General features: G+C 55.5%; 54 protein-coding genes and 1 pseudogene (1 of these 55 running past the window's edge). 27 read left to right on the forward strand and 28 right to left on the reverse strand.

Going from position 1 to position 57671, the window contains the following annotated elements:
• From IDH45_RS21045 to thiL, 6 genes are all read right to left on the reverse strand, one after another.
• The coding region (locus tag IDH45_RS21045) for a hypothetical protein (protein WP_190930110.1) at positions 1–1755 on the reverse strand (1755 nt) is incomplete at its 3' end.
• A 1103-nt stretch (positions 1756–2858) separates the two neighbouring features.
• Positions 2859–3923, reverse strand: coding sequence for a tRNA (adenosine(37)-N6)-threonylcarbamoyltransferase complex transferase subunit TsaD (gene tsaD, locus IDH45_RS21050; RefSeq protein WP_190930111.1), 1065 nt, complete (start codon positions 3921–3923; stop codon positions 2859–2861).
• Entirely contained in the window at positions 3907–4377 is a 471-nt protein-coding gene (gene rimI, locus IDH45_RS21055) for a ribosomal protein S18-alanine N-acetyltransferase (RefSeq protein ID WP_190930207.1), read from the reverse strand. Before rimI ends, tsaD begins: the two co-directional genes overlap by 17 nt.
• 34 nt (positions 4378–4411) lie before the next feature.
• Positions 4412–5230, reverse strand: coding sequence for a tRNA (adenosine(37)-N6)-threonylcarbamoyltransferase complex dimerization subunit type 1 TsaB (gene tsaB / locus IDH45_RS21060; RefSeq protein ID WP_190930112.1), 819 nt, complete (start codon positions 5228–5230; stop codon positions 4412–4414).
• Positions 5227–5697: a tRNA (adenosine(37)-N6)-threonylcarbamoyltransferase complex ATPase subunit type 1 TsaE gene (gene tsaE / locus IDH45_RS21065; RefSeq protein ID WP_317891256.1), complete on the reverse strand. Its 471-nt coding sequence runs from the start codon at positions 5695–5697 to the stop codon at positions 5227–5229. The genes tsaB and tsaE overlap by 4 nt, the downstream gene beginning before the upstream one ends.
• A gap of 43 nt (positions 5698–5740) precedes the next feature.
• Positions 5741–6835: a thiamine-phosphate kinase gene (thiL, locus tag IDH45_RS21070; RefSeq protein WP_223836852.1), complete on the reverse strand. Its 1095-nt coding sequence runs from the start codon at positions 6833–6835 to the stop codon at positions 5741–5743.
• 342 nt (positions 6836–7177) lie between these two features.
• On the opposite strand from thiL, the gene IDH45_RS21075 reads away from it, so the two are divergent.
• Positions 7178–7708, forward strand: a complete 531-nt coding sequence (locus tag IDH45_RS21075; RefSeq protein WP_190930115.1) for a hypothetical protein — start codon at positions 7178–7180, stop codon at positions 7706–7708.
• A 42-nt stretch (positions 7709–7750) separates the two neighbouring features.
• Entirely contained in the window at positions 7751–8458 is a 708-nt protein-coding gene (locus tag IDH45_RS21080) for an AIM24 family protein (protein WP_223836847.1), read from the forward strand.
• Positions 8459–8645: 187 nt separating this feature from the next.
• Here the strand turns inward: IDH45_RS21080 and IDH45_RS21085 are convergent, their stop codons facing one another.
• Together IDH45_RS21085 and IDH45_RS21090 are read right to left on the reverse strand one after the other, a co-directional pair.
• Complete coding sequence (locus tag IDH45_RS21085; protein ID WP_190930116.1) at positions 8646–8846, reverse strand: H-type small acid-soluble spore protein; 201 nt, start codon at positions 8844–8846, stop codon at positions 8646–8648.
• Positions 8847–8895: 49 nt separating this feature from the next.
• On the reverse strand, positions 8896–9072 hold the full coding sequence (locus tag IDH45_RS21090; RefSeq protein WP_190930218.1) for a hypothetical protein: 177 nt from the start codon (positions 9070–9072) through the stop codon (positions 8896–8898).
• Between the two features lie 333 nt (positions 9073–9405).
• On the opposite strand from IDH45_RS21090, the gene ku reads away from it, so the two are divergent.
• The 4 genes from ku (at position 9406) to IDH45_RS21110 (ending at position 14043) form a co-directional block, all read left to right on the forward strand.
• On the forward strand, positions 9406–10254 hold the full coding sequence (gene ku / locus IDH45_RS21095; RefSeq protein WP_190930117.1) for a non-homologous end joining protein Ku: 849 nt from the start codon (positions 9406–9408) through the stop codon (positions 10252–10254).
• Positions 10255–10478: 224 nt separating this feature from the next.
• The gene (locus IDH45_RS21100; protein WP_190930118.1) at positions 10479–11468 is read left to right on the forward strand and encodes a BadF/BadG/BcrA/BcrD ATPase family protein; all 990 of its coding nucleotides are present in this window, start codon (positions 10479–10481) and stop codon (positions 11466–11468) included.
• 656 nt (positions 11469–12124) lie between these two features.
• Positions 12125–13081 (forward strand): ATP-dependent DNA ligase, encoded by a 957-nt coding sequence (locus IDH45_RS21105; RefSeq protein WP_190930119.1) that lies wholly within the window; start codon positions 12125–12127, stop codon positions 13079–13081.
• Positions 13082–13149: 68 nt separating this feature from the next.
• Complete coding sequence (locus IDH45_RS21110; protein WP_190930120.1) at positions 13150–14043, forward strand: DNA polymerase domain-containing protein; 894 nt, start codon at positions 13150–13152, stop codon at positions 14041–14043.
• A 160-nt stretch (positions 14044–14203) separates the two neighbouring features.
• Here IDH45_RS21110 and IDH45_RS35030 read toward each other — a convergent pair whose 3' ends face one another.
• The 3 genes from IDH45_RS35030 to IDH45_RS21125 all read right to left on the reverse strand — a co-directional run bounded on the left by IDH45_RS35030 (position 14204) and on the right by IDH45_RS21125 (position 17756).
• Positions 14204–15214 carry a protoglobin domain-containing protein gene (locus IDH45_RS35030; RefSeq protein WP_190930121.1) on the reverse strand — a complete coding sequence of 337 codons (1011 nt, stop codon included), beginning with the start codon at positions 15212–15214 and terminating at the stop codon, positions 14204–14206.
• Between the two features lie 129 nt (positions 15215–15343).
• Complete coding sequence (gene cls, locus IDH45_RS21120) at positions 15344–16774, reverse strand: cardiolipin synthase (protein ID WP_190930122.1); 1431 nt, start codon at positions 16772–16774, stop codon at positions 15344–15346.
• Between the two features lie 85 nt (positions 16775–16859).
• Positions 16860–17756 (reverse strand): CPBP family intramembrane glutamic endopeptidase, encoded by an 897-nt coding sequence (locus IDH45_RS21125; RefSeq protein ID WP_190930123.1) that lies wholly within the window; start codon positions 17754–17756, stop codon positions 16860–16862.
• Positions 17757–18057: 301 nt separating this feature from the next.
• Here IDH45_RS21125 and IDH45_RS21130 point away from each other — a divergent pair, with 301 nt between their 5' ends.
• From IDH45_RS21130 to IDH45_RS21145, 4 genes are all read left to right on the forward strand, one after another.
• Positions 18058–19254 carry a sensor histidine kinase gene (locus IDH45_RS21130; protein ID WP_190930124.1) on the forward strand — a complete coding sequence of 399 codons (1197 nt, stop codon included), beginning with the start codon at positions 18058–18060 and terminating at the stop codon, positions 19252–19254.
• Between the two features lie 68 nt (positions 19255–19322).
• Positions 19323–20003, forward strand: a complete 681-nt coding sequence (locus IDH45_RS21135; protein WP_190930125.1) for a response regulator transcription factor — start codon at positions 19323–19325, stop codon at positions 20001–20003.
• Positions 20004–20100: 97 nt separating this feature from the next.
• Positions 20101–22452, forward strand: coding sequence for a helix-turn-helix domain-containing protein (locus IDH45_RS21140; RefSeq protein ID WP_190930126.1), 2352 nt, complete (start codon positions 20101–20103; stop codon positions 22450–22452).
• A 136-nt stretch (positions 22453–22588) separates the two neighbouring features.
• On the forward strand, positions 22589–24202 hold the full coding sequence (locus IDH45_RS21145; protein WP_190930127.1) for an extracellular solute-binding protein: 1614 nt from the start codon (positions 22589–22591) through the stop codon (positions 24200–24202).
• Between the two features lie 188 nt (positions 24203–24390).
• Here IDH45_RS21145 and IDH45_RS21150 read toward each other — a convergent pair whose 3' ends face one another.
• Positions 24391–24672 carry a hypothetical protein gene (locus tag IDH45_RS21150; protein WP_190930128.1) on the reverse strand — a complete coding sequence of 94 codons (282 nt, stop codon included), beginning with the start codon at positions 24670–24672 and terminating at the stop codon, positions 24391–24393.
• Between the two features lie 159 nt (positions 24673–24831).
• Between IDH45_RS21150 and IDH45_RS21155 the strand changes: the two genes are divergently transcribed.
• The 3 genes from IDH45_RS21155 (at position 24832) to IDH45_RS21165 (ending at position 25748) form a co-directional block, all read left to right on the forward strand.
• Entirely contained in the window at positions 24832–25065 is a 234-nt protein-coding gene (locus tag IDH45_RS21155; protein WP_190930129.1) for a helix-turn-helix domain-containing protein, read from the forward strand.
• Positions 25062–25472, forward strand: a complete 411-nt coding sequence (locus IDH45_RS21160) for a GNAT family N-acetyltransferase (RefSeq protein ID WP_190930130.1) — start codon at positions 25062–25064, stop codon at positions 25470–25472. Before IDH45_RS21155 ends, IDH45_RS21160 begins: the two co-directional genes overlap by 4 nt.
• Positions 25473–25541: 69 nt before the next feature.
• Positions 25542–25748 (forward strand): DUF4177 domain-containing protein, encoded by a 207-nt coding sequence (locus tag IDH45_RS21165; RefSeq protein WP_223836848.1) that lies wholly within the window; start codon positions 25542–25544, stop codon positions 25746–25748.
• A 123-nt stretch (positions 25749–25871) separates the two neighbouring features.
• On the opposite strand, the gene IDH45_RS21170 is transcribed toward IDH45_RS21165, so the two are convergent.
• The 5 genes and pseudogenes from IDH45_RS21170 to IDH45_RS21190 form a co-directional block, all read right to left on the reverse strand.
• Entirely contained in the window at positions 25872–26381 is a 510-nt protein-coding gene (locus IDH45_RS21170) for a DUF1572 family protein (RefSeq protein WP_190930131.1), read from the reverse strand.
• Between the two features lie 134 nt (positions 26382–26515).
• The gene (locus IDH45_RS21175; protein ID WP_190930132.1) at positions 26516–27271 is read right to left on the reverse strand and encodes a hypothetical protein; all 756 of its coding nucleotides are present in this window, start codon (positions 27269–27271) and stop codon (positions 26516–26518) included.
• Between the two features lie 181 nt (positions 27272–27452).
• Positions 27453–27848 (reverse strand): annotated as a pseudogene (locus IDH45_RS21180) (glutathione peroxidase); the annotation flags it as partial.
• A gap of 151 nt (positions 27849–27999) precedes the next feature.
• Positions 28000–29241 carry a CynX/NimT family MFS transporter gene (locus IDH45_RS21185; protein ID WP_190930134.1) on the reverse strand — a complete coding sequence of 414 codons (1242 nt, stop codon included), beginning with the start codon at positions 29239–29241 and terminating at the stop codon, positions 28000–28002.
• A gap of 191 nt (positions 29242–29432) precedes the next feature.
• Positions 29433–30002: a helix-turn-helix domain-containing protein gene (locus IDH45_RS21190; protein ID WP_190930135.1), complete on the reverse strand. Its 570-nt coding sequence runs from the start codon at positions 30000–30002 to the stop codon at positions 29433–29435.
• Between the two features lie 249 nt (positions 30003–30251).
• Between IDH45_RS21190 and IDH45_RS21195 the strand changes: the two genes are divergently transcribed.
• From IDH45_RS21195 to IDH45_RS21205, 3 genes are read left to right on the forward strand one after another with little or no spacing between them, the layout of a single operon-like run.
• The gene (locus tag IDH45_RS21195; RefSeq protein ID WP_190930136.1) at positions 30252–31214 is read left to right on the forward strand and encodes an AAA family ATPase; all 963 of its coding nucleotides are present in this window, start codon (positions 30252–30254) and stop codon (positions 31212–31214) included.
• A 7-nt stretch (positions 31215–31221) separates the two neighbouring features.
• The gene (locus IDH45_RS21200; protein ID WP_190930137.1) at positions 31222–32436 is read left to right on the forward strand and encodes a DUF58 domain-containing protein; all 1215 of its coding nucleotides are present in this window, start codon (positions 31222–31224) and stop codon (positions 32434–32436) included.
• 5 nt (positions 32437–32441) lie between these two features.
• A complete protein-coding gene (locus tag IDH45_RS21205; RefSeq protein ID WP_190930138.1) occupies positions 32442–33767 on the forward strand; it encodes a DUF4129 domain-containing protein in 1326 nt (441 codons plus the stop codon).
• Positions 33768–34060: 293 nt separating this feature from the next.
• Here IDH45_RS21205 and IDH45_RS21210 read toward each other — a convergent pair whose 3' ends face one another.
• From IDH45_RS21210 to IDH45_RS21230, 5 genes are all read right to left on the reverse strand, one after another.
• Positions 34061–34420 (reverse strand): MmcQ/YjbR family DNA-binding protein, encoded by a 360-nt coding sequence (locus IDH45_RS21210; protein WP_190930139.1) that lies wholly within the window; start codon positions 34418–34420, stop codon positions 34061–34063.
• A gap of 61 nt (positions 34421–34481) precedes the next feature.
• On the reverse strand, positions 34482–34739 hold the full coding sequence (locus IDH45_RS21215) for a hypothetical protein (RefSeq protein ID WP_190930140.1): 258 nt from the start codon (positions 34737–34739) through the stop codon (positions 34482–34484).
• Positions 34740–34797: 58 nt separating this feature from the next.
• A complete protein-coding gene (locus tag IDH45_RS21220; RefSeq protein WP_190930141.1) occupies positions 34798–36000 on the reverse strand; it encodes a class I SAM-dependent methyltransferase in 1203 nt (400 codons plus the stop codon).
• 83 nt (positions 36001–36083) lie between these two features.
• Positions 36084–37199: a DUF4871 domain-containing protein gene (locus IDH45_RS21225; protein ID WP_190930142.1), complete on the reverse strand. Its 1116-nt coding sequence runs from the start codon at positions 37197–37199 to the stop codon at positions 36084–36086.
• A complete protein-coding gene (locus tag IDH45_RS21230) occupies positions 37196–37738 on the reverse strand; it encodes an RNA polymerase sigma factor (RefSeq protein ID WP_223836849.1) in 543 nt (180 codons plus the stop codon). Before IDH45_RS21230 ends, IDH45_RS21225 begins: the two co-directional genes overlap by 4 nt.
• Before the next feature lie 152 nt (positions 37739–37890).
• On the opposite strand from IDH45_RS21230, the gene IDH45_RS21235 reads away from it, so the two are divergent.
• From IDH45_RS21235 to IDH45_RS21245, 3 genes are all read left to right on the forward strand, one after another.
• Complete coding sequence (locus IDH45_RS21235; RefSeq protein ID WP_190930143.1) at positions 37891–38847, forward strand: S66 peptidase family protein; 957 nt, start codon at positions 37891–37893, stop codon at positions 38845–38847.
• 61 nt (positions 38848–38908) lie between these two features.
• Complete coding sequence (locus IDH45_RS21240) at positions 38909–39742, forward strand: M23 family metallopeptidase (RefSeq protein ID WP_190930144.1); 834 nt, start codon at positions 38909–38911, stop codon at positions 39740–39742.
• Positions 39743–40046: 304 nt separating this feature from the next.
• Positions 40047–40892 carry a helix-turn-helix transcriptional regulator gene (locus IDH45_RS21245; RefSeq protein WP_190930145.1) on the forward strand — a complete coding sequence of 282 codons (846 nt, stop codon included), beginning with the start codon at positions 40047–40049 and terminating at the stop codon, positions 40890–40892.
• Between the two features lie 106 nt (positions 40893–40998).
• Here the strand turns inward: IDH45_RS21245 and IDH45_RS21250 are convergent, their stop codons facing one another.
• Positions 40999–41604, reverse strand: coding sequence for a histidine phosphatase family protein (locus tag IDH45_RS21250; RefSeq protein WP_190930146.1), 606 nt, complete (start codon positions 41602–41604; stop codon positions 40999–41001).
• A 140-nt stretch (positions 41605–41744) separates the two neighbouring features.
• Positions 41745–42248, reverse strand: coding sequence for a ferritin (locus IDH45_RS21255; protein ID WP_190930147.1), 504 nt, complete (start codon positions 42246–42248; stop codon positions 41745–41747).
• 569 nt (positions 42249–42817) lie between these two features.
• On the opposite strand from IDH45_RS21255, the gene IDH45_RS21260 reads away from it, so the two are divergent.
• From IDH45_RS21260 to IDH45_RS21270, 3 genes are read left to right on the forward strand one after another with little or no spacing between them, the layout of a single operon-like run.
• Positions 42818–43888, forward strand: a complete 1071-nt coding sequence (locus IDH45_RS21260) for an ABC transporter substrate-binding protein (RefSeq protein ID WP_223836850.1) — start codon at positions 42818–42820, stop codon at positions 43886–43888.
• 35 nt (positions 43889–43923) lie between these two features.
• Complete coding sequence (locus tag IDH45_RS21265) at positions 43924–44736, forward strand: ABC transporter permease (RefSeq protein ID WP_190930148.1); 813 nt, start codon at positions 43924–43926, stop codon at positions 44734–44736.
• Complete coding sequence (locus IDH45_RS21270; protein WP_190930149.1) at positions 44736–45482, forward strand: ABC transporter ATP-binding protein; 747 nt, start codon at positions 44736–44738, stop codon at positions 45480–45482. Before IDH45_RS21265 ends, IDH45_RS21270 begins: the two co-directional genes overlap by 1 nt.
• A 224-nt stretch (positions 45483–45706) precedes the next feature.
• Here the strand turns inward: IDH45_RS21270 and IDH45_RS21275 are convergent, their stop codons facing one another.
• Positions 45707–46561, reverse strand: coding sequence for a helix-turn-helix transcriptional regulator (locus IDH45_RS21275; RefSeq protein ID WP_190930150.1), 855 nt, complete (start codon positions 46559–46561; stop codon positions 45707–45709).
• 190 nt (positions 46562–46751) lie between these two features.
• Here IDH45_RS21275 and IDH45_RS21280 point away from each other — a divergent pair, with 190 nt between their 5' ends.
• The 5 genes from IDH45_RS21280 to IDH45_RS21300 all read left to right on the forward strand — a co-directional run bounded on the left by IDH45_RS21280 (position 46752) and on the right by IDH45_RS21300 (position 53812).
• Complete coding sequence (locus tag IDH45_RS21280; RefSeq protein ID WP_190930151.1) at positions 46752–48191, forward strand: ABC transporter substrate-binding protein; 1440 nt, start codon at positions 46752–46754, stop codon at positions 48189–48191.
• Positions 48192–48246: 55 nt separating this feature from the next.
• On the forward strand, positions 48247–51156 hold the full coding sequence (locus IDH45_RS21285) for a hypothetical protein (protein ID WP_190930152.1): 2910 nt from the start codon (positions 48247–48249) through the stop codon (positions 51154–51156).
• A 213-nt stretch (positions 51157–51369) separates the two neighbouring features.
• Positions 51370–52104: an EcsC family protein gene (locus IDH45_RS21290; protein WP_190930212.1), complete on the forward strand. Its 735-nt coding sequence runs from the start codon at positions 51370–51372 to the stop codon at positions 52102–52104.
• A gap of 324 nt (positions 52105–52428) precedes the next feature.
• A complete protein-coding gene (locus IDH45_RS21295; protein WP_190930153.1) occupies positions 52429–53061 on the forward strand; it encodes a thymidine kinase in 633 nt (210 codons plus the stop codon).
• Positions 53062–53134: 73 nt separating this feature from the next.
• The gene (locus tag IDH45_RS21300) at positions 53135–53812 is read left to right on the forward strand and encodes a hypothetical protein (RefSeq protein WP_190930154.1); all 678 of its coding nucleotides are present in this window, start codon (positions 53135–53137) and stop codon (positions 53810–53812) included.
• A gap of 254 nt (positions 53813–54066) precedes the next feature.
• On the opposite strand, the gene IDH45_RS21305 is transcribed toward IDH45_RS21300, so the two are convergent.
• The 3 genes from IDH45_RS21305 to IDH45_RS21315 all read right to left on the reverse strand — a co-directional run.
• A complete protein-coding gene (locus tag IDH45_RS21305) occupies positions 54067–54660 on the reverse strand; it encodes a hypothetical protein (protein ID WP_190930155.1) in 594 nt (197 codons plus the stop codon).
• A gap of 148 nt (positions 54661–54808) precedes the next feature.
• Positions 54809–56191 (reverse strand): glycine--tRNA ligase, encoded by a 1383-nt coding sequence (locus IDH45_RS21310; protein ID WP_190930156.1) that lies wholly within the window; start codon positions 56189–56191, stop codon positions 54809–54811.
• 419 nt (positions 56192–56610) lie between these two features.
• Positions 56611–57671, reverse strand: partial view of a CAP-associated domain-containing protein gene (locus tag IDH45_RS21315; protein WP_190930157.1) — the 3' portion only. Its footprint extends 454 nt past the window's final position; only the last 1061 of its 1515 coding nucleotides appear in the window; the start codon falls outside the window, past its right edge; the stop codon is at positions 56611–56613.

The raw sequence follows: 57671 nt of genomic DNA on the forward strand, positions 1-57671 counted from the left end.
GGCGGCTGCGGCGTCAAGCGCCGGCGGTGCGGGCGAGCCCGGCGGCGCGCTGGCGGCAGTCGCTGCGGCGGCTTGCACAGCGCCAGCCCCGCCCTTGGCTGCGGAGCGCCGGCGCTCCATCATGGCCGCGAACGCAAACGTAACAGCCCCGACGAGTACGCCCATGTACTCGTTGCCCATCCCGTAATATCTCGCTCCGATCATCGGATCGTATCCGAGGACGGACCGCTTCATGCCTTCTCCTCCCAGCACGCCGTCCAGCAAGAGCAGCAAAGCCGTAACGGCACTGACCAGCCCCGCCGCAGACAAAGCGGATCGCCTGAATCTGAACAGATAAGCCCCAGCCGTTGTGAACGTCAGGAACAACACGATCTGCACATTTCCCGGCACCGGATAAACCGCGTTTAACCAGCCGATCCACAGCAAAGTAAGAGGGGCCGCAAGCAGAAACAGCAGCAGCGCCTCCATCCAGCGGACTTTGTTGCCCAGTTTGAACCATAACGCGATCAAGGCCGCCACCAGCACAACCGCTTCCGCAGTTACGAAAGGGATCAGCAATTGCGGACGGGTGCGGTACACTTCCCGGATTCCGTTCAGCTCCCGGTGCAGCTCGGACCAGGCGCCGCCCTTCCGGACGATACTGATCTCCCGGCCGATCATATCATCCGGCGTCCCTATTCCGTAAGAAGCCAATAGGGACGGAGCGATGTCCGAAGCCGTAATAATCCCTTCTCTGCGCGTGCTCGGAGACGTTAATAATCCGGCGGGCACGGCGTCGCCGATCAGAACGGCTGGTGCCAACAGCATTTTATGGCGCGTCGCTTCAGCTCCCACGAACGGGGATAGAATCCACAGCAAATCTCCTTGCTGCCGCCGCCCCATCAAGCGGCCCAGCAGATGGTCCAGCTCGCCGAGAAGCTCCGCCTTCATTCGCTTCGCCTGATCTTCGCCGTACCGGGATACCTCTGTCTGCAGCCGGTACAAGTCGCCCCATTCGAGCAGCACAACGGAACGCGCTTCAACCGTCTCCCAGGCTTCCAATAGGGCGGTCAGATTCGTGCGGACGAAAGAGGGTCTTGCGAAGTCGGGAAGCAGCATCGTTTCCCCCGTATCGCCCCGTGTCACCAAACCTTGCGAATCCATCAGCATCAGTGGGGCAAACCGTCTGCGGGTTCCGGCCGAGTCGCTGTTGCCGTATACGGCGGTGATCAATCCGCGCCCCCTTAAATAATCGCCCAGCAGCCCCGCCTGCGCCCGGTGTCCGCGGGTTTCGTTGCGCTGCCGGATCGCCGCAATGTCCGGCACGACGATCTCCGCCTGATTCGTTTCGAGACCGGTCTGTTTCCGGTACACATCCGGCACCGCTCCTTCCCCCAGAAGGCCGCCGATCCTCTCACGCACATGAAACGCCCCATAATCCGGACTGCTCGACGCGGGAGCTCCCGAGCCGAGAGCGGTGTAGCTGTCCTCCAGCCCTTTCTCCGGATTGCGGACGTTCATCGCCCCGATCGCGCCTTGCCGGATCATGCTTTGCAGGTTGGGCATCCGCGCCAGCATGTCCTCCTCCCAATCGAGAAACGACCAGCCGGGCACCGATACGATCGTAATCTTGGCGGCAGCCGCCGGGCCTACCGCCTGGAGCTGGGCAGACCCGGCCGTTATAACGGAAACGGCAATAAACAGGAGCGCCGTTAGTCCGCCCCGCATCAGGCGACGCTTTTCTGGCGGCCGCAGCGCCGCCTCCGATCTACACATACGCGTTACCACCCGCATTTCCGGTTATGACAAACGTTGGCCGTATTCACTTGCTTTCGAAAACTGAATAAAAAAACTACCACGGCACAATTCACATCCTGCCGCATGAGGCCATTTACGAATAACAGCCATTTGAGCCTCTTATTTTTCTTAAATATCGTGTATTTGGAAAAATAGAGTGTTTTTGGGCCTCTTATTTCCAGTACATCTGCCTCAAATAACGATTTCGGTACAAAATAAGAGCCTCATATGGCTGCTATACCCAAGTAACCCCCAAATAAAGTTGATTTAAGGTGCTTCAAAGACTCTTATTTTAAGCAAGTTCGCAGCGGCCCGACATCGATTCCGTTTGTGTTCGCGAATTGTGCCGTCCGTCAAGTAAGAGAACCCCCATTTACTTTAATACGGTGAAGCTTTTAAACATTTTGCCCTGAAATAACGCTATTTCATCCATCAGTGCTTCCAAGCAGCGGCATGGACGTCTGATAAATTGAAAATCTGAATGATTCCGCTATTAATGCCCCATCGTGCGCTATCGCCGTTGCCCTCTTTTATAATTGCCTATTTTGCTTAATTTTACCGGAAACATCGGTATTCACAGATTATCCACAGGCCGGTTTCCCTAAAAACTCCCGTTCTGTGGGAAATACCCCCCCTATTCACATACTTATCCCCATTATCCACATTTTTTCTTGAAAAACTTATTCGCACATTGACTTTGAAAAAGGCTATGTCCCTCTTGCATTTGCAGATGTTATTCACACTATACACAGGGGGTGTGGATAACTGCTATCCACACCCCCTGTGTATAAATTCAACAGTATTTTAGCTGCGCACAGCCCGATTTTTTTCCAGTCCGATCTGATCTTCTCGCAACGCTGAATTGCAGACCGGCCTGCAAATTCTTCAACGATCCCGGTTCAGCTATCCCGGAACAACGGCAAAAAGCCGTCGCTCTCCCCGTGCAGGAGACGACGGCCTTTATCCGGCCTTGTCCTTCTCTCTCGTTGATCCGGCCCCCGTGTGAGGTGCGGATATGCTCCATCACCCGGCCGACCTGACCGTAAACTCGTAAACTTCCCTTTGTCCAACCATACTTGGCTTCAGACAAGCGGCTCCTTCACCGACCAATCCTCCAGCGATAACAGCGGTTCCGCCTTCAGATCAAGCGGCGACAGCTCGCCCCGCTCCCACTTCAGGAAAGCGGCCGCCGCGATCATCGCGGCGTTATCGGTGCACAGCGACAGCGGCGGCACGAGCAGCGGCAGCGATTCACGCTGGCAGCGTGCGGCCAGCGCTTCGCGCAGTCCCCGGTTGGCCGCTACCCCGCCCGCCAGCAGCAGCTGCTTGGCGCCGAACTCCTTGGACGCGCGGATCGCTTTTTCGACCAGCACCTCGACGACGGAATCCTGGAACCCCTTCGAGATGCGGACCGGATGAACGACGTCCCCGCGCATCTTCGCCTGGTTCAGAACGGCAAGTACGGCCGACTTCAGTCCACTGAAGCTGAAATCGTACGAGTCCGGCTCGAGCCAGACGCGCGGCATCGGTACGCCTTCGTCCGCTTCATGCGCCAGCCGGTCGACGTGCGGCCCGCCCGGATAGGGCAGCCCCATCGCGCGGGCCACCTTGTCGTAAGCTTCCCCCGCCGCGTCGTCGCGCGTCTGCCCGATAATGCGGAATACGCCCGGCGACGGAACGTGCACCAGCTCCGTATGTCCGCCTGACACGACAAGCGCCACCAGCGGATATTCCAGCTCCTGCACCAGCTGGTTCGCATAGATGTGCCCTGCGATATGATGCACTCCAATCAGCGGAATTTGCAGCGCGCAGGCAAGCGCTTTGGCCGCGACGACACCGACGAGCAGCGAACCGACCAGTCCGGGGCCCTGCGTAACCGCCACAGCCGACAAGTCCGTCAACCGGACTCCCGCCTCCCGGACCGCTTCCTCCAAAATAAGCGTGACGCTCTCCACGTGTTTACGCGAAGCGATCTCCGGTACGACGCCGCCATACCGTTTGTGCGTATTGATCTGACTCGATACGACGTTCGAGCGTATGATCGTTCCGTTCTCCACGACCGCCACGGACGTTTCGTCGCAGCTTGTTTCTACGGCCAGAATCAGTCCCGGCCTGGAACTTCGATTGTCCTTACCGCTTGTCGGCATCCGTATCCCGTTCTCCTTCCTCGGCGATCCGGGCCAAATGCGCCCACATGATGATGGCGTCTTCCCCGTTGTCCGTATAGTAGCCCTTGCGCAGCCCTGCCGGAATAAAGCCCAGCTTCGCATACAGCCTTTGCGCCACCACATTCGAGACGCGCACTTCCAGCGTCATCCGCTCCGCGCCGAGGAATACGGCCGCCGATTGCACCTGCATCAGCAGCCGCTCCCCGAGCTTTTTCCCGCGGAAATGAGTCCGCAAGGCAATATTCGTAATATGCGCTTCGTCCATAATCAGCCACATGCCGGCATAACCGGCAATTTCCCCGTTCAGCTCCATGACGAGGTAATGAGCGAAATGGTTGTTCGTAAGCTCGTTGTGAAAAGCGCTCGACGTCCACGGAGTCGGAAATGCTTCCCGCTCGATTTCGCAGATCGTCTCTATATCCTCCAGCCGCATGGACCGGAAATGCACGGATTCACCATAGGCCCGTTCAGCGTTGTCCAAACGGTTCGCCTCCCCGTTGTTCCTTCTGGGCCAGCTTCACTTCCGCTTCCGCCAGCTGTGTATAATTCGGCACGAGCTCGTGCGTGCCGTCCCGCTCCCCGCGGGCGATACGCCGCCATCCTAGCTCAGCGATTTGCGCCGCGCGAATACCGCTTTCCCGGATCTCCGCATGCACCCGTTCCGGGGCGCTCCCGCACCAGGCGTTCAGCGTCTCGCGGAATCCGGCCGTTTCCCCGCCGAACACGATAAGGTCCGGTCCGGTCCCTTCCGCGAGACGGCGTTCCAGCATAGCGGACAGATCCGGCAGCCACTCGGCTACAAGCCGGATGCCGTCATCGACTAACGTCTCCCAGCCGCCGCCGCTATCGGATGCGTACACGGAACAATAAGCTTGCCCCCGTCTCGCATCTAGCAGCGGAATCAGCCAGCATACAGCGGATCGCTTCTCTGCGCCGATGTCGCGAGCGTCCCCGAGCGCCAGCGCCTCCAGTGACGACACCCCGACTACGGGGATGCCGAGCGACCAGGAGAACGTCTTGGCGACCGTCACTCCGATGCGCACCCCGGTGTACGACCCCGGCCCGGTGCCGACTGCGATTGCAGCCAGATCGGCGGGCGATGCCCCGGCTTCCTTCAGCATCTCCTGGATTTCCGGCAGCAGCTTAATCGAATGATTGCGCTCCGCATGGGAGCTACGCTCGGCCTGAATGCCGCCGTCTACGGCGAGCGCCACCGTGAGCGCGCTGGTCGACGTATCGATCGCGAGCAGTGTGCCGGTTACATTATCCCGTTGTTCGGTCATCATGATAAGATCCCGTTCTCCTTCAATTGGTTGCACCATTGATTATACCGGGCCCCGTAAGGCCGCAGCTCCATCACCCTGCGAGTCTCGCCCGCGTGGCGAATATAGATGGCCAGACGGTCCGGCGGCAGCAAATTGCGGATAAGCTCGGCCCATTCCACCAGCGTTACGCCCTCGCCGTAGAAATAATCGTCCAGCCCGAGCTCGTCCGCCTCATTCTCGGATATCCGGTACACGTCCATATGATAAAACGGAAGACGGTCGCCTTCGTATTCTTTAATAATCGTAAACGTCGGGCTGTTGACCACTCCGGAAACGCCGAGCGCCCGGGCTACCGATTGGGAAAACCGCGTTTTCCCCGCTCCCAGGTCGCCGTCGAGAGCTACTACGGTCCCCGCCTCCATCATAGCGGCAAGCGCTTCGGCAAGCTTCGCGGTCTGCTCCTCGTTATTGGATTCATACCGGTAGATCGGCTCCGTGACCGTCTCCCCCTTTCAAGAGGTTGTTCGCACTTCAAGCAAAATGATTGTAGCCTTTCTTCGGTAACGGCTTCTCCACCCCGGCGGAGCTTCGCAGCGTGACGCCCGGCATGGGCGCCCGCTCCAGATTGGCTGCTGCGCCCTTGTCCGTCTTATTCATAGCGCCGGCTGCGGCTACTTCGCCCACCAGCCAGATCCGCTTGCCCGCCACCTCGAACCGTGCGGCCAATTCCGCGGCGCGCTCCCGGCGCACCGTCCCGACCAGCTCGTAGTCTTCTCCGCCGTATAAAGCGAAATCGTGCGGGTCCCTTCCGGCTGCGGAGGCGTACCGGGTCAGCTCGGGCGACAGCGGAATCCGCTCCTCATCCAGCACGATCCGGACGCCGGAAGCTTCCGCGATCTCCCATGCTTCGCTCGCCAGCCCGTCGCTAATATCGTTTAACGCTCCGCAGACGCCCGCTTCCGACGAAGCAAGAATTGCACCCGCGTCAATCCGCGGCTCCGGCCGCCTGTGCGCAAGTACAAGCGAACGAACCGTCTCCTCCATATCCTCGATCGGCACCGCAGGACGTCCGGCCTTCAGCAGCAGATGCAGTCCCGCAGCCGAATTGCCGAGCGGCCCGGTTACAAATACAATATCGCCGGGCAGAGCCGACGACCGCAGCAACGAGCGGTCCTCATCCGCTTCCCCGATGACGGTTACGGTTACCGTCAGCAACGATTTGGAAGACGTCGTATCGCCGCCGACAACTACCGTGCCGTACCGGTCCGCACACGCGTATAACCCGTCATACAGCTCTTGAAGCGATTCAGCCGTCCAAGTCCCGGACGGCCCGGACGGGACCGTCAGCGCGATCAGCGCCCATCTCGGCCTCGCTCCCATCGCCGCCATATCGCTTAGGCTAGACGCCATCGCCTTGTACCCGATATCGTAATGCTGCATCGTCTCGGGCAAGAAGTGGACCGTCTCAACCATCGTATCGCAAGAAACGACGATATCGCTGCCTGCGGACGGTTTCATGACAGCGGCATCGTCGCCTATGCCGGTCTTGACCCCGGTTTCGTTCGGCCTACCGGTGCCGGGCGAACCGCGCCGATTGAGCAGCCGGATCAACGCAAATTCGTCCATACCCCGCACTTCACGCGCCTCCCCATTCAACTTGTACCTATTATATCGGTACGGAAAGCATGCCGCAACAACGCATATGGGCCGTTCCCCCTTCTGACAACGCATATTTCGACAAACCTCGCCTCTCCGGCCTGCCGGCTGACTGGATGCTGCCGATCCCAAATTCCTGAGTCCCGCGCCCCGGCCGGATGTCCTTTTATAAGGAAAGAGGAACCGTCCGTTATTCACCGGCCTCTCAAAATCGGTTACAATAGAAAGAAACGAAACTGCGACAATTTTCGTATAAGAAGTAACGGACAAGCTTGTCCGCATGACGACGGATTTCGAGGAGGTCGACACGAATTGACAAACCTTGCACGGGACCCTGACATACAACCATCTCTCGATACACCGCGGTACTTGATCCGCAAGTCCGGACGCCGGGGGATCTGGGGAACATTCGGCATTTCGGCGGCCTTCGCCGCTTTTCTGTTCGGCTCGGTTCCTTTGCCGGCCCATGCGGGGGTGGTCGATAAAGTCAAAGACTTTATCCAGCTGCCCGGACAAGTCAGCGAACTGAAGGAACAATACGACGAGACCCGGAAGCAGCTCGACGACGCGACGAACCAGCTCGGCGAAGTGACGCGGCAGTCCCGGGAGACGATCGAGCAATACCGCGAAGCCGAACAACGGCTAAGAGAAGAGAACGAACGGCTGGCCCGGCAAAACGAACAGCTCGCCCAAGCGGTGTCCAGCCTTCAAAACGCCGAGCAGCAGCGGGCGAACCAGTCGAAGCGGACATGGACGATGATCTGGACGGGGGTTGGCCTGATCGCTTGTTATTTCCTCATCTCCCGGTTGTTCCGGCTCGTGCTCCGCAGCAAACATACGTAACGCACGTTGAAACCCGTTGTTAATCATTTAGGAGGAATCGTATTGGACATCCGCAGCGACGCCGTAACCGGCGGCACTTATCCATCCTCTTCGGCAGAACTGCTGTTGGACGAAGGCGATGCCGTCCACGTCCTGCACCCGCAGCAAATTGTGGCGTTTCACGGGGATTCGGCGCGCCGGGAAGACAAGCTGATGAATCTGCAGGGCATGTACCGGAAAAAAAAGCTGATCCGCTCCAAGCTGAGCGGCCCGGCCCGGCTGCTGATCGCTCTGCCTGTCGGCTATACGCTGCACTGCATGAAGCTGGCCGGCAACGAAGATCTGCTGTTCGAATTCCGCCACCTGCTCTTCTATACCGAAGGCATCCGGATGCAAAGCGTCATGCAAAGCTTCAAAAATATGATCGCGACCAAAGACGTAGTCCGCATGAAATTTTCCGGTGAAGGCACGATCGGAGTCATCTCGGCGGGTGCAATCACCGATTGGAAGCTTCATCCGGAGACGCCGTCCTATATTGACACCCGGTCGCTGATCGCGTATCCGCACAACGCCAAGATCGATCTGAGCGTGTACGGCAACCATCTGGCCAGCCAGCATATGAGCTTCCAGTGGAAAATTACCGGGGAAGGCGGAGCGCTCGTCCAGGTAGGCAAACCGGACGCCCAGCTGGAACAGTTCGTGAGCGGCGACGGTCTGGTGAAGCGCCTGCTGAGGGAAATTGTGCCGTTCGGCGGGATATGGTTCAAATAATCGGCGAGCACCTGCGCACATGTGCTTTCAGTCCCTACAGATCGGCATCGCTTGTCGATGGCCGTCCGCATCCTTTAGCGGGCTGCGGGCGCCGCCGCACCAAGTGCTAAAAGCCCCGGATCCCATGAGCGGAACCGGGGCTTCTTCTTTCCTTTGGCTTTGTGCAGGGCGGCCTGGCCGCCTTGCGTTATCCCCGCTGCGGGGTCGTACCGTGCTCCTGAAGCTCGGTGATGGGAACGTTTTTGGATACGCGCGGATCGTTTTCCGGGTGGATGGTCGCCACGCCGCTGTACTTGTCCACACTGTCGATCCAGACCGATTCGCCCTGCCACGTGACCTCGACTTTATCGCTTATTAACAGGATGCGCTGTGCGCGATCGTAATCCATGCTCCAGTCCTCCTCTGTAGGTTTGGCGGCACCAGGCCCGTGTCCGTCGTTACGACAAATCCTTCTCGATCTCGCCCGTTACGTACTCTTCCGGGTTTTCGATCAAGCCGTTATGCATCGTGATGTTGCCGCCGCCGAGTCCTTCGTTGATCATCCGGTCGACGTCCATATCGCACTTGTCCCGGCCTTCGTAGACGGCATCATCCTGAAGCTCCTGCTCTTCCACGGTTCGCCCCCCTTTCTTTATGCGTTTCGATTAGAATGCCCCATTCCCCCACCGGCATACGACAAGCCGTCCGAACATATACTGAAAAGATGACCGGCAGGTGTAGAACGTCATCATTTGGACAACACTTGTAAGTAAGAGAACACACAGCCGAGTGAAGCCGCTGGAAGTTTGGTTGCTGCGGTGAAACGGAGCTGTGCCATGGCAGGATAACGGGGCAAAGGATGCTATTTAACCGGATACGGAACCATTAAGGTACGACTGCCCCATCTGGCTGAAGCGGGGTCCCGGTCCAAGCGCCGCGGACAACCCCACTAAAAAGGAGGCATGGCGATGCATACGGTATGGAAGGGAGCGATCAGCTTCGGTCTGGTCCACGTCCCCGTCAAAATGTTTTCCGCCACCGAGGACAAAGATATTTCCATGAAGTATATCCACAAAACTTGCGGAACTCCTCTGTCGTACGTACGGACTTGTCAGCATTGCGAGCAGCCGGTGGAATGGGAGCAAATCTCGCGCGGCTACGAGTACGAGCCGGGCCGGTTCGTCCTGTTCGAGAAGGAAGAGCTCGACAGCCTCTCGGAAGCGAACAAAGAAATTCAAATTTTGGATTTCGTCGATTTAACAGAAATCGATCCGATCTACTTCCAAAAAACGTATTATTTAGCTCCGGGGGATACCGGTGCGGGCGCCTACAGCCTGCTGCTCGAAGCGATGCGCCAATCGGGCAAAATCGGCATCGCCAAAGTGTCGATCCGTTCCAAGAGCAGTCTGGCCGCCATTCGGGTGATTCAGGATTGTATCGCGATGGAAACGATATTCTACCCCGACGAAATCCGCTCGATTGCACAGGTGCCTAATTTGCCGGAAAATCCGAAAGTGAACGACAAGGAGCTGACGATGGCCAAAATGCTGATCGAGCAGCTGTCGACGCCGTTCGAACCGGGCAAGTATAAGGACGACTACCGAGAGAAAGTGCTGACGATGATCGAGCAGAAGGTAGCCGGAGAAGAAATCAAGGTCGCTCCGGAAGCGCAAAAAACGAATGTCATCGATCTGATGGCCGCGCTGCAGGCGAGTCTCGAAGCGGTCAAACCGGCCAGCGTTCCAACCGAACCGGCCGAACCGGCTGCCGCCCCGAAAGCCAAAGGGAAGAAAAAAGCGAAGGAAACTGTTTCATAGCCGGTTGAATCGCATCCATGAAGTAATCTGTGCAACTTAACTTGGGAGAAAACGCGCGCTGCCGCCGTTAATCCTTCCGCCTGCTTGCTCCCGCACGCTGGAGCGAACTCGGGGCCGTTCATTTCGGCAACCCGCCATAAGGGGGAATTCCAGTATTTATCGCAGAGAAACGTTGCCCGCGGTATACTTGCGTAAGTACGCAAGATAACCGAGGAGGAATAAGCATGGGGCAGCAATGTGTGATTGGAATTGACGGCGGAGGTACCCGGACCCGGATCGTAGTGGCAGATCTGAGCGGCAATGTGCTTTCTTACGCGGAGCACGGAGCGTCTTCGATTCATAAAGATGCCAATGCGGCGCGCAATGTGCAGGAAGGAATCGCCGATGCGCTGGCTAAGGCCGGCCGGACTCCGGAACAGGCCGCAGGTCTGCTAGCCGGAGTGGCCGGCTTCGATTCCGAACGGGACCTCGCCTGGGTCGAGGAATTGACAGCCTTGCCCGGAATCGTCTGTCCCCGGTGGCACGTCAACGACGCCGTGATCGCTCATGCCGGAGCATTCATGTCCGGTCCGGGCATCATGGTTGTCTCGGGCACGGGATCGATTATTTTTGCCGTTACGGAAGACGGCGCGCACCTGCGCAACTACGATATGCACCATTATGCGTCCAGTGCCGCACGTTTTCTCGCTTACGAAGCCACGTATGAGATATTGGCCGGACATACCGGACCTTCGGATTCAGCGCTGGTCAGACGCACCCTCGACTTTTGGAACAAACCCGATGTAGAGGAGCTGCTTCGTCTCGCCCTGCAAGGCTTCGCCTCCGATCCGAAGGAGCGGACCCGGCTGTTCGGCCAGATGGCGCCGATCGTCACATCCGCCGCCCTCGAAGGGAGCGAGCTGGCCCGCTCCGTCTGCGACCGGAAAGTCCACGAGGCCGTAGTCGGCGTTCATATGCTGGGAGCCTGCTTCCGCTCGGAAACCGTACAAGTTGCCTGCATCGGAAGCGCCATCAACAGCACGTATATGAAGGAGCAATTCCGCAAAGAATGCGAATCCGTATCGGCTAAACGGTACATCCTCCAGGAACCGGTGCTGTCGCCGGCAGCGGGAGCCGTTATGATGGCCCTTAACCGATTGGGCGTTTCGGCGGGTGACGATACCGTAGACAAATTGCTGAAACATCCCTGCTCCAGAGGGGACAGCTCTCTTTAACTGACACCTGATGGCGTGAAGGCGGTAAGTTGTAGCGGCTGTATTCCTTGCCGTGGCGTGTTGTGCCATGTCGTGCCGTGCCATACTGTGCTGTGACGTAGCGTGGCGTTTCGTGCTTTGGCGTGGCGTATGGTGGTGTGCCAATGCCATGTTGCGCTGTACCGTGTAGTCCCGTGGCGTGCCATGCTGTACTATTCCATACTGCGCGTGCCGTGCACATTAGCAGTCTTTTGGAGCCTTTATTTTATTGATTTTACCGTTTTCCTGAGCAATAAGAGCTGCTGGCAACTCTTATATATGGCCAATGTCGACGATTTCGGTTCAAGTAGGAAAAATAAGAGCCTCTATTATACCTTATTCCTCCGTTTTCAGCTATTTCTTGTGATTTAAGAGCTATTATCATCCGCTATTACGCCGGGGCCGCGTGCTGTATTGCCTAGATGATCGATTTTTTCGATCATTTGATCATTTGATCATTTGATCATTTGATCATTCGATTATTGGATCATTCGTTTACTTAATCGTTCGTTTACTCGATCGTTCGATCATTTACCCGTTCATCCAATCATCCGGACTTCCAGCGGCGTTCCTTTACCGGCATTTACCTTTAACTTGATTAACCGTCCTATTAGCATGCGATGAACGGAGGCGGGACCATGAACTTAAAACCGGTCATCCCGTTCGAGCCGATCCGGGCGGATAAGCTTCCTGCCGGACCGAATTGGATTGCCCAGATCAAGTGGGACGGCGTACGGATGCTCGTTTATTTTGACGGACTGGAGACCCGCCTGTGGAACCGGAGGCGCAACGAGAAAACGTTGCAATACCCCGAATTCGCCGATATCCGGTCCTACTGCAGCGCCTCCTCCGTCATTCTCGACGGCGAGATGATCGCGCTCGACCAAAGCAAGCCGGCGTTTCACGAGATTATGAAGCGGGACCGGCTTCGAACGGCGAGCAAAATCGGCCTGGCCGTCTCGCAAACGCCCGTAACCTATATGATCTTCGACGTACTGTACTGCAACGGCGAATGGGTGAACGGCCGGCCGCTTGAGCAGCGTCAGCAACTGCTGGAGCAAATCATCATCCCCGGGGAACGGGTTCAAACGGTTAAAAATTACCCCGATCCCTCCGCCCTGCTCGAGGTGATGAAAGCCCACGGCATGGAAGGCATCGTCTGCAAAGATTTGACCAGCACCTACCCGCTGGACGGCAAAGACGGACGCTGGCAAAAGGTGAAGCTGTATCACGACAGATATGCGGTAGTCGGCGGAGTTACGTTCCGGGGCAAAGTCGTAAACGCTCTTCTGCTCGGGTTGTACGATGAGAACGGAACGTTGTATTACATCGGCCATGCCGGAACCGGCAAAGTCACGATGGCCGAATGGGAGCGGCTGACGGCCCGCGTTCAGACGATGTTCGTCCGGGAACGTCCCTTCCGCAACGAACCGGAGCGAAGCAAGGACGCCTTCTGGATACGCCCGGAAATTGTCGTCAAGGTGCAGTTTCTCGAGTGGACGCCGGATGGAATCATGCGGCATCCGAGCATACAGTCATTTGCCGAGGTTGACGCCGGGCAGCTAAAGGGCACCTGCTCGTTCGGACAAACCTGATAGCCGCTGGCTTGACGCGGACGTGACCGGTTGGACGATTCAATCCACTTTAGAAAGGGAGAATGGCGATGGCGACGGCGGCAAAAGGCTCGGTAACCGTTGAAGGCCACGAGATTACGATCACCAACCCGGAGAAGCTGCTGTGGCCGGAGAAAAAGATTACGAAGCTGCTTTACCTGGAGAAGCTGCTCGCACTCGCTCCTTATCTGCTGAAGTATTGCCGGGACCGCCATCTGACGACGATCCGGTTCCCTCACGGCATCCACGGCAAATCGTTTTACCAGAAAAACTGTCCGGAGCCGATTCCCGAGTTCGTGCGTCTGGCGCCGCTGGACGGTATCCAATACGTGCACCTCGACTCCATTCCGACCTTGCTGTGGCTCGGCAATCTGGCCTGCCTCGAATTCCATCCGTCCTTCCACCGGATCGGGTCCATGCTGCCGGCCGAATGGCTGATCGACATCGACCCTTCCCTCGATCGGGAGCCGCGGATTATGAAGGCGGTCCATCTGATCGGAGAAGCGCTCGACAAGATGAATATCCGGGCTGTTCCCAAGACGTCCGGCGCCACCGGCGTCCAGTTGTACATCCCGCTCGCCAAGCCGTATACGTTCGAGCAGCTCCGCCAGATCGGCCATTTTCTCGGCCAGTATTTGACCCAGCAGCATCCGAAGCTGTTCACGATCGAAAGGCTCAAAAAAAATCGCGACGACCTGATCTATGTCGACTATTTGCAGCATTGGTACGGAAAGACGCTTTCCAGCCCGTATACGCCGCGAGCGCGCGAAGCGGCCTCCGTATCCGCTCCGCTCGAATGGAGCGAGGTCGAGGCAAACGTCGATCCGCGCGACTTTCATCTGCTCAACATGGAAGAGCGGCTTCGCCGGAAGGGCGATCTGATCGCCTCGTCGCCGCCTCAATCGCTTGATCATGTGTTGTCGGTTATCGGCAAAGGAAACTGAAGCCCACGATTGGACGTTACAAAGGGGGCGTCTCAAATGCTCGCCCCCACTTCGAACTTGATGTCTTCGAAAAAAAGGACCTCCTCCCCCACTTTACTACTGTGAAGGTTGAGGTCCTTTCGTTTTGGATACCGGGACAGCTCCCGTCCGGTTCGAAGCTTCAATCCGCCGATTTCTTTAAGTTCTCCAGCTCCGCTGTCACGCGTTCGATCATCAGGACGAATGAAGACAATTCCTTCGAGCTGGTCGCCTGCGTCCGGGCATGGGCAGCCGTCTGATCCGATTCGGTGCGAACACGCTCCAGCATCGAGCTGATCGTCCGCAGCTTGGTGTCGATCTGTACAAGCGCTTCCTTCGACCGGGACGCCAGCTTCCGCACTTCGCCCGCGACCACGTCGAAGCCGCGCCCGTGCTCGCCTGCCCGCGCCGCTTCGATCGCCGCATTCAAGCCGAGCAGATGCGTCTGGTCGGATATTTCCTGCATCAGCTCGCCCATCTCGTCGATTGCGTTAATCTCCGCCGTCAACTGCTTGACGAGCTCATTGGCATGCTCCTGCGATGACGCCGTGCGATCCGCCGTTTCGGCGACGGCTTGGCTGCTCTCTCCCAGCTCCACCATCATAGCGGCCAGTTCCTGCACCGCTACGGTAATCCCCCGAAGCATCTCGCTCTGATCCTGAGCCAGCTTCTCCAGCTTCAACTGCTCGCTCATCTCATATGCTTCGAGCACGAGCTGAGAATCCAGATTGAACATTTTGGTCAGGGAGTAGATGACCTTCTGCCAATCGTTCGGCATAATCCGCTGAAATTGTTCCGTAGCGATCTGAAGATACAGCATGTACGTGCCCAAATACCAATCCGTGGTCAGACCGATCCGGGAGTGCACTTGGCCGACCATAATCCGGCGCTGAATATATTCCTCATCAATCGTTCCCGAGGCCATCGACACGAAATACCATCTCTGCGTCTCCTTCAGACGATCCAGCGTGCTGTGGGCCTGAATAATCCGCTGCAGGGCGGGCTGTTTCGTAATCCGGTCGTACAATTCATCGACCAGAACGTTAACCACCTGTTCAAATTGCTCTTTTTTGGAATGCAGCAAAGCCAGATCGGCATCGGTCAATCCGATATAAGCCACCTGCTGCTGCCGGGCTCCGGTTAAAGTGATCACATGAAACTCCCCCCGTCGATGTCGATATATGCGGTGATATACGACATAGTTCGACTCGGATCGCTTATATTCCTCCCGGCCGCTGTGACATTTGCCACTTATCTTTTCACGGTATTCATTCGCGGCGGTTTAGAACAACGGGGCCAGCAGCCGGGCCGCCAGCTCCTTCGCCCGCTCGTATTTGGAGCGCCGTTCGAATTCGGACAGCAGGATCTCCTTGCTGTTGCGCATATCCGTCATAAAATCCCGCTCCAGACGGGCAATCGTGTCCCGGTCGTACAAAACGGCCATAATCTCGAAATTGCTGAAAAAGCTGCGCATGTCCATATTCGCCGTTCCTACCGTAGCAAGCAGCCGGTCGATGATCAACGTTTTAGCATGGACGAAGCCTTTCTGATACTGGTAAAACCGGACGCCCGCCTGCATCAGCTCGTGTACGTACGACATCGAAGCCCAGTGAATGATTCTGGCATCAGGCACGCCGGGCAAAATAATCCGCACATCGACTCCGCTGACCGCTGCCGTCTTCAGTGCCATGGCAATACTTGGGTCCGGGATAAAATAAGGCGTCGTGATATAGATCCGGCTCCGCGCCGCCGTCATCGCTCCGAAAAACACTTCCTGCACCGCATACCAGGGAGCGTCGGGACCGCTTGCAATCAGTTGCACGGTCTCCTCCCCCATGCATTCGTGCTCCGGCAAATACATCGGGTCCAGCAGCGTCTTGCCGCTCGCAAACACCCAGTCGGTAGCAAACGTATGCTGCAAATAATAGACGCTGTCACCTCCGAGCCGGATATGTGTATCGCGCCAATAGCCGAGAGCCGGGTCGGCCCCCAAATATTCGTCCCCGATATTGATCCCGCCCAAAAAGCCGACCGTCCCGTCGACAACGACTATTTTGCGGTGGTTGCGGTAGTTCAGCCGCTTGTCAAAAAACGCGATCAGCGGAGGCAGGAAGCCGTACACTTCCACCCCCGCCCGCTTCAATTCCTTCACGTAACGCCCGCTCAGCTTATAGCTGCCGACCCCGTCATACAGCAGACGAACCGGTACGCCTTCCGCCGCCTTGCGCATCATCAGTTGCTGGAACTTCTTCCCGATCTCATCGTCCCGCACGATGTAATACTCGACATGAATAAAGGAGCGGGCCTGTTCCATCGCCGCCAAGATCGCTTCGTATGTAGATTCGCCGTCGCTGTAGATCTCGACGCTGTTGCAAGCCATGATCGGCGAGCCGGGTATGTTGTTCAGCAAGCCGAGCAGCCGGTGCTCGCCGTAAATATCGCAGCGCCGGACCGCATCCCCGGGCCCCGCCTTGCGTGCCTTGTGCCAGAGAGCACGCCTGATTTCCGCAATGACCCGGCGTTCCTTGCGTCGCATCTGTTTGCGCCTCGTATACTTTTTAGCCAGAAAGTAATACATGATAAAGCCGATGATCGGCAGAACGAACAAGACGGATAGCCACGCCACTGCCTTGGCCGGATTGCGGAATTCCAAGAGCAGGATGGTGGCGATTTGAAATATAAACAACCCGAGCGCGAGTGTCAGCCACATCATAAGTATCCTCCTCGGATGTCCGCATTTGCGGGCTCCGGCTCCGAGTTCGGGCCGCACTTTCTAGCATATACGTTCGCGCTTCCGCCTATTCTCCTTTCCGGATTTTTCTCCCGTCCGGCGTTCCTCCGCCGCGCTTCCATATCCAGTAAGCAGCCGCGCCGATCACTGCAGTGGCAATCAGGCTTCCTTCCGCTCCGAACGCCCCTCCCGACAGCGCGGCTGGTCCGGGCGATTCGAGCCTCAGCACCGACTCGACATCCGTCCCCGATACTTCGAAGCCGTATACGTTGCCCTGGACGAAGTTCCAGGTCCAGTGAAGTCCGATTGGAAGCCATAGGCCTCCCGTCACCTCCCGGCTGATCCCGAATAGCAAGCCGGCCGCGAAAATATTAATCAAGGGCAGCGGATTCGCCAGCGCTCCCGGATTAAAGGCATGCAGAACGGAAAAAAACAGGGATGAGCAAATAATCGCGGCCGCCGGACCGAACCGGTGGCGAATGACGCCCTGCACATACCCGCGGCTGAACAGCTCTTCATTAATCGCCACAAGCGCAAACAGCAGTAAGTAGCCGGCAAGTTCCGTCCATACCGCCGCACCGGTCGCGACTCCCGTAATCCTGACCGATTGGACGGCCAACATGAGAACGAATACGATGCTGATCAGCACGATGCCGAGTACCGAGCCTCTCAGCAGCTCTTTCATCGCTCCGCGCTGTCTCCAGCCGAGCGACCAGCCTGCCTTCCTGTCGAATAGAACAAACATGAGCGGCACCGCCGCCATAAATCCCGCCGCCTGGGCGATCATTGAACCGTACGTAAACGACGGATCGCTCAGCATCGCATCCAGCGTCCAATCGCCGCTTCCCGTCAGGCCGACTACGGCTACAACCGGAATCATCGCGACCAGCGTCAGCAGAAACGCGAAGATGAACGCAAGCGCAATCTTGCCGATGACGATACCGGCATATTTGGTCATATGCATAAGTTTGAACTCCCTCCGATTCATTTTCCAGAGTTTTCCCATCCTTTATTGTACACATCCCGTCTTGCCCGCGCTATAAGGGGGTGTGAATGACGTACGGCTGGACCAACGACGGAAAAGTCATAGGAGCGAGGTGATCGCAGTCATAGATCGGTCATATGAACTGCTGGCGGGCGGCACTACCCGAACCGTTTCCTAATCGGTTACAATACAAGGGAACGTAAGACCGTGCAGGCACACACAACGGATGACCCGCCGAGCGGCGCAGGGAATAGAGGACTGCAGTTAGGAGCTACCCGGGATGATGGTGGAACGGAAACCGTGGCATTGGATCGAATGGATGCTTTTTATCGTATACACGTTATGGATTGCGCTTGGGATGGCTTATTTGTTTTTCAAGCCGGACATTTTCGGAGACATCCCCTTTTTCACGATGTTCGGGCTGCTGCTCGCCTCCTATTCGGTTCCGCTTGTTTTCTGGCGGCCCGGGTATACGAATAAACCGGGGTTTGCAGCCGCGGTATTTCTAACGAGCGGATTTATGCAGTTTTACCTGGTCGCCAAGGTGGGACAGGACACGAGCCTGATTCTGATCCCTACTTTGCTCGTCGGCTTTTTGTCGAACCGCAAATTGCTGCCGTTCACGGGCGTGCTCTTCGTTATGTGTTTCCCGTTAATGATCGGGGTGCTGATTCACGATAATCACTTCATCTCCTTTCTGGAGCGGCTGATCGATTTCGCCATGCTGTTCGGAATCGGCGTAGCGCTTCAACGGATGCTTACTTCCAATATGCAATTACAAAAGGTGCTCGACGAAAACGCCACGTTATACGAGCTGATCCGCGAACAAAATAAAGTGCTCGAGCAGTATGCGAGCCAGATCGAACATATTACGCTGCTCGAGGAACGCAACCGGCTGGCCGTCGAGCTTCACGATACGGTCGGGCATACGTACACCTCCGTCATCATGGGCATGGACGCCGTGTCGTATCTGATGGAGGCGGCGCCGGAGAAAGCCAAGGAGAAGCTCGACGTGCTGCGTGACGTAACCCGCAGCGGGCTGGACGAGATCCGCCGGAGCATCCATCAGATATCGCCCAATGAAGACGACGAGACCGTCTCGCAGCGCCTGTCCCGGCTCGCCCGGGAGTTTGGCACCCACACGGGAACGCGTGTCGTCTTCCGGACCCAGGGAGTCGAAGCGAACGTTCCGAAGCAGACCCGGCTGACGCTTGTCCGTTGTCTGCAGGAATCGCTCACCAACGCCAAACGGCACGGCATGGCCCAGTCGATTCAGATCTCCCTGCTGTTCGAGCCTCACCAGCTGTTGCTTGAAGTGCAGGATGACGGCAAGGGGAACGAAGGTCTGCACCGGGGATTCGGACTCCGCGGCATGGAGGAAAGATTGTCCGCCCTGCAGGGCACGCTGCAGATCGACTCGCGGGAAGGCGAGGGCACGACCGTTATATGCAAAGTTCCGCTGGCGGCGGGGCCTTGACTGACGGCCGGGCGCGCGCCTGCCCATGATAGATAGCCCAATCCAACCTAAAAGGAGAGCGATGATGGATGAACGATAAAGAAATCAAGCTGATGCTTGTCGACGATCAGGACCTGATCCGGGAAAGCTTGCATATCGTGCTCGATATGGACCCGGATATCGAGGTCGTCGGCATGGCGGAGAACGGCCGGGCCGCTCTGGAGCGCATCGAGACCGTCCGCCCCAACGTCGTGCTCATGGACGTGCGCATGCCGGAGATGGACGGCGTCCGGGCGACCCGCGAGCTGAAAACCCGCTGGCCGGATATCCGCGTCATTATTTTGACGACGTTCCAGGAGATCGATTATGTCGTAGAAGCGCTGGGAGCCGGGGCTGAAGGGTATCTGCTCAAAGCGATTCATCCGAAGGAGCTCGCGGAAGGCATCAAATGGGTGCACCGCGGAGGGACGCTGATTCCCCAGGATATCGCCAAGATGCTCGTATCCCGGCTGCAGTCCAGCGGATCGGCCGATCCGTCGTGCGAAGCGGACGACCGCGGACGCGATACGCCGGGAAGCTACGGGCTGAGCGACCGGGAGCTGCAGGTGCTGCAGTGCGTATCGGATGGGCTGTCGAACCGGGAGATCGCCGAGAAGCTGTATTTGTCGGAAGGAACGGTCAAAAACTACATCTCCAGCATTTATTCCAAGATGGACGTACGCGACCGTGTGCAAGCCGCACGCAAAGCTCACGATGAAGGCATCGTGTAATCTGTAGAGCAGCAGGTTCGTGCGTAGGCGGTACCAGCTGTGCACAACGTGCGCAGCGAAGCTTTTTCATGGTATGATGAGGTCCGGAGGGGACATCATGAACATTTCTCAAAGCTATCGTTCGCGAAAATATTTGTTTACGATTTTGCTGTCCGTATCGGTGCTGCTTATCGTCGTCTTGATCGGCGCAACCGTAACTTTGTATGCGAATACCGAGAAAACGGTACTCCGTATCCAGCAGAGCGCCAACGAGAAAATGTTGTCTCAGACCGTGTACAGTGTGGACTCGGCGAACGAGCTGGTGAAAAACGCAGCCATATCCGCCTATTTCGATCCGGATGTTAATAGTTTGATGAATGACGACATTACCCAAACGTACATGTTGTATCAGCATATTGGAGGACTGGAGCGGGTCGCCAAGTCGTTCCCGTTCCTGCACTCCGTCGCTGTCTACAATTCTGTAAACGGCTGTTACTACTCCTATGCGCCAAATGCGATCCTGCCCTGCACAACGGAAGGCATTAACGGCACGATCGACCAATACCGAAAAGCCAATCCCGACATTCCCAAGCTGAAGCTCATTCCGGTATCCACCCGCCCGACTCCGGACGGCCAAAGCGAGATCGACTTTTTCTCCTATTTCTTATTCGGGTCCAAAGCTTCTCCGGACGGGACGTACAGCGCCGTCATCGTGAATGTGAAGCCGGACTGGCTGTTCGCCCAGCTCGAAGCGATCAGCAAGCTGAACGGCAGCGGCAGCGGCCGGCTGCTGCTCATGAACGGCGACGGTTACATGTACGATCCGGAAGCGAAGCGATGGACGACGGGCGACGGTCTCAGCCATGCCGTCCGGGAACGCATGAGCCAAACGGGGACAACGGCCAATCTGTTCGTCAGCGGCAGCGGCAGCAGCAAATCGATCGTCTCCTACATGGCCTCGAAAGCGAACGACTGGTCTGTCGTCAGCCTACAGCCTTACGATCAAGTATTCCGGGATATTTTACGAATGCGGTGGATCTCGTTTTCCTTGATCGGCTTATTCCTCTTGCTCTCCCTGGCCGGTTCGGTGCTGATTTCCTTCAAGCTGTACCGTCCGATCGAGATGCTGCTGCGGACGATACGCGGCCAGCTCCGCGAGACGGCCCCGGGGCCTGAAGGCCGGAAGGACGAGTGGGCGTATATATCCGGCGCGTTCCAGACGGCGATCGGGAAAATGCAGGCATTAGTGTCGGAGCAGCACGCACAAGGACGAATCGTCCAGACGTATTTGTTCAAAAAGTGGATTACCGACAGCGGAAGCTTGTCTCCGCTTGATATTATCGAAATCGAGGAACAGCTGGACTTCCGGCTCGGGGAGCGCTCCAAGCTTCTGGCGGTGCAGCTTGTATTCGACAATTACCGTGAATTCGCAGGGCATGTCGAGGAGCGCGACCGAAGCGCCTACAAGTTTGCCGTAAGCAACATCGCCGGCGAGATGCTGTCCTCCCTGCACCGCACGGTTGTCATCGACATGAGCCACGACCATCTGGTCGCCCTGATCCGGCTGGACGATCCGGAGGCGAGCTGGACCGCTCCGCTGCTGGCCAAACTCGGCGAGATCCAGGATACGGTGCAACGGTATTATCATATTTCCTTAACCGCGGCGGTAAGCTCCACCTGCGATCAATATCGCGACGTCAGCCGGTTGTACGGACAGACGATCGAGCTGGCCAAGTACAAGCTCATTTTCGGCCGCCGGGCCGTCATCACCCCCGAATCAGTGGAGCCGAATCGGCTCGCCGGTCAATACGAGCCTTCCCCCGCACTCGAGAAGAAGCTGGCCGAGGCGCTCAAGTCGGGCAGCCGGGAGACGGCGTCCGCCTGTATCGACGAATGGTTCGGGACGATCCGCCGGCTGCATAGCGATCATATGATGTACGGACTATTCCATCTGTCCGCCGTCCTGAGCCGGACATTCGGGGAAATGAACGCAAGCCGGGTGCAGCAGCTCCCCTACGATTCGCAGCAGGCTGTTCAGCGGCTTGTCGCTGCGGAATCACTAGACGAAGCGAAGCGATACGTGCTGGACGCGATCGGCGAAGCGTTGAAGAGCAGCAAAGCGACCGCTGCCGAGCTGACTCACCGGCTGATGATCGATACCGTCAAAGAAATGGTAGACACCCGTTATGCAGACCCGGCCTTCTGCCTTCAGCAGGTCGCCACCGCCGTAAGAATGTCGCCCGCTCATGCAAGCAAGCTGTTTAAGCTGCAGGTGGGATTGTCGATTCCGGAATACATTACCGAGGTGCGGCTTCATCATGCGTTGCGTCTGCTCGTCCAGGAGGAATATAGCGTCAACACCGTTATGGAGAAAGTCGGCTTCGACAACCAAAGCTATTTCTTCCGTCTGTTCAAGAAAAAGTTCGGCACTACGCCGAAGGAATACCGGATGAAAAACGTACTGTACTAACGGTTTTTTCCGATCGTGTACAGTAAATCGGCAAAAGTACAGTGCTTCCGGCCACCGTTTCGACGAAAGTACAGTTTGCAAGCGTTTCCTCATATGGCATGCTGGGTTCGTACACAACTAACAAGGAGGGTCCAGCTTGAAACCGAAATCCCGAACATGGAAGCCGCTCACTATTCCGCTTGCCGGAAGCTTGGCGCTGTCGCTCGCGCTCGCGGGCTGCGGCGGACAACCGGCGGACAATTCGAACGGCGCAGGCGGTACGCCCGCCGCCCAGCAGCCGGCAGGCAGCACGAAGGAGAAACTGACGCTGAACTGGTTCGTCACGAGCGAGCCGAATACGAATTTGCAGAAAGACGACTTCGTGCTGAAGACCATTCAGGAGAAGTTTAATGTCGAGCTGAAGCTGCAGCATATGTCGCCTGGTACCGATTACGACAGCAAGATCAACGTCACCCTGGCCGGAGGCGATGCTCCGGACATGTTCTTCGCGACCGGCACCGCTTCGCAGAAGTTCGCCAAGGACGGCCTGCTCGCGGACTTGACTCCGTTCGTCAACCCCCAGACGATGCCGAACTACTTCAAGTACTGGTTCGAAGAGAAAAACCTGAAGGCATATGCGGTGGAAAACGGCTTCTTCCGGGCTCCTTATCCGTACGCGACCCGGGCTTACCGTTCGTATTATGTGCGCAAGGACTGGCTTGACAAGCTGAATCTGAAAGTGCCGCAAACATACGACGAGATGATGAACGTGATGCGCGCGTTTACATTTAACGATCCGGACGGCAACGGCAAGAAGGATACGTACGGCTTCTCGGCCGCAGGCAACGGAAGGCAGCTCTCCTACGATTTCCCGCAATGGATCAAAAACGGACTGATCGGCGGCTTTATGCTGGAAGGCGACCAGTTCGTCGATACGCAGTCGGATATCCGGCTGGCGAAAGTATTCGACGAGGTCGTCGAGATGATGAAGGAAGGGATCGTCGACCCGGACTGGTTCCTGAACAAAGGGACGCAGCATATCGACAAGGCGGTTCAGGGCAAGGTCGGTATTATTTTGTCCGACGAGAAGTTTGCGCTCGACAGTCTGGCGACCAGCTATTCCAATAAAACGAAATCGATTAATCCGAACGCCGACTGGGTTCCGTTCCACCCGTTTAAAGATACGGGCATCTGGACCGAAAACGTGCCGGGCTCTCCGTTCCTGTTCCCAAGCTCAGTGGCGGCCAAAGCTCCGGAGAAAGTCAAGCGCAGCGTCGAGATCCTCGATTACTTGGCCAGTCCGGAAGGCTTCCTGCTGACCCACTACGGCCTGGAAGGCAAGCATTACACGAAAAACGGCGATACGATCACGCTGAACAAAGCCGCCATCAAATCGGATATTATCGATAAGGGCGATTTCCTGAATATCTGGAATTTCTTCACACGCGTTAACGAGCCGGAGCGTGTCGGCTTGACCGTCGTCGACCCGGATATGACCGACCGGGACCGTCAAATTTTGCAGACGATCAAGTCTTACAAGTACATTCCATCGATCCAGATCAGCGCGGCGCCACCGGCCGGAGTTAATATCGGCGACTTCCGCACGAAGCTGTATGAATATCATGCCAAGCTGCTGTTCGAAGAAAAATCAGGCGCCAACTGGCCCAAATACCGCGAAGAAATCATGACCAAATATCGCGGCAAGGAAACGTTCGACTTCTACGCCAAGCAAGTCAGCGAGGCGCTGGGCAAAACGTACGTGTTCAAATAAATCAAAATCGGTTGCGTTTCAGCTGTTGCACGGCTATCCCATACCCCATGCTGCGGCGCTCTAACCTCCTTCCGGATCAACCGGCAGGAGGTTTTTGCTGCTCTGCGTTTATTATTCGTATAGAATCCTTTACAATGGATAACAACGATAGAAGCCAATGAACTCAGGCATTCATTGGCTTCAAAAGATTAACTCCCCTGCTCGATTGGAGAGATTGAGGGGCTTGGATTCGTCCGGCCAGCGGCAATCGCCTTTTCAAAACGCACAAACAACAGCTCTGTCCGAAGCTCATTGCTAATATCGTTAATCGCCGTCATAATATCTTCCGCCGTGTTGACATCGCAGCTTTGACCGTGCTTATAGGTGTGATCCATACAAACTTGCAAGTAAGCGTCGGCTGTCCGAATTTGCTGCAACAGTCTTGTTTCTTTTTCGTTCAGCTTTTGGCATGCGCTTTGTACCGATTCCATTTGCTTGCCTCCATGAATCTTGTATTGCCAGGTAATTCCGTGACGCCGTAACGTTACACTTTCATTATATGACGTTGTAGCGTTACAATCAACTGTTTTTTTGAAGAATTTAATCTGAATGTCTATATATCGTATTTGTGGCCTGAAAGGTGGAGTAAGATGAAAATTAGACTGAGATTGCAAGAAATATTAGATGAGCGAAATATGTCACAGCGACAGTTGGCCGTTATGACGAATATGAGGCCAGGAACGATCAACCATTTGTGCCGGGGGACCACGGACCGGATCTACCTTAGTACTCTGGAAGAAATCTGCAGAGCACTAGGCATCCATATTCACCAGCTTATCGAACAAGTGGATGATGAAGTGGACTCTGAAAGGGATCTCCGATGAACATCACCTATAACCAATTCCTCATTAGCGACGATAAAAGCTTGCTGCAGCTCGACGCGATCTGCGGCTTTCTAGGCCGAAGCTACTGGGCCGACCGCTGGAGCCGGGAAACCATTGCCAAATCGATCGAAAACTCGCTCTGCTACGGGATTTACGACGGCGGGAAGCAGATCGGATTTGCAAGGGTCGTCACCGATTATGCTACCATGTACTGGCTGTGCGACGTGTACGTCGATGAAACCTACCGCGGAACCGGCATCGGCAAAAAATTGATCGAAAGCATCACATCTTCGGACGAACTGGGCGGGTTGTCGGGCATATTAGGTACGAAAGACGCACACGGTTTGTACGAGCAGTACGGCTTTGTCCGCATCCCCGACCGATTTATGAGGAAATTCCCGGGCTGATCCGTATTTTACTTATACGGACTGGGGAGCCTCCTCTCCGATCCGGCAGCCGGAATTTACGAGAAAGGAATGGATCAGATGGAACAGTGGGAGTACAAAACATGGAAGTACAAGACAGGCGGATTTCTCGGAGGTAAAATAGACGGGGAAGAGTTCGACGCCCAACTGAACCAGTTCGGCAAAGAAGGATGGGAGCTTGTTTCCTGCTTCGATACTAGTGTGTACCAAGGGCAATCGAGAGATATTGTCGTCGTATTTAAAAGAAGACGGCGGTAGAAGTCTTACAGGTTAGTCAAGGCAACGTCCATACAAAGGCCCCCTCTCCCGGCTGTTATGTTCGAGCCGTAGCTGTTGGGGGACCTTTTGTTTTAGTTGGATATGGTTAAACGGCTGGATCATTTAGTCGTATTTCCACACCAGGGGACCCTTCCTCATTTTGGCTATGTAGTTGATTTGCCCAATATGATAATTAATCTCCCTAACCATCTGGACCATCAAGTTTAGTGCTGTCGTCTCGTTATTTAGCGCGCTGTAAGTCAGCGGCGGTTTATCCAGAAAAGGCTGCGACAATAACAGTTCGGGATGCGTTTCCAAGTGCTCTAGGTAATAAATGATAAGATCGAGCGCCTCACCGGCCATTGTTTTCGTTTGATCCTTTGACAGCCGGAGATTTCGTTCGAATTCTTGGTCTCTGTTCCTCGTATCGGGTATTGGGTGCAGTAAAATTTCGATTCTCGAATGTGCGGTGCCTCTGATATGGGCGATCAGATTCGCTATGCTGTTGCTCTCCTCGGTCGGAGACCACGCGATATCGTCCTCGTCCAGCTGATCGATGGCTTGAAGAAGCCATTTCTTATCGGCTTTAAACTTGGTTAGCGTGCTTTCAATAAATGCGCTCGAGATATCCAAAGGATACTCCCACCCCTCTTTACTAAAGTTCTCATTTATAGCTTACCAAACGTATGTTCTCTAGTAAAGATACAGTAAGCCTCAACAAACTTAACGTCTTCCATTGATACCCACAGCACCTGTTACTAACTTTTCTAAATTGTAATTCTGAAAAGTTCCAGGTTACAGCCCATCGCCCTGTTAATCCCGACTGATTGTTCTTCATCGCTACCCAGCACTTTATAGCTGACTTTATCCGGACGCTTAAGTTTAATAAAATAATTTCCCGAAGGTACTTCTAACCCATCTAGTCCCGTATGATCCCAGCTAACCTCTGCGTAAAATCCGAAATTACCTGGAATGACTCCAGAAAGTGGGGGCAATGGACGACTATAGACTACTTGGCCAGCTTCATCCGTAATTTCGAACGTTAACTCTATAGGTTCGACCGTAATATTTTCATTCATAAGGCTATGTACTCTCATTTTAAAGTTGCGTGTATCTCCCAAACTTTCTGAATTAGTAGGCATGATATAAAAAGGCATCGGGAAGCTTCTGCAAAAATCTTGGCTTTTGGGAAATACGTCCTCCGTTCTTACCAAATTCCATTGAATCGGAGCCACCCCTTGATAAATATCAATTTTATGAACCCCATTCGTTGCTTCCGATGCCGGCTCGTATCCGACTGACGCTCCCATCGCTTCAGAAAACAGTCTTAATGGGACATAAGCCTTGCCTTTATAATTAATCACGCCGCCGTCTTCAGTAACATCCATCGTTTTAGCCTCATTGCCGTTGTGGACCGTAACCATGCTTGGAAATAAAGTGCCTTGGATTGTTGAAGAGGAAACTGCGGCTGTTAGAAGTGTCAGCGTAACCCCGCATAATAAGCCAATCATCCATTTTTTCATTACTACTCGCTCTCCTTATTTCAGTTTCTTCCACTATTCTGCTAGTGTGCTATCTCTCATGTTTATATAGTAAACACACCCACAACAAAATAAGTTGCAATCCACAGAACAAGGAGATCTGCCAATTCTAATTCAGCAGCTTTTTCTATTTGGCAGAATACACGCTATGTCATTGAGTCCACAGAAAATCGCGCATCCACAGCCCGCTAGATGTCTCAGCATCAAACCCTTGAAAGGGGGCTTGTTTCGTTACATATTGGAATAAAGGATGAGCGGACGGTCCCCTTACCTCCACCTTTTCAAAAAGCGGAAACGTTACTCCGAAGCTCCCCTCGCAATAGTGCTGCACTTCCAGGTTGCTGCCGGGCTCCTTTCCCTTAAACTGGTTGCAAGAAAATCCGAGTATTTCAAAGCCTCGCTTCACGTAAGCTTCATATAACTTTTGAAGATCGGCGAATTGACGCGAGTAACCGCACCTGCTGGCCGTGTTCACGATCAGTAGAACTTTCCCGCGATAATGAGACAATGAAACAGGCTTTCCCTCTATCGAGTTCACCTGAAAATCGTAAATGGACATCCGGCCCTCTCCTCCTAGCGAAATATAATACATTCATCATAGGAGCACGGACCTCTATTGGTCTAATATATAATCGTAATAGTTTTTATAGGGTAAACCAATAAAAGGACGACAATCGACTTTTATACTCGTCAGAGTCTCCTCTAACCAATTAAGCCGAACCCACATACCGATCTCTCGCCGCACCTAACCCGAATCCCCCGAGCAACACCGCTATGCCGACTAAAGTTACAAGCGGAACCTTCCAGCCGTTGGTAATGTCGTGCAACAATCCGAAAAGGGTCGGACCGCCGGCGGCGAGCAAGTACCCGACAGATTGAGCCATACCGGACAGAGCCGCAGCTTGACGGGCATTTTGGGTACGCAGTCCAAAAAACATCATGGATAAACCGAAGGCAAAACCTCCCCCGATGCCGAGCACGACGATCCATACCACCATCCAACCCGGATTTCCTGCAAGTAACCCGCTCGTACCGCTAATAAGCAAAATCGCCATAATAATGACCAGGGAACGTTGACTGGACAAGCGGCCGGCTACGATCGGAACTATAAATGTGAACGGAAGCAGTGCTAATTGCATAATGGACAGATACCAGCCCGATTGATTTGCACTTACACCTTGCTGTACCAAAAGTTCGGGCAGCCATGCGATCAGTACATAAAAGAGCGTCGATTGCAAACCCATAAACAACGTGACCTGCCAGGCCAGCGCGGAGCGCCATACGTTCACGGCACCGCCGTCCGATTGATTCGAGACAGCGGCCGAACCCGCATGGCGGCGCCGTTTCATATAAGGCAGCCAGCATATAAGGGACACGATGCTCAGCAGTCCCCATACGCCCAGCGCCCCTTGCCATCCGAGTCCCAGTCCGACTGCGACCGGAACGCTTATGCCGGAAGCGATCGCTCCGAATAAGTTCATGGAGATGGAGTACATCCCCGTCATAAGGCCGATTCGTTTGGGAAACTCCCGCTTGATCAGGCTGGGCAGCAAAACGTTGCATACGGAAATAGCCAGTCCCAGCACGGCCGTCCCGATAAATAATGCGGCAACTCCTGACAAAGAACGCAACGTAATACCGGCCGTTAAGCCCAGAATAGATAGAAAGATAAGAAGCTCCACTCCGATTTTATGTCCCAATCTCGGCACAAACGGTGAAAACAGCGCAAAAGCCAGCAGCGGCACCGTAGTAATCAAACCGGCCGATGTATTCGAAATATGCAAATGGTCTTTGATAAGACCGACTAAAGGCCCCACCGAAGTTAGGGGAGCCCGCAAATTGACGGCAATACAAACGATCGCCGCCACAATGACCCAAGCTGCGGATACACGGGCGTTTGAAGATTGTTGATGATGCGGAGGCTCCTTTAGCCGATTATCTGCTGATCGCATAAAATATCCTCCTGATCTTTCAAGTAAAATGGTATATTATAATATATTATAATTTATATACGGTACACTATAATATAAATGACTGAGCTTGTCTAACTATATTTTTCCCCAAAACGAAATACCCCCTATCCACCGGGGATAGAGGGACACTTCATGTCGCAGCGCAGGCTCGACCTGAAACGCCGCATGTTCTAGCCCCCATACTTTAACAAAATATGGAGGACGACGACTTCATCGGACTGATTGATATAAGAATGCGTGGTGTCTGCGCAAAAACGGATAGAATCGTATTGATGTAATAGGTGTGACTCCTGACCGACACGAATCGTGACCGTTCCCGACATGACGGTAACGATCTCCGTTGTACGGGGGTGATGTTTTTCCGGATCGTAGGAGCTATTCGGCTGGAGATAGGCTCGGCACATTTCCATTTCATCACTGGCCTGATGGAAGATCGGTTCGATCACCCACGTCTTCTCTTCCCCGGCGATTCTTAACCCTTTCCCGGCTCTGGACACATTCACTCCGCTTTCTGCCGAAAATAAGGCCATGAGCGGGATCGCCAAGCTTTTTGAAATTTTCCACAACATGCCGATGGTCGGATTCGTTTCCCCGCGCTCAATATTGCCCAGCGTGAGCTTGCTCACTCCCGATAAAACCGCTACATCATCAAGACTGAGCTGCTTCTCTTTGCGAAGTCTCTTCAGCACGGCTCCTACCTGCAGCACCACTTGTTTCGGATCTTCAGATTCTATAGGCATACTCTCTCTCCCCTTCAGTCATGCAATGGAAGCTGCAAAGTAAAAAGTATATTATAGTTAGCTTTTTATCAATTATACTTCACTGAAGAAGAGCAAATAAACCCGGCTCCCCCGTTATGCGTCTCTTCGATTCCTCAATGTAACGGGCGGTCTGCTCTTACCTGTGGATTTCCTCCATAATCGGCATAGGCTCTATCCCGCTATTATGGTATGGTGAAGGTAGACTAGATAAAGGAGTGTGCCCTTCAGATGCTACTGACCGACATTCGCCGAATGGCGCAAAACGTGAAGCAGAATATAAACAAAGTCATCGTCGGCAAGGAAGACGTCGTCGACCAGCTGCTGATCGCCTTGATCGCCTCCGGCCATGTGCTGCTCGAAGATGTCCCCGGAACCGGCAAAACGCTGCTGGCCAAAGCGATGGCCAAATCGCTGCACTGCACCTGCAAGCGCATTCAGTTTACGCCCGATCTGCTTCCTTCCGATCTTAGCGGCATTAACTACTATAACCAGAAAGCAAGCGAGTTCCAGTTCCGTCCGGGTCCGGTATTTACGAATATTTTGCTGGCCGATGAAATCAACCGGGCTACACCGCGCACTCAATCCAGCCTGCTCGAATGTATGGAGGAGCGGCAGGTGAGCATCGACGGGGAGACCCGCACGCTGGACCGCCCGTTCATGGTAATCGCCACACAAAATCCGGTCGAAAACCAGGGGACGTTCCCGCTTCCCGAAGCCCAGCTCGACCGGTTTCTGCTGAAGGTCCGCATGGGGTATCCGTCCCGGGAGCAGGGCGTTGATATTTTGAAGCGGTTCAAGCAGGACAATCCGCTCGACTCGCTCGAAAGCGTCGCCGACGCCCGCGAGCTGACGGCCGCTCAGCTCGCTTATTCGCAGGTCGCCGTCCACGACGATCTGCTCGATTATATGATGCACATCGTCGAACGGACGCGCAGCCACCCCGATATCGCCCTTGGCGTCAGCCCCCGAGGCAGCCAGTCGCTGCTGAAGGCGGTGCAGGTGCACGCGATCCTGCAAGACCGGGATTACGTCCTGCCCGACGATATTAAGGCGATGGCGAAGCCTGTGCTGGCCCACAGACTGCTGCTAAGACACGCTATTCGGTTAAAGGAAAATGCGGCCGACGCGATCATCGACCAGCTGCTGCGGGACACGCCGGTTCCGTCCGAGACGCTGGCGCGCAACGGGTAGTGCGGCCATGAGTGTACATTGGCTGCTGATCATAACTGCCTTGATCGTGTTCGCGCAAGGCAAGGCGTACCAATGGTGGGGCTTTCGCCATGTCAGCTACAAGCGGTATTTCGACGTCCCTGCCTGTTTTCAAGGCGACGAGGTACAGCTTGTCGAGGTGATCGCCAACCGCAAGGCGATGCCGATGCCCTGGCTCCGGCTGGAATCGCTTATGCATGCAGGGCTTCGCTTCCAGAACCAGTCCAATCTGGACATCTCCAGCGGAGAACTGTTTCAGAACCATAAAAGCTTGTTCAGTCTCATGCCTTATACGCGAATCACGCGAAAACATAAGGTGCTCTGCCTGAAGCGCGGCTGCTACGACCTGCAAACCGCGACAATGACCAGCGGAGATTTGCTCGGGGTATTCGTCTCGTACCAGACGCTGTACTTCGATAAACAAACGCGGCTGCTCGTCTATCCCGAGCCGATCCCGCTCGAAGACATCCCGCTGCCTTCCCACAGCTGGCAGGGCGATATTTCCGTGCGGCGCTGGGTCGTCGACGATCCGTTCCGGATCGCCGGGGTACGCGAGTACCGGTACGGGGACACGATGAACACGATCAATTGGAGCGCCACGGCCCGCACCGGCCGTCTGCAGGTGCATCAGCGCGACTATACAGCCGACCACCGGATCATGATCTACCTGAATTTCGAGATTACCGAAACGATGTGGGGCGCGGTTACCGAGCCCGAACGGATCGAGAAAGGGATCTCGTATGCGGCCGCACTCGCCGAGATGTGTATCGGCCGGGGCATCGACACCGGATTCGGCTGCAACGGCTGCGTAATCGATCAGCCCAAGGAACCGGTCCGCATTCCTCCGTCGGGAGGAGACGCTCACCTGACCGGTCTGTACGAGACGATGGCCATGCTGCTGATCGAGCGAACGACCGGCTTCGCGGAATTTATCGAGTACGATCTGCTTCAGGGCACATCGAATACGGACTTTATCGTAATCACTTCTTATATTAGCGAAAACATGGAGCGGCAGTTCGAACGTCTACGCTACAACGGCAACGCCGTACAAGTCGTGATGCTGGAGGAAGGTCCCTCCCGGCAAGCCGGCAGCGGGCAGCAAGCCGGACAAGATTCGTCCGCCGGCTCCGGTCCGTCCCCCGGCAGCACTGCGGCCGCACCGGCGGCACCGGCCTCGGAGCCGGCTCATACGAAAGGGGCTTGAGTGCGATGCGGCATCTGAAAAACCTGACTCTCGCCTGGCTCCAAGGGCTGGCCGAGCTGCTGCTTTATTTCCCGGTATTCGCCGCCATATATGTGATCGTGCCGCGTTTCGCCCTCTCTGTACCGGAATGGCTGGCTGTCATCTCCGTTATGTATGCGCTCGGCTATGCCTTCCACTATATGCTTCGGTCGGTATGGCAGTTGCTGGCGTGGATCGGCTCCGTGGCGGTTCCCGCCGCATGCGCCTGGCAGATCGGCGGTTCGCCGCTGATGATCGCCGTCAGCTTCCTAAGTTTCGCCGCTGCCTGGATTCGCGGCAGACAGAACCGGCTCCGCGGCTGGGACCGCTCGTTCAGCACCGGCGTCTGGTGGATCGGAATGATCGGTTATTTTATCGCTTCGTTCGTCTATCCGCGCCTTGACGAAACCGCCCCGTTCTCGCCCTGGATCACGGGCTTCGGCATCGTTGCGCTGGCTCTTACGCTGTACCGGACGAACAGCTCCACGCTCGACAAAGAATCCCAGAGCCGGGAAGGCGCACCGATTGCTGGCGAGACGAGATGGCGCAACCGTGCGCTGCTGTTCGGATTGTTCGCCCTGATCCTGCTTCTCGCGTCTTTCCGGACGCTCGCCGCGGCTGCCGCCCAGGCGGGGGCGGCGCTGTTCGGAGGAGCTATCGCCCTTCTGCTTCGGCTGCTTAATATGCTCCGCCCGGAAGAGACCGAACGGTCGAACCCGCCGCAGCAACCGCTTGATCCCAGCCAGTTGTTCGGCGAATCCGAGCCTTCCGCTCTCGCCCTTTTCCTGCAGAAGGTGATGTACATCGTCGTGGCGCTGATCATGCTGGCGGCCGCCATCTGGCTTCTGTATCTCCTCGTCAAACACGGAAAGCGGTGGCTTCATCGGTTTATGGGGTGGTACGGGGAACGTCTGGAAAGCTCCGACACCGGCTACGTCGACGAGAAGCAGTCGCTTCTGGATAGTAAAGAGTGGGCGCGCGAACGCGCCGATGCATGGAAGCGCCGGTTCACCGGCTGGTTCGGCAAGGAACCCGGCTGGGACGATCTGAAGGACAACCGCGAGCGGGTTCGCCATGCTTTCAAGCGTCTCCTCCTCGGCCGGATCGCCGGAGGGTATAAGCATCACGATGCGCGGACCCCTCGCGAGACCGGACGCGAACTCATCCGGCGCAGCCCGCTGCGCCCGGACGAAGAAACCGCGCTGCGTCTGTATGAGGAGGTCCGATATGGCGGCAAAGACGTAAACGACGAGCAGGCTGCTGAAGTCAAGACGCTGTTCGGAGCCGGAAGCCGGAACAAGCCGCGTAAATGACTCGGCGGCGGTTCGGTTCATCCGTCCCCAGTACAAATCAAATCCCCCTCCGTCACCACGTGTGGCTGCGAAGGGGGATTCGTTAATGAGTCTACAGGTTAAGTTCGTTACTGCCATAAAACAGTGCCTTACCAAGTCAAGCCACCGCATCTGGTACAAGGGTCATTCGTCTTGGAAAAAGGCTTCGTTCAGAAGCTTGTCTTAGCGGGCGGAACAGGGTGATGTTCAGGTTCAGGTGGCGTTTGTTCCGGAATGCCTCTCCGATTCGAAAAGGTTGGGGCCATGCTGGCCGCCTATGGCCGGCTCCGGTCCTGATCGTACTGAGCTACAAGCTTTTTGGGCGCGGTCAGCCGCCAAGCCCGTTCCACCTGCTCCCGCAGCTCGTCCGCCCCTACTGCTGACAGACGCACCAAAATGTACGGATACCCTTTATAATGATCGGTTATATAATAAATGTCGGGGTAAGCTTGAAGCAGGAAGTCTTGCGTTTCAAAATCCGTTTTGAGAACAAGCGTCTCTCCGTCCTCGCGAATTCTTGAGAAGAACTTTCCCCGGACGCGCAATGAAGCCGTTCCGTAGGTGGTCCCTTCCTCTACCTCCGGCAATCGCAGCGCAATTGTCCGAACACGATCGAATAAAGCCGGAGCGGACATCCTCCACCCCTCCCCTCTTGCGAAATCCCGCTGTTCAATCGGCCGCCCCGCACTTCCGCGGTTATCCGTTCGAATGCGACGATTTGCGGAAAATGAGCAGATGCAGCAGCGCCGCAGCAATGGACAAGCCGGCGCAGTACATGTTCACCTCTTGCGGACTTAGCGTCTTCCACCATACGACCACCTGAACCAGCTGGCCCGTCGGGGTCAGCACCAGCCACAAAAATAAACATGCTGCGATCAGCAGCGGCTGAAACAATTTGGACCACGTCCAAGTCCGTCTCTTCATCTCCGTGCCGTTCGTTGGTTTTGTTTCCACTCCATATCCTCCTAACGAGCCAATATCCAGGCGCACATTAGGCTCTCCCGTTATATTCCTATTGTTCTCTCTCTGTTTCATTCGTAAACTGCGGGCCGAGCAGATCCGACAGCGCCCGTTCCAAATAAGGAGAAATGCCGAGCGACTGCGCATAAGCCCGATAAGCCGCCGTTCCCGCCGGATCGGGCGTTCCTGCCGCGTCGCCTTCCTTCACGGCCCGGATGAGCAAATTTTTGGGCGTATGCTCCATATCGATAAATTCCAGCACCTGCGTCCGGTAGCCGACCAGCTCGAGCAGTTGCGCACGCGCCGCGTCGGTGACCAGCGAGGCGAACCGTTCCTTCAGGATGCCGTGCTTCAGCAGCGGCGCCAGCGCTTCGTTCCGCACTTGGCCGAACAACTCGTGCTGGCAGCACGGGACGGATAGGATGACGCTGGCCCCCCAGCGGACCGCCTTCTCCAGGGCGGCGTCGGTAGCCGTATCGCACGCGTGCAGCGTCACGACCATGTCGACCTCTTCGAACCCTTCATACCGGCTTATATCGCCGACCAGGAACCGGAGCCGGTCATAGCCGAGCCTTGCAGCCAGCTCGCTGCAATGACGGATGACGTCCTCCTTCAGATCAAGGCCGACAACTTGAAGATCCAGCTTGCGGATTTCATCGAGGTAGTGATACAAAGCGAACGTCAGATACGACTTGCCGCAGCCGAAATCGACGATCCGCACCGTCCGGCCTTGCGGCAAATGCTCCGCCACGTCGTCGATCATCTCGAGAAACCGGTTAATTTGCCGGAACTTGTCGTACTTCGCCGCAAGCACTTTGCCTTGGGCGTTCATAACGCCAAGCTCGACCAGAAAAGGAACCGGCGTCCCTTCCTCCAGCACGTAGCGCTTCTTCCGGTTATGTGACAGTTCCGCTTCAGGCTTGGTCGCCTTTTTCTTTAGAATGGCGGCTTCGCCCTTTTTGTTTAGCAAAATATGATAGTCCGCCTCGCTAGTCTGCAGCAGCGCCTGCTTGTAGTGAGCGCGCAGCAACTGCTCCGCCCGGCCGGCCGCCTGATCGGCCGCCACGTTCTCGTGCAGCACCTTCGTTCCGACATAAAGAGCAAACTGGTAGTGAAGCTTGCCTTTGAGCAGCACCGGCTTGATCTTTATTTTGTCGGCCGGAGCGCCTGCCCCTTTCTTCGGTCCGCTGAGCACCGCTTGTGTCCACGAACCGGCTTCCGCTGACCCCCGCAGAATTTCCGTTAACGCATCCATAGGTTCCCCCTGCTAGTTTCCATTCCTAAGGAAGCTATTCGCTTCGGGAACCATTATACTGCAAAAAGGGTACGGAAAGGAAATCAGGGCGCCCCGCTCCCGCCGGCTGCCGCCTTCACCTCGACGACGACACTGCCGTGCAGCCGGTCTCCAATGAACGCCATAAGGCGCCACAAGCCCGGTTCCGGCAGCGACATCATCGTAGGCGCTGCAGCATCCGCTCCGTTCAGCGGGGTACCGGCAGATTCACCTTCGAACACGTCTACGACCCGGTTCGAATCTTTGTGAACGGCAATAATCCGAAGCTTGCCTTCGAGTTCGGATTCGTTCCCCCAGAAGTGCCACATGTACTTGTTCGCTTTGCCTGCCGTAAAGCCAAGGTCAATAAAGCCCAGCTTTCCCTTCACTCCGTGCAGGTCGTACGCGCCGCTTCGGAACGTCGGACTCACCTGCCAAGGCGCGTCGGGCACATCGAACACGACATCGGCATACGGCTCTCCGTCCATATATACGACGAATGACCATACTCCTTTTACGGGCAGATCAAACCGTGTAGAGATACGGGTAAAATCCTTGTAAGCCTTCCCCGCCTCCGATACATTCATCTCCGCCAGTTCCGTTATTCGGATTCCGGTTTCGCGATTCACCCCCTCGATGCGAATCGTGCGATCCTTCAGCTGGTCGAACGGCGTATAGAAGTTCCACCAGCTGCCGGCAGGCGTTCCGGCGGCATAATCTCCACCCGGAAACACCTCCAATACTTTGACGTTATTTACGGTATAAAGGTTTCTCGTTTTCCTGTTATTGCCATTATTTTCACGAGGCGTTCCTCTTCCCTCCGGGTTACTGCCGACTCCTCCTTGAATCGTTCGATCTTGTCCCGTATAGATCGGAGACCATTCCACCGTGCGCATCAGCACGAGCGCCAGCAACACGCCGGCAACCGTTACGGCTGCCGCCAGAGCCAGCGGATTGCGGCGCCGGAGGTACCCGCGTTCCCGTTCCAACCGCACCCGGCCGAGCACCTGCTCCTTTTGCTGCGCGTTCAGCCCTTCCCCGAAGTAAGGCGTCCGCTTCAGCCCCGCGTACCAAGCCGGCTTCGTCTCTGCCGCCCGCCTCCGTTCCTTCTCCCGTTCCTTCATGCCCCTCTGCTTCTGCCGATTGCCTTCGTGACGATCCTCGCTGTTGTTGCCTGTCATCGCGGCTCCTCCTCCTTCAGCTTCCGTTCCACCTTCGCCCTTGCGCGATGCAGGCGGGACTTTACCGTTCCTTCCGACAAATCAAGCAGCTCCGCAATCTCGTTGTTGGACAGCTCGTAATGCGCATCCAGAACCAGAACCTCCCGGTATTTCGCCGGCAGGCCGAGCACCGTTTCCCATAAACTTCGCTCCGCCTGCCGGTCCATCATAACCGACTCCGCGGAACGGGAAGTGCCTTGCGGGGAAAACAATCCGAACAGCGTCACCTTGCGGACGAACGCGGAGCGCAAATAATTAATCGCCGTCCGGCGTGTAATGCCGAGCAGCCAAGTTTTGACCGAGCATTCTCCCCGGAACGCGAATCGATGACGGTACGCTTTCCAGAACACGTCCTGCGTAATATCGTCCGCCGCATCCCGCCGCTTCGTCATGAAACAGGCGTACCTCCATACGTCGTCCCCGTACGCCTCCATCCAATCCTGGATTAGCGACTCGAGATCGCCGCTTTGGATCACATGCCGCACCTCTTCGTGGCTCAAACCGGAATCACCTCACCCATATAGACAACGCATCCCGCTCAAAGTTCCAACCGGTGCGAAATTTTTGCCGAGCGGCCCAACGTTCTGTCTGCAACTGGTCGATCATACGCTTATTAAATGATAGCGAGTTCGACATACTGGGGGACTGGGTTATGGCAATCAGGCCGCCGATCTTGAGAGCGGGCGATACGATCGGCATCGTGACGCTCGGAAGCCCGCTCGCGGCAAGCGTCATCGACAGCAGAATCGAAACGCTGCAAAGCCTCGGGTTTCAAATTGCGATGGGCAGGCATGTGTACGACGCCGACGGCTTCCTGGCCGGAACGGACCGCGAGAGAGCGGACGATCTGATGGCGATGTTTCTGGACCCGAAGGTGCGGATGATTTTGCCGACCCGGGGCGGGGTTGGCGTCGCCGGAATTTTGCCTTATCTCGATTTTCGGGCGATCGCGGATCATCCGAAAATTTTATCCGGTTACAGCGATATTACGGTGTTGTCCAACGCTTTATATCAATTTTCCAATCTGATCGGGTTTCAGAGCTTGATGCTGATTAATTTCAGCACGAGTACGCCCGCTTATAACTACAATCAGTTTTTCACGGCCACCTCTACCGTAACGTCCCCGAGACTCATCGAGAATCCGCCCGGAATGCCGCTCGCGAGCCTCGTCCCCGGCAATGTGACAGGCCCGATCGTCGGAGGCAATCTGACTTCTTTTACCGACACGCTCGGTACGCCCTATGAATTCGATACGCTAGGCAAAATATTGGTGCTGGAGGAAACAGCCGAGCCGATCAATAAAGTATACCGGATGCTCAACCGGCTGAAGCTGGCCGGGAAATTGGACGACTGCATCGGTATCGTCATGGGACAATGCACCGATTGTACCGCCGCCTATGGGGTCACTTACCTGGACTTGATCCGGGAAGTGCTCGTCCCGCTCGGCAAACCGCTGATGACGAATCTCGCGACGGCTCACGGGACGTACAAAGCCGCGATTCCGCTAGGCGCACGGGCGAATTTGAACACGGCGGCCAATACGTTTACGATCCTCGAGCCGACCGTCTCCATAGAGGCGCAAGGACCTGCTGCCAATACTTTCTACTAAAAATGAGCTGCCGTTTCCTTTAAGATGGTACTAATCCGTCAAAAGGAGTTGAACAGCCAAGATGAAATCCAAAATCGGCGTATTATCCGGCATCGTGCTGGGACTATCGCTATTCGGTTCCTCGGTTCAGGCAGCCACGCACACCGTACAGCCGGGCGATACGCTGTGGAAGGTTGCAACCGCTCACAACATCACGATCCAGCAGCTGACGAGTCTGAACCCTTCAACCGGAGAGATGCTGTACCCGGGTCAAACGCTTCAAGTACCGGATGATGCGAATGCGTATACCGTCCGGACGGGGGACACGTTCTGGAAAATCGCCGCAGCCTACGGATTACCGACCTTAACTCTCATTCGCGCCAATCCTCATATATCGAATCCGGACATGCTGAATATCGGAGACAAGCTCCGTATTCCTGCTGCGCCCTCCGCCTATCTGAACGGGTATTTCCCGCTAAGGGCCGGTACGTACACTCCGTATGTAAACAATTATGCCGAGGTGCGCACCTGGTCGCCGTCAGGCGAGGAAATCCGACCGCATGAGGGCGTCGATATTTTCGCAGACAAAGGCACGCCCGTCTATGCAGCCGCAGACGGCACGATTATCAATTACGGCTGGAACCAGTACGGCGGCTGGCGCCTGACGGTACGGACCGACGATTCCACCGCGTTTTATTATGCGCACCTCTCCGGTTATGCCGAAGGGATGGGCAAAGGCGGCACAGTCAAGAAAGGCCAGCTGATCGGCTACGTCGGCAGCACCGGATACGGTCCGGAAGGAACCGAAGGAAAGTTCCTCCCTCATCTGCATTTCGGAATCTATAAAACCAACGTCTCGCCATGGAAAACGGTGGACCCTAATCCGTATTTGACCTGGTGGGAACTGCAGCGGTAATTGCTTCTTGCTGCTTGGGGATAACGAAGTGTGCCTTGCGATGAGCTTCGCGGCTGATGTTATGGTGTAATACACGGTTATTTTCTCTACTATTTTTAAAATGTGTACTTAAATTTCCGAATCGACTACCGATTTGTTACATTTTCCCCTCGTTCGGGGAAGAGCGCAGCTCCCTGCTCCCTGGTCACGTATAACACTCTATTGTTATGGCCTAATGGACAAGTTAAAATAAGACTAGGTTGCATTCCCGGATGATAACACAATATTGCTTTACCACCCTACTGAACAGGAGAGGTCTTGACAGATGAGGCGCCAGTACAATCTGCCTACTTTAGCGGAACCGCCGTTTTTTTGTTTGCCGGAATCGGTCGGCTGGTATTCAGACTGGCCGGAACACCTGGTGAACCGCAGCTATGGGGCGCTCGACAATTTCAGCATCCACTTGATCACGGCAGGCAAAGGAACGGTCGAGCTGGATGGCGATTCGATCACGCTTCAGCCCGGAGACGCCTTCCTCTACTTCCCGCTTATGCAGCAGCGGTATTATTCGAGCCAGGACGAGCCGTGGGACGTACGCTGGGTACATTTCTACGGCGGGCCGAAGCTGGTTGAATATATGACCGAGCACGGCTTCCGGCGCACGACGCTGTGGACGGTCAAATCGTGGAAGGAGCTGCTACCGCTCTTTCATGCGCTGCTTGAGGAAGCGGAGACGCATTCGTTCCTGCATCTGGCTACACTGTCCTCGATGACGTATACGATTTTGACGGAGTTTATGAGCCGGGCGGAGCCTTTTACCGGCGGCAAGCCCGCCGACACGTCAGACCGGCTGGCCCGGCTGCTGCCGGCGATCCGCAGCCGTGCCAGCGAGCCGTTCGTCCTGGAGGAATGGGCGGAGAAGGCCGGCGTCAGCACGTATTACTTTTGCAAGCTGTTCCGTAAAACGATGCAGATGACGCCACTCGACTTCGTCACCCTATGCCGGCTCCAGCACGCCAAGCAACTGCTGCTCGAACGCAGCGACTGGCCGGTGAAACAGGTCGCGCTGGAGGTCGGCTACACGAATCCGAGCTACTTCAACAAACGGTTTATGGAGCAGGAGAAGATGACACCGCTCGAATACCGGCGCATCCGGCTGGGGCGGGACTAGCGCGCTCCGCTTGTTGGAGCCGCTTGCACGGCTGGTTCTTGGCGCAGGCGGCTCTGCCGAGCTCCTTTCAAACACTGTGTCCACTGGGGGTGCCGGTATTGTCAGTTTAACCCATGTTGCTGGAACCGCCGCTAAGAGTAGAGTCCCCCCACAATCTGTTTACCTGCACCAGCTTCTGATCGTCAAATTCCAATCGGTATACATCCGGCTTAGAGGTTTGAAGCAGAAAATTGAAGTCGTACCGAGGGTCATAAAACGCCATCATTAGCGTCATGACGGCTCCGTGGGTGCCGACCGCTATTTTCTGTCCCAGGTAGAGCTGTAATAATTTTTTCAAAACCGATATAGCCCGGGTCTGACACTCCGCATTAGACTCCCCGCCCTCTAAGGAAAAATTCGGATCGGCAAACGACTTTTCCACCAAAGGGAACAGTTCCGCATCCGGCATTCGGCTGTCTTTGTTCCGAAAAATTCTTTCTTTGAGGTCTTCAAAAACTATGATTTTTTGCCGGGAGTGCCGGGCTAACTCCTGCAAAGTTAAGATTGCCCGCCGGTACGGACTTGAAACGAAAACCCCGATCCCCTCGTCTTTTAATAATTCCGTTATTCGATCCGCATCCGCCGTTCCTTTCTCCGTCAGCCCTCTTGTTCTTTCGGTTCCTTCCGTCTTCGGCGATTCACCGTGCCTGACCATGTAAATGAACGTGTTCATCGTGTCCCCCTCATATGTCCGGGTCAATAAATGACGCCTCGGGATAGCGCCTTACCACAACAATAAGGCCCGACCGGAGGCCGAACCTTGTTGCGTACCTGCTGTGTATCGATACGAGAAATAACATGCTGTCGAGCCGTTTATGCCCCAGGCGTGAACGTCCGCTTGGCGAGCTCGGCGTCGAGCATATAAAACGCATTGCTGTCCTTGTCGATCCGGCGCAGCTTCTGGATGATGCTGTCGAAGGTTGCTTCTTCCTCGACCTGCTCGTCGATAAACCATTTCAGGAAATTGATTGTCGCGTGCTCGCGCTCGTTCCAGGCGATGTCGGACAAATCGTAGATGCGGCGGGTTACCGTCTGCTCGTGTTCGTAGGCTTGGTCGAACGCGTCCAGCAGCGAGCCGTATTCGTTGGACGGGTCCGACATTCCGCTTACGACGGCGCGTTTGCCGAGCGTATTGATGAAGTGGAAAATTTTCATGGCATGGAACTTCTCTTCCTCGGCTTGTACGATGAAAAAGTTCGCGAATCCGTCGAAGCTTTCCGCCGAACAGTAGGCGGCCATCGCCAGATACACCTGAGAAGAGTAAAACTCGTAGTTCATTTGATCGTTCAGCTTGTCTAATAACGCTTGGCTCAGCATCGCGCTCACTTCTCCTTCTTATGCCGGTTGGGCAAGCATGGTATTCCTTTACATTATAGCGATAATCGGGAGCCGGATACAAACTTCGCTCGGTCCAGTTCTGCTCCTTCGCGCGAAGTATGTCGGATTGAGTCCCGGCTGCGGCTCTTGGGCTGCATTGAAGTCCTCTCTCTAACGGACACCACAGCAGCTTAGACGTCGAATTTGCCCATTTCCGCGCTGTAACGGTCACCAGAGCCGCTTAGAAAATATCCGCTACAATCAGCCGCCAGCGCCACATTAACGGCTCTCATGTCCGTTAGTTAGCCCGCCTCCCATCTTTTTCCGTTCAAAGCGGCTCCCATGTCCGTTAGCCGCCGCCCGCCTCCTCCTCCGCCGCGCCCCTGCAATACTGTGGCTCCCTGTACCGCTACAACGCTACAACGCTACACCACTGCCGCTGCCGCCCCCGGCTCCCGCTTGCAATTTCCAAAACAAAAAATGTCTTGACGTCCTCTCCATATATTCCTATAATAAAACCTATTAAAACGGTAGGAATTGTTTATATTATGGGGGAGTTGAAAAGAAATATGATGAAACGGTACTTTGCTGGTAAATACAAGGTACGGACCCTGGCGATATTCGCCCTGGCCGTCCTGATGATTATGGCAACGGCGTGCGGAGCGAAACCGGAAGCGGGCGGAGACAAGACACAAGGCGGCGCGGGCGGAGATGCCAAAAAAGAAACGAAGGCGCTGACGGTCGGCTACTTGAACGTTATGGACGACGCGCAAGCCATGCTTGCTTACGACGCCAAGCTGTATGAGAAGTACGGACTGCAAGTGAAGCTGCAAGCGTTCGAAAGCGGCACCGACCTGATTAAAGCCATGGTGGGCGGCCAAGTCGACGCGGGCGTGCTCGGATTCACGAATGCAGTCACCTGGGCTTCGAAGGGCGCCGGTCTGAAAGTCGTCGCAGGTGCGCAGATGGGCTTCCACAGTATTCTCGTCCGCAACGATTCCGGCATCAAGACGGTAGAAGACCTGAAAGGCCGTAAGCTTGCTTCCCAGAAGCAGGGCAGCACCGCGGATATCGTCCTGAACGGTGTAACGCTCGCCCAGGCGAAACTGACGAATAAAGATTTGCAGATGGTATACGCCGAGCCAGCCCAAGCGATCCAGTCGCTCGCCGGAGGTGCGGTAGACGCGGCGTTCGTATTCGAGCCTTACTCCCGGATGGCGCAACTGACGTCCCCGGTTACGCAAATTTACGAGATCGGCAAAGTATGGCCGTTCCCTTGCATGGTCGTCATCACCACCGACGATCAGTTGAAAAAAGACCGCGACGCGGTCAACCGGATGCTCGACGCCCAGAAAGAAGCGATCGAGATGCTGCAGAAAGATCCGCAAAAAGCGGCCGACTTCATTACGAAGCGATTCATCGAAGGCGATTCGTTCAAAACGGCTAAAGGCGACGTAAAAGCGACTACCGTCATTAAAGAATCGATCGAGTCGCAAACGTTCAACTGGGACATTACGCCGGACCACATCAAAACGATGCAGCAAATCGCCGATCTGATGATCGACCAAAAAGCGCTCGACAAGCCGGTGAAGGTCGAAGACATTCTCGATCTGTCCTGGCAGCAGCAGCTCAAAAAATAAGCTTGATCCATTTCTTTACGTGAGGAGACCGCCAGGTGAATTCGACAACCGATAAACCGAAACGGTCCGCGAAAACGACCGCTGTGCGCAAGGTGCTGCCTTATCTAGCTGCGATAGGCAGCCTTCTTGCCTTATGGCAAGTTTCTTCGTGGATCCTGAACAAACCATTTCTGCTGCCTGGGGTGCCCGAAGTATTCGGGCGGCTGCTCCGCAGCTTCTCGAACACCGACTTTATGAGCGGTGTGGCCGACAGTATGATTCGTCTCGGCGTCGCCTTTCCGACCGCTTGCCTTCTCGGGGCGGTCCTCGGTCTGCTGGCCGGCGTCTCCCACAGCTTCGCCGTTTATTTGCGCGGAATTATTTCGATTTTGCAAGCCATACCGCCGATCACGTGGGTACCGTTCTTCGCGATCCTGCTAGGTTACGGCAACGCTACGATCATTACCGTCATCATTATCGCCAGCTTTTTCCCGATGGCGCTCTCCATGTTGAATGCTACCGAAGGCATCAACAAGACGCACCTGGAGCTGGCCCGCGTGCTCGGAGCTTCAAGAGGACAGTTGATCACGAAAGTATTCACACCCGAGTCGTTCCCCGCATTCATTACAGGCGCTCAAGTAGCCTTCGGCAACGCCTGGCGTTCGCTGATCGCCGCGGAGATGGTCGGCGGAGCGATGTCCGGTCTCGGCTATTACTCCAGGTGGCGCGGCGAGGTCGCCGATATGAGCGGCGTCCTGATGAGTATCGTGGCAATCGGCACGATCGCAGCCGTGCTGGACCACCTTGTGCTGGAAAAGCTGAAGCGCAGGCTGCTTCGCTACCGCTACATGACGGGAGGCGATAACTGATGCAAACGATCCAGATCGATCGGGTCAGCAAAAAGTTCGGGCAGCTCGAAGTGTTGTCCGATATCGATTTTACGATTGAAAAAGGCGAGTTCGCGGCGATCGTCGGCCCTTCCGGCTGCGGCAAAAGCACCGTACTGCGGATGATCGCAGGGCTGGAGACTGCCTCGGAAGGCCAAGTGCTGGCGAACGGCCAGCGCATTCAGAAGCCGGACCCGCAGCGCGTCCTGATCTTCCAGGAGCACGCCCTGTATCCGTGGAGAACGGTCGATGACAATGTCGGCTTCGGCCTCGAGTTGGCCAAGGTGCCGGCCAAGGAGCGCCGCATTCGCGTCAACGAAGTGCTCGAGAAGGTCGGCTTAAGCGGCTTCCAGTCGTATTACCCGTCCCAGCTGTCCGGCGGCATGAAGCAGCGGGTATCGATCGCCCGCGCCCTCGTGCTGAACCCGGAGGTGCTGCTGCTCGACGAGCCGTACGGCGCGCTGGACGCGATCACCCGGCTCACGATGCAGAACGAGCTGATCAAGCTGTGGAGAGGTTCGGGGATGACCGTGCTGCTCATTACGCACGACATCGACGAAGCCGTCTATTTGGCCGATACAATCTACGTCATGAGTCCCCGTCCGGGACGCATTACCGAGAAATTCCAGACCGCGATGCTGCGTCCCCGCGACCGCAACAGCTCGGAGTTCGTCAAGCTGCGCCACCAGATTATGGACAGCCTGGACATCGGTACGTACAGCATCTAACCAACTTGCATCCGGCCTGAAGAAAGCGACTGCTCCGCGATGATCGCGCGGCCGAAAAAGCAGCCTTTCGTTCGGCAACTCATGCAGGACAGCCATCACAAACAAAGCTCAGCCCAGACCGTCCGCACGGACGCCAGGGCTGAGCTTTTTGCTATTGACCCGAAAGCGGCATCGGCTTCTTCACCCGCCCGACAGCCGCATCCCATGATAACCTCCTTTGCCGTCTAATGATACCTGTACTGCTTCGGAGTCATCCCCATTCTCTTCTTGAATATGTAGCAAAAGTAGTTGAAATTCGGCCATCCCGACTTCTCGCCGATTTCCTGTACGGAGCGGGTCGTCGTCTTCAGCAGGATGCATGCCTGCTTCATTCTGCGCTCGGTCAGCCATTCGATAATCGTCTTGCCCGTTACTTTGCGGAACAGCTGGGAGACGTGGTTCGGGGACAAATGTACCGCCTGCGCCAGGACGTCGAGCTCGAACTCCTTATCGTAATTTTCTTCGATCCATTTCATCACTCCGGACACTGCCGGGGCTTTTGTTACCGCCGGCTGTTTCGCCGCTCCATCCTTTCTCCATAACGGATACAAGTAGTGAAGAACGGAAGCCAGCAGAAGCGCTCTGCCCTCCATCTGAGTATGGGTTGGATGCAGAAGAAGCCTTTCGTTGCTTTCGACCATAAATTTCACTAACCGCTCGTGTTCCGGCACTTGCTGAACCTGCACGACATCAGAATCGCTGCACAGATGGTCGTGAAACTTCTGGAGATCCGGAAACGCTTTCAAATATTCCGTGAAATACCCTTTTTCGTATTTCAACAACGACCGGACATACGGCGTCCCCGAGCTGATCCGCATCTGCAAATAATGAGGCTGGAACGGCTTGATAAACAGCAGAGTACCGGGTTTCACCTCGTATGCGCCGTGCTCGAATATCACACTGCCTTCCCCGTTGTGAACAAAGATGATTTCGATGCCCGGATGAAAATGAAACAACGGCTGGAAAGTGCGCGAGGCGTCCTTTCCGATTACGATTGTAATCGGGTTATGATTCAGATAAGAACAATGTTCGAAGATCAACATAATTCCTCCGCTCGGCACAAAAGTGATTTATTGACATTTTATCATAATAGATCGCAACTGTCCTCCACTTGATTATGATACTCTCGGAGTACGCGGCTGCATTGCCCGAATCCGGGCAGCTCAAGCAGACGATGTACTGAAAACGATGCCACAACGGCACATAACAAACAGGGAGGTTGTTTGCGTAATGAACCGAGTAAGCTCCAAATCCGAGAAAAACCAGATTGCCGTCACCAGCTTGGACCCGTTTGAAAGCGGAATCATGAACAGAAACAAAACCGCACTTCAGTCGATGCGGCAAAAAGCAAAGTTGCCTTTGCTGATTGTTCTCGTCACCTCCGTCGCAGCCGCCTGCTCTGGAGGAAGTTCCGGTAACGGATCGGGAGCAACCCCCGGCGCCGGCGCCGAGGGCGGCAAGCCAGCGGTCAAAAAAGCGGACCCGATCGAGCTCGTCTTTTACTCCAGATCGGGCGACTTTGACAACGATGGCTTTATGAAGATGTTCGGCAACAAAATCAAAGAGAAATTTCCGCACATTACGCCAAAGTTTATTCCACGCACCGCGGAGGTCACGCTTCCCCATATGGTGACGGCCGGAGAAACGCTCGATATCCTGTATCTCTCCAGCGGACAGACGAACGAACTGCTCGACGTGCAGCTGCAATACGACATCTCCGATCTGATCAAGCAAAACAAATACGATCTGAACCGGCTTGAATCGACCACGATTGATATTCAGCGGCTGATTGCAGACGGCGGCATTTACGGCCTGCCGGTATTCAACAATACGATGACGATGTTCTACAACAAAGACTTGTTCGACAAGTTCGGGGTTGCTTATCCGAAGGACGGTATGACGTGGGACGGCGTGTACGATCTGTCCAAGCAGATGGCACGCACCGACGGCGATGTTCAATACCAGGGGTTCACTTTGTCGATGTCGCACAATATGCTGGTAAACCAGTTCTCCATCCCGTATACGGACAAGCAAAATAAAGTAAACTTCACCTCCGACGAGTTCAAGAAGCTGTTCGATATGTGGACGCGATTTTATCATCTTCCCGGCAACGAGGTTACCAAAAAGACAGTCAGCTACGGCGTGCAGGTCGACAAATTCGATAAAGAGAAGTCGACCGCGATTTACCTCGGGCTGGCCGCGCTCGGACCGGCCCGCTTCAAGGACAACTTCAACTGGGACGTCGCCTCGTTCCCCGAATGGAAGGAGAAGCCGGGCGTCGGACCTCAACCATATCCGAGCTACTTTTATGTCACGAATACGAGCAAGCACAAGGAGCAGGCGTTCGATGTCATCGTTTGGCTGACTTCTGACGAATTCCAGCGCCATCTGGCCCGCAACGGCCTGTTCCCGACCTTGAACAACCGGGACGCCATGAAGGATTTCGGCCAGGATGTTCCGTATCTGAAAACGAAAAACTTCAACAGCTTTTTGCCCCAAAAGTTCGCGTCTCCAGCAAAGCCTTCCGATTTCGCAAAGGTCGGATCCAAACATCTGACAAGGGCCTTCAACAGCGTTTCGCTGAAGGAAAAAGATATCAACACGGCGCTGCGGGAAGCCGAAGAGGCGGCCAACAAAGAAATTCAAACTTTACTGTCCGGCGGCAAGTAACAAGAGGAAGCATCATAATGAACAACTTCTTCAACAGATATGGAGGTTGATCTTCTTGAATATTCATGAAGACAAGAGCAAGGAGCGCCTAATCGGCAAGCCCCGGCTGTCGAGACGCAAAATGCTTGCCATTCTGGGGTCGACCGGAGCGGCTCTTGCCGCAGGCTCTACGGTGGTGTGGGCGACTTCTCATCAAGCAGGGAACGGGAATATGCAAATGACGCTACTTGAACTTACGACCGCGCAAAATCTCGAAGAAAATCAGGTCATCAGGACTACCGGCTACTACACGGCAGGCGACGGAGGAGGCGCCGAGTATATCGTCCGGACGGCCCAACTGCCCGAGGACGGCGGCAGTGTAATCAATCTGCAGAACGGGCTGCAGGCTCATCTGCTGGCTGGCCAAAGCGTCAATTACTACATGTTCGGAGCCAAGGGAGACGGTGTCAACGACGACGGCGTTCAGATCAAGAAGGCCCATGTCTACGCAAATAGCGCCAAACTCCCGGTTGTGCAGCTGACAGGCGAGTTCTGGATCAAGCAGACGAATCTCATTACGATCCAGACGAATGTCCAGTGGGGACAAACGATCCTCCATATCGACGAAAGTTATAACACTCGCGACAAGCAGCGTTTCCTTATATCCAGCGCCAAGCCGCAGCAGACGATTACACTCAGCGCCGCGGATAAAGCGTCTCTGCTGTCCAAGCTGAAGCCCGGGACGACGATCATTTCCGAGCTTGCGCCGTACAAAAACTGTCTCGTCATCGTCGCCGACAGCAACGACCGGATCGGCATCCGTGCCGGCTACCAAGGCAATACCGGCTGGGCCAAGGAAGAGTTGTTTGCGGTTGAGGAGCACGGCCGCATCATCGGGGATATTGCCTGGACGTTCCAGAACTATACGAGTCTGATCGCCTACCCTTGTGACGATCATTATCTCGTCGTCGACGGAGGAACAATCTATTTGTCGGGCGACAATCCCGGACAAAATCAGGGCTACTGGTACAACGGATTTACCGTCAGTCGCAGCCGGACGATTATCCGCAATCAGTGGGTCGGGCTCGAGCCGGGCAACGCCGACATATCCCTTGAACCGCGCCACGGCTTTTATACGTTCTCCAGATCGTACGACGTTACGCTGGAGAATGTGCGCCTGCTTCCTTGGGAGAAAAACCGGCCCGGCACTGACCAGGACGTTCTCCATGGCACTTACGGCATCGGCGGCAGCCGGGTGCTGAACGCCACCTTCCGGAACGTGACTGCCGAGGGCAGCACGATCCATTGGGGTGTTTTCGGCACGAACCTGTTCAAAAATTTCCGCGTGGAAAATTGCCGGCTCAACCGGATCGACGTCCATTTCCATTGCTGGAACTTGTACGTTCGCGATTCGGAGATCGGCTATCACGGATTTACGCTTACCGGCGGCGGGGATTTGTTCGTCGAAAATACGAAGCGGTTCGGCAACGACTTCCTGTCATTCCGCCAGGATTACGGGGCCAAGTGGGACGGCCACATCCGGCTCACGAACTGCCGGCTGGTCGTCACGAATCCGAACAGCGAGGCGAGGGCGCTCAACTTCTCTCCATCCAACTTCGACTACAAATATCCGATCGGCTACGGACAGTCGATCCGCGTCCATAACTTCGTATTCGACTACGTCGCGAATCCGGCGGGGACCGGCGTATGCCGTGTGATGAAGACGGCGGCGTTTTCGGCTACGAGCCAGGGACACCGGCTGTTTTTCCCGCAACTGATCGAGTTTGTCGGCGTTACGGTTACGGGGCGGGACAAAGGCGTTCGGATTATGGAGATTCCGGACCCGTTCGGCTACGACGTGCGCAAGTCGGGCGGCTACGACGACCAGCAGGTGCGCACAAACTGTCATATGCGGTTCGAGAACATTCAGTGCGAGAAGACGCCGGTGCAAGCGTCCCAGTCGGCGACCCATGTCAATTTCCTGCTGGGCGGACTCGGTTCGGCTCCCTATACCGACGATCGGGCGCTTTATCCGAAAATCGAAATGATCAACTGCGGCGACCTGTTCGTCCATTTCAAAGGCGCTTCCGCCGACGTCCGCATGGCCGGCTGCAGAGTGAACAGCATCGATGCTTACGAGGGCGGGCCGATGCGGGGACGAATCGTCTTCGATGCTTGCGACATCCAGGCCGATGTAGTCGAAGACAACAAAAACTTTTATTTCCTTTCACCGACTCACGGGGTGACGTTTCTGAACTGCACGATTCATCCTCCGATCGTCGACGGTACGGCGAGACCGGACCTGCTCGCCCGTTACGAATTTATCGACGTGAATAACAAGCTGCAGCATTCGCATCTGAATACAAGATTGTCCAAAGCACTGCACGATTATTTCGCGACCGCGGGCATATCGGTATTGCCGGAATATATCGACATGCTGAAGAGCCACCACGAGAAAGACAGCATATGGATGGCCAGGCGCAAAGGCTCTACGGCGGACCGGCCGGCGCCGTCGAAGTTTCAATCCGAGATCGGTTACCTCTACTACGATACCGACCTGGGCCGGATGATCGTCTGGAACGGCACAGCATGGGCATTGCCCGCCGCAGAAACGGGAAGCGGTCACTTCTACGGCGCGGTTAACGCGCAGACCCCGGCTGGTGGAGCCGTATTGAAACGCGCCGAGGGACACCCTACCCAGGAGGTTCTGATGACGCGGGCGGGCAGGCTGACGGCGTGCATCTCGCATATCGCCGCCGGAAGCGATACAGCCGCTACATTCGACATATGGAAAAACGGCCAGCTGTGGATCGGCGGGCTGGCGGCGATCGGAAATGCCGGCGAGACGCATTCGCTTCCTTTCCCTCCCGCCGCGGACCCATCCTTCTCCGCAAACGACCGGCTCGGCGTACGGGTTCATAAGCCGTCTTCGGCGGAGTACAACGGGACAATCGACCTTCTTGCGTCGTATTCGGATAACTTGTAACGAACCGGATATATGCACATCAGACCATGCAAGACTCGCTGAACCTTCAATAAGCTTAACCGGCTGCTTCGTATAGAAGCGCCGGTTAAGCTCTTATTGTATTCGGGAGTTCCTCCTCGAACGCGACCGATTCGTTTGCATAACGTATGAAGTAACAACGGGAAAGGAATATTCTGACCGTACATGAACCGAAAGCGAGGCAACACGATGCCCATGACCACGTACGAGGACTCGATCCGCACGCGGCTCGCCGAATGGGAGCGCGGGCTTCTGAAGCAGCCCGGTTTGCTGGAGCGAACGTCCAAATCGATTCAGACCAAAATCAACGAAAAAATTCCTGCCAAAATACACGCCGCCCTGACTACCGCAGTGAAGGGCATTTTCAGCACTGTCCTGTTCACGCTCGATTTTGTCCCCAAAAGCTTGCCGCAGACGGGACTGACCTTGCAGCAGCGGGACGAGAAAGCGGTCGAAGTCGTCAATACGTACAAAAAGATCGCCGCCGCCGAAGGTGCCGGAACCGGAGCGGGCGGATTCGCCCTCGGGCTCGTCGATTTCCCCGCGCTGATCGCGATTAAGATGAAATGCCTGTTCGAGCTCGCTCATCTGTACGGCTATTCGACCCGCGACTATAGGGAGCGGCTGTTCCTGCTGCACGTGTTCCAGCTCGCCTTCTCGGGGCGCGATCACAAGGTGCGGGTGTACCGGATCGTGCGCAACTGGGATGAAGTGGCGCTGCAATATCCGGAAGGCGAGCATGCGCTGCAAACTGTCGATTGGGAAAAGCTGCAGCAGGAATACCGGGACGCCATCGACTTCAGGAAGATGCTCCAGCTTGTGCCGGGCATCGGCGCCATCGTCGGAGCATGGGCCAACTACGGCTTGCTCGAAGAACTGGGACAAACCGCGATCAACTGCTTCCGGCTCAGGCTGCTGCACGGCGGCTAGGCAGGCGCGCCCAGCTTGCCCTCCTCTTTCCAGGCTTCCCGCTGCGGGAGGCCTTGTACATTTTCAGAGCTTATCCTATGGGATGAGAAGGCGTTGCAGCGGCCAACTCCCCTTTCAAGCCACTTTCAGCTGTGAATTTGGACTAGGCCCTCTCCCCTCTATTCAGCCCCGCCGATTTCCGCTATGCTGGGTAATGATTGATTGACGAGGCTGCCAATTCACTATGAACTCGGGAGTGGAAAGGAAAGGAATGCCTTCCGGTGAGTGTTGGCTTTAAACTCCAACAAACCGATACTAGCGCAAGCAGAGAGGGATGCGGCCATCTTGGCAAAATTGTATTTCCGGTACGGTGCCATGAACAGCGGCAAATCGATTGAGGTGCTGCGCACCGCCCACAACTACGAGGAACAAGGCAAACAAGCGTTGCTGTTCACCCCGGCGATCGACGACCGGTACGGCACGGGCATCATCACTTCCCGGATCGGCATCCGGAAGGAAGCGGTCGTGATTACATCCAAGCTGGATATGTACAAACTGGCGGAGCGGGAGAAGCCCGACTGCATCCTGGTCGACGAAGCCCAATTTCTGAACGAGTCCCAGGTGAAGGCGCTGTGCGACATCGTGGATGAACTGAACATTCCGGTTATCGCCTACGGGCTGCGGGCCGACTTCCAGGGCAAATTGTTCGAGGGCAGCTATCACCTGATGGCGCTTGCGGACAAGATCGAGGAAGTGAAGACGGTATGCTGGCATTGCCAGCGCAAAGCTACGATGAATATGCGCTGCAAGGACGGCGTTCCGGTCTTTGAGGGCGAGCAGATTATGATCGGCGGCAATGAAAGTTACGTGCCGGTATGCCGCAAATGTTACAGCGAGGGGCGCAAGCAGGCGGCGAAGCAAAGATCCGCACAGCGTCGATGCAAGGTTAACCAGATTAACGATGAATTAGAGAAATAGGTAATGGAATGAAACATTTCCCACCCCGAATCCGTATGAAACGGTACATTCGGATAACGGAGGGAGTGCACTTATGAAACATACGACGGAACGGATACCGTCATCCCGCTCTACGCAAGCTCTCGTCAGCTTGTTTCTGGCCGCCTCCTTGTCGGCCGCAGCGGCAGGCTGCGCCTCCAGAACGCCAGCCCCGCCGCCGCAGTCGTATACATCCTATACTACCGGCGGCAGCTCCGGCTCGAACATGTCGGCAACGGCTCCGACAGCACCGCCTGATGACCGCGCGGACGACTATTGCACGGACCAGGACAACGACGGTGAATGCGATGACGGAGGCGGCGCGATCAACGGCTCCTCCTCGTCGGTTTATTATCATAACGGCGTAGCCTACTATCCGCGATCCTCGGGGGTGTCCACCGGGACGAGGAAGGCGGAGCCGGGAACCGCCTCCGGCAGCCAGACCCCCGCGGCGACTCCGGCTCCAAAGCCTACCGCTCCTGATCAGACTGCGCCTACGACGAGTCCGAAGACCGGCACCTTCACAACACCGGGCGGCGGCAGTACTAGCGGCACAACTGGCAGCACAACCAGCAGCAGTACTAGAAGTACAACTAGCAGCACCACCACCTCGACTACCACGGTTAACGGCAGCAGCTCCGGCAGCGGAATTTCGTCCGGAACCAGCAGTTCTTCCACCAGCAGCTCTTCCTTCAGCGGAATCGGCAGCTCCAGTTCGAGCTCATCGAGTTGAGGAAGAAGCTGGAACCACTGTCCCTTGCCTTGCCGAATCGTTTCGTCTACCGTCAGGCAAGGGAATTTACAAGTGCACAAAGTTCATAAAAAAAGACGACCCTCATTCCTTCAATGTAGGACCGGTCGTCTTTTTTTGTTGGCTATTCAAATAATGTTGTCTGGTTTCTCGTTACTACTTACTTAGTTCCGAAAGTTCGGAGACTTAAACTAGGTAGATTTCCTCAGCAATGTGCTGTAATTATAAACCGGTTCTCATTCATCCACAACTTCAAATACCCGATTTTTCAACTCTTCTGGGGCATCATAAGAATTTATTATCTCACCATCTTTAGATATATAAAAAATACTATAATAAGCTGACTTATTATCCAGCCATCCTATAAACAATTGAAGCCTCATCTTCCCACTTTTTAACCCAATATCATCATACATTGAGATCTGCGTATCAGGCATGAATTTGTAATTTTGGTCAGCGTAGTAATCATAACGCCACTCAGTTAATCCATTTAGAGCATTTCCCCCCAAACCACAGGGGTTCCCGAAAAACGCCGAAACGTCATCAGGTCCTATGCCGAAGCGAATATTCAATTTGATAAATTCTTCACTAATTTCGTTACCGTACTTCTGAGCCTCGTTGCAACTCGTATTCAATTCAGGCTCGAGAATTTTTGGATCGTTACTCACATTGATATTTGGTTGTGGCGTCTCAGAATCAGTTAAATCTGGTTTAATTGAAGCCGGAACTGAAGGCTGTAGCTCATGTTTTGCTAAACGATCCTGATTTGAGCAACCAACGATAATGATAAAGCTAATAATACCGAGTAAGAAACGATTGATAATCTCCACCTCCCGGTACCTTATATATACTAGACAACTGCAAGGTTGTTAAAGTTGCGATGGACCTGTAAGCGGGCTGGAACTAATCGTCATTGAAAAAAACGCCCCGTCCCTCCCTTATATCGGGAAAGACGGGGCGCTCTTTTCGTTTATGCCATTAAAATGAAATTTTCTGCTCGATAAACGATCTCAGCTCCGCGATCGGCATACGCGTCTGCTCCATCGTGTCGCGGTCGCGGACCGTCACTTGGCCGTCCTGCTCGGATTCGAAGTCGTACGTGATGCAGAACGGCGTGCCGATCTCGTCGTGACGACGGTACCGTTTGCCGATCGAGCCGGCTTCGTCGTAATCGACCATGAAATGCTTCGCCAGATCGGAGAACACCTTCTGGGCGCCTTCCGACAGCTTCTTCGACAGCGGGAATACCGCCGCCTTGAACGGAGCGAGAGCCGGGTGGAAATGAAGCACCGTACGGCTGTCGTCGCCCTCGAGCTTCTGCTCCTCGTAAGCGTCGATCAGGAAAGCCAGTGTCACCCGGTCCGCGCCGAGCGAAGGCTCGATGCAATACGGAACATACCGTTCGTTCGTCTCCTGGTCGATGTAATGGAAGTCTTCGCCGGAGTGCTCCATATGCTGCTTCAGGTCGTAATCGGTACGGTCGGCGATGCCCCACAGTTCGCCCCAGCCGAACGGGAACCGGAACTCGATGTCCGTCGTCGCGTTGCTGTAGTGGGACAACTCGTCATCCGAATGATCGCGCAGACGGATATGGTCTTCCTTCAGGCCGAGCGTCTTCAGCCATTCGAAGCAGAACGAACGCCAGTATTCGAACCATTGCATATCCTCGCCCGGCTTGCAGAAAAATTCAAGCTCCATCTGCTCGAATTCGCGCGTACGGAACGTGAAGTTGCCCGGCGTAATTTCGTTACGGAAGCTTTTGCCGATCTGGCCGATACCGAACGGCATCTTTTTGCGCATTGTGCGCTGTACGTTTTTGAAGTTGACGAAAATGCCTTGTGCCGTCTCCGGACGCAAATATATTTGGTTCGAGCTCGATTCGGTCACGCCCTGGAACGTCTTGAACATCAGGTTGAACTGGCGGATGTCGGTATAATCGCGGCTGCCGCAGTCCGGACAAGCGATCTGGTGCTCCACGATCAGCGCGCCCATCTGGTCGAACGACAAACCGTCGACGACCATCTCGATGCCTTTCTCGGACAGTGCGTTCTCGATCAGCTTATCCGCGCGATGGCGGGCTTTACACTGCTTGCAGTCGATCATCGGGTCGTTGAAGTTGCCGACGTGGCCGGATGCGACCCAAGCTTGCGGGTTCATCAAAATCGCCGCATCGAGCCCTACGTTGTACGGCGACTCCTGGATAAACTTTTTCCACCATGCGCGCTTGATGTTGTTTTTCAGCTCGACGCCCAGCGGACCGTAGTCCCACGTGTTGGCGAGGCCGCCGTACACCTCGGAGCCCGGGAACACAAAGCCCCGGTGTTTGGCCAGTGCTACGATTTGATCCATGTTTACACTCATCTTTAATACTCTCCTCCGCTTGTCGGTTTGCCATGAACGGAGCCGGACAATAGAAAAAGCCCTCTCCCATGGCATAGATGCTATGCCTAGGGACGAGAGCTTGTAACGAGCACCCGCGGTTCCACCCTAGTTGACGCGTACGGATGACGCGCCCCCTTTGAACGTATGCAGCTCCGGATTGCCGTTTCCCTGCTTCTTTCCCCGGGCTTTCACCGTCCCCGGGTCGCTTGTGCGAAAGTGGCGTCAGGTACTATTGATCCTTCATGGCCGCAATTATGCTTTGCTCAACATTGTACCCAACTTTGCCGAAAAAAGCAACGGCTGCAAGAGCCCGGGCCCGGCCCGAACTTCGGGCGCATAACGGGCAAAATCTGTGGTTGACCCCCGTCATGCGAAGCCGGGCACCCGACGCAAATCCGCTAGTTCATCGGTGAAATGAAGTTTTCCGTATAGTACACATGCATCTTGCCGCCGAAGTACACGCCGACCCCGAGCCGCTCCAAGTCGCTGAGCAAGCTTTTCCGGTGTCCCGTAGTCGAATTGAGCCAACCCGCGTGCGCGGTAATCGCGTTCGGTTGACCGGCCGCGATATTCTCGGCGGCGCTCTCGTAATCGACCCCGCCCGTGTCCAATCGCGCTCCGAGATTTTGCCCTGACGGGGACTCGTGAGCAAAATATTGATTCACCGCCATATCCTCGCTATGCTTGCGGGCCGTGCCGGCCACCTGGTCGTCCCACTTGTACGGCTTTAGGCCGCGCTTCACCCGCGCCGCATTGGCCAGATCGAACGCCTCCAGCTCGTATGCGGTCCGGAGCCGCTCGCTCGGCGTTCCGTAGTAGTCTTTCTTCGCTTCCTCAGTATCCTTCGCGATCACCTGGATCGCCTCAATGGCGCTCCCCTCGTGGGTATCATAGTAGAACGTGACGTAGCTGCCGTCGATTTCGTACATCCCCTCCTCGACCCCCGGCGAATTGATCAAATACCGCGTAAATCCTTTCGTGATCGAATCGAGAGGTTTGCCGAACGTCTTCACCACATCGCGCGAAGCCGCTCCCGGCTGCACGGCCTCCTTCGAAGTCGTCCACCGGGACGAATTCGTGTACAAGCCGACTACTTTTCTGTCCATGATGCCGATCTGCGCATAGTTCGCATAATCCGCATTGTAAATGTACCATTCGAATCCGTATTCGCTCGCATCCCGGCGATCCGGGGCGCCCAGCTTCGTCTGAACCGACGACACCGAATCCCCGATCGACACTCCCCGTACCGCAAAAGGCTGGACCGGAGCCGGCAGCCCACTTATATACTGGGCTTTGCTTTTCAAGTTGCGAATAAATTGCACCGACTCCGCCCTGGTCAGCGTATCGCCGGCACCGAATCCTTCCACTGTACCGGAGGTTTTGCCCTGCGCCAGCCCGTTGTCGAGCAAATAGCCGATCGAGCCTGATTCGCTTAGGTCCTGCCCTTGCGAAGCGGCCA

It is taken from the genome of Paenibacillus oceani (assembly GCF_014705615.1).
Classification (GTDB): Bacteria; Bacillota; Bacilli; order Paenibacillales; family NBRC-103111; genus Paenibacillus_AB; species Paenibacillus_AB oceani.

Bases quoted from the DNA above. Each gene is read 5' to 3' on its own strand.
- tsaD (WP_190930111.1), bottom strand. From the start codon at position 3,923: ATGCCGACAAGCGGTAAGGACAATCGAAGTTCCAGGCCGGGACTGATT.
- rimI (WP_190930207.1), bottom strand. From the start codon at position 4,377: ATGCGGCTGGAGGATATAGAGACGATCTGCGAAATCGAGCGGGAAGCA.
- tsaB (WP_190930112.1), bottom strand. From the start codon at position 5,230: ATGATGACCGAACAACGGGATAATGTAACCGGCACACTGCTCGCGATC.
- thiL (WP_223836852.1), bottom strand. From the start codon at position 6,835: ATGGACGAATTTGCGTTGATCCGGCTGCTCAATCGGCGCGGTTCGCCC.
- IDH45_RS21085 (WP_190930116.1), bottom strand. From the start codon at position 8,846: ATGGATTACGATCGCGCACAGCGCATCCTGTTAATAAGCGATAAAGTC.
- ku (WP_190930117.1), top strand. From the start codon at position 9,406: ATGCATACGGTATGGAAGGGAGCGATCAGCTTCGGTCTGGTCCACGTC.
- IDH45_RS21100 (WP_190930118.1), top strand. From the start codon at position 10,479: ATGGGGCAGCAATGTGTGATTGGAATTGACGGCGGAGGTACCCGGACC.
- IDH45_RS21105 (WP_190930119.1), top strand. From the start codon at position 12,125: ATGAACTTAAAACCGGTCATCCCGTTCGAGCCGATCCGGGCGGATAAG.
- IDH45_RS21110 (WP_190930120.1), top strand. From the start codon at position 13,150: ATGGCGACGGCGGCAAAAGGCTCGGTAACCGTTGAAGGCCACGAGATT.
- cls (WP_190930122.1), bottom strand. From the start codon at position 16,774: ATGATGTGGCTGACACTCGCGCTCGGGTTGTTTATATTTCAAATCGCC.
- IDH45_RS21125 (WP_190930123.1), bottom strand. From the start codon at position 17,756: ATGCATATGACCAAATATGCCGGTATCGTCATCGGCAAGATTGCGCTT.
- IDH45_RS21130 (WP_190930124.1), top strand. From the start codon at position 18,058: ATGATGGTGGAACGGAAACCGTGGCATTGGATCGAATGGATGCTTTTT.
- IDH45_RS21135 (WP_190930125.1), top strand. From the start codon at position 19,323: ATGAACGATAAAGAAATCAAGCTGATGCTTGTCGACGATCAGGACCTG.
- IDH45_RS21140 (WP_190930126.1), top strand. From the start codon at position 20,101: ATGAACATTTCTCAAAGCTATCGTTCGCGAAAATATTTGTTTACGATT.
- IDH45_RS21150 (WP_190930128.1), bottom strand. From the start codon at position 24,672: ATGGAATCGGTACAAAGCGCATGCCAAAAGCTGAACGAAAAAGAAACA.
- IDH45_RS21155 (WP_190930129.1), top strand. From the start codon at position 24,832: ATGAAAATTAGACTGAGATTGCAAGAAATATTAGATGAGCGAAATATG.
- IDH45_RS21160 (WP_190930130.1), top strand. From the start codon at position 25,062: ATGAACATCACCTATAACCAATTCCTCATTAGCGACGATAAAAGCTTG.
- IDH45_RS21165 (WP_223836848.1), top strand. From the start codon at position 25,542: ATGGATCAGATGGAACAGTGGGAGTACAAAACATGGAAGTACAAGACA.
- IDH45_RS21175 (WP_190930132.1), bottom strand. From the start codon at position 27,271: ATGAAAAAATGGATGATTGGCTTATTATGCGGGGTTACGCTGACACTT.
- IDH45_RS21185 (WP_190930134.1), bottom strand. From the start codon at position 29,241: ATGCGATCAGCAGATAATCGGCTAAAGGAGCCTCCGCATCATCAACAA.
- IDH45_RS21190 (WP_190930135.1), bottom strand. From the start codon at position 30,002: ATGCCTATAGAATCTGAAGATCCGAAACAAGTGGTGCTGCAGGTAGGA.
- IDH45_RS21195 (WP_190930136.1), top strand. From the start codon at position 30,252: ATGCTACTGACCGACATTCGCCGAATGGCGCAAAACGTGAAGCAGAAT.
- IDH45_RS21200 (WP_190930137.1), top strand. From the start codon at position 31,222: ATGAGTGTACATTGGCTGCTGATCATAACTGCCTTGATCGTGTTCGCG.
- IDH45_RS21205 (WP_190930138.1), top strand. From the start codon at position 32,442: ATGCGGCATCTGAAAAACCTGACTCTCGCCTGGCTCCAAGGGCTGGCC.
- IDH45_RS21210 (WP_190930139.1), bottom strand. From the start codon at position 34,420: ATGTCCGCTCCGGCTTTATTCGATCGTGTTCGGACAATTGCGCTGCGA.
- IDH45_RS21220 (WP_190930141.1), bottom strand. From the start codon at position 36,000: ATGGATGCGTTAACGGAAATTCTGCGGGGGTCAGCGGAAGCCGGTTCG.
- IDH45_RS21225 (WP_190930142.1), bottom strand. From the start codon at position 37,199: ATGACAGGCAACAACAGCGAGGATCGTCACGAAGGCAATCGGCAGAAG.
- IDH45_RS21235 (WP_190930143.1), top strand. From the start codon at position 37,891: ATGGCAATCAGGCCGCCGATCTTGAGAGCGGGCGATACGATCGGCATC.
- IDH45_RS21240 (WP_190930144.1), top strand. From the start codon at position 38,909: ATGAAATCCAAAATCGGCGTATTATCCGGCATCGTGCTGGGACTATCG.
- IDH45_RS21245 (WP_190930145.1), top strand. From the start codon at position 40,047: ATGAGGCGCCAGTACAATCTGCCTACTTTAGCGGAACCGCCGTTTTTT.
- IDH45_RS21250 (WP_190930146.1), bottom strand. From the start codon at position 41,604: ATGAACACGTTCATTTACATGGTCAGGCACGGTGAATCGCCGAAGACG.
- IDH45_RS21255 (WP_190930147.1), bottom strand. From the start codon at position 42,248: ATGCTGAGCCAAGCGTTATTAGACAAGCTGAACGATCAAATGAACTAC.
- IDH45_RS21260 (WP_223836850.1), top strand. From the start codon at position 42,818: ATGATGAAACGGTACTTTGCTGGTAAATACAAGGTACGGACCCTGGCG.
- IDH45_RS21270 (WP_190930149.1), top strand. From the start codon at position 44,736: ATGCAAACGATCCAGATCGATCGGGTCAGCAAAAAGTTCGGGCAGCTC.
- IDH45_RS21280 (WP_190930151.1), top strand. From the start codon at position 46,752: ATGAACCGAGTAAGCTCCAAATCCGAGAAAAACCAGATTGCCGTCACC.
- IDH45_RS21290 (WP_190930212.1), top strand. From the start codon at position 51,370: ATGACCACGTACGAGGACTCGATCCGCACGCGGCTCGCCGAATGGGAG.
- IDH45_RS21300 (WP_190930154.1), top strand. From the start codon at position 53,135: ATGAAACATACGACGGAACGGATACCGTCATCCCGCTCTACGCAAGCT.
- IDH45_RS21310 (WP_190930156.1), bottom strand. From the start codon at position 56,191: ATGAGTGTAAACATGGATCAAATCGTAGCACTGGCCAAACACCGGGGC.